Annotated in this window: 50 protein-coding genes (2 of these 50 only partly in view); 22 read left to right on the top strand and 28 right to left on the bottom strand. The window is 65.1% G+C overall.

All coding sequences use genetic code 11. From position 1 onward, the window contains the following. Together parC and AC07X6_RS01330 are read left to right on the top strand one after the other, a co-directional pair. Nucleotides 1-441 carry the 3' portion of a DNA topoisomerase IV subunit A gene (parC, locus tag AC07X6_RS01335; protein WP_494789826.1) on the top strand. It extends 1,914 nt beyond the left edge of the window, so 441 of the gene's 2,355 nt are visible here — the last part of the coding sequence; its start codon lies beyond the left edge, outside the window; the stop codon is at nt 439-441. 177 nt (nt 442-618) lie between these two features. Continuing rightward, on the top strand, nt 619-807 hold the full coding sequence (locus AC07X6_RS01330) for a helix-turn-helix domain-containing protein (protein WP_035822224.1): 189 nt from the start codon (nt 619-621) through the stop codon (nt 805-807). On the opposite strand, the gene AC07X6_RS01325 is transcribed toward AC07X6_RS01330, so the two are convergent. From AC07X6_RS01325 to AC07X6_RS01265, 13 genes are all read right to left on the bottom strand, one after another. Continuing rightward, nucleotides 804-1,151 (bottom strand): hypothetical protein, encoded by a 348-nt coding sequence (locus AC07X6_RS01325; protein ID WP_494789825.1) that lies wholly within the window; start codon nt 1,149-1,151, stop codon nt 804-806. The genes AC07X6_RS01330 and AC07X6_RS01325 overlap by 4 nt on opposite strands. A 26-nt stretch (nt 1,152-1,177) precedes the next feature. Next, nucleotides 1,178-3,505, bottom strand: a complete 2,328-nt coding sequence (locus AC07X6_RS01320) for a DUF8189 domain-containing protein (protein ID WP_494789824.1) — start codon at nt 3,503-3,505, stop codon at nt 1,178-1,180. A 163-nt stretch (nt 3,506-3,668) separates the two neighbouring features. Continuing rightward, on the bottom strand, nt 3,669-4,145 hold the full coding sequence (locus AC07X6_RS01315; RefSeq protein ID WP_230538935.1) for a hypothetical protein: 477 nt from the start codon (nt 4,143-4,145) through the stop codon (nt 3,669-3,671). 215 nt (nt 4,146-4,360) lie between these two features. Continuing rightward, entirely contained in the window at nt 4,361-5,578 is a 1,218-nt protein-coding gene (locus AC07X6_RS01310; protein WP_494789823.1) for an acetate/propionate family kinase, read from the bottom strand. Continuing rightward, nucleotides 5,575-6,990, bottom strand: coding sequence for a bifunctional enoyl-CoA hydratase/phosphate acetyltransferase (locus tag AC07X6_RS01305; RefSeq protein ID WP_494789822.1), 1,416 nt, complete (start codon nt 6,988-6,990; stop codon nt 5,575-5,577). Before AC07X6_RS01305 ends, AC07X6_RS01310 begins: the two co-directional genes overlap by 4 nt. A gap of 9 nt (nt 6,991-6,999) precedes the next feature. Next, nucleotides 7,000-9,210 (bottom strand): DUF3141 domain-containing protein, encoded by a 2,211-nt coding sequence (locus tag AC07X6_RS01300; RefSeq protein ID WP_230539260.1) that lies wholly within the window; start codon nt 9,208-9,210, stop codon nt 7,000-7,002. 100 nt (nt 9,211-9,310) lie between these two features. Then, entirely contained in the window at nt 9,311-10,435 is a 1,125-nt protein-coding gene (locus tag AC07X6_RS01295) for an ABC transporter permease (protein WP_230538938.1), read from the bottom strand. Nucleotide 10,436: 1 nt separating this feature from the next. Next, nucleotides 10,437-13,178 (bottom strand): ribosome-associated ATPase/putative transporter RbbA, encoded by a 2,742-nt coding sequence (gene rbbA / locus AC07X6_RS01290; RefSeq protein WP_494789821.1) that lies wholly within the window; start codon nt 13,176-13,178, stop codon nt 10,437-10,439. Between the two features lie 2 nt (nt 13,179-13,180). Continuing rightward, nucleotides 13,181-14,254 carry an HlyD family secretion protein gene (locus AC07X6_RS01285; protein WP_494789820.1) on the bottom strand — a complete coding sequence of 358 codons (1,074 nt, stop codon included), beginning with the start codon at nt 14,252-14,254 and terminating at the stop codon, nt 13,181-13,183. An 18-nt stretch (nt 14,255-14,272) separates the two neighbouring features. After that, on the bottom strand, nt 14,273-15,718 hold the full coding sequence (locus tag AC07X6_RS01280; protein WP_494789819.1) for an efflux transporter outer membrane subunit: 1,446 nt from the start codon (nt 15,716-15,718) through the stop codon (nt 14,273-14,275). A gap of 10 nt (nt 15,719-15,728) precedes the next feature. After that, complete coding sequence (gene fabI / locus AC07X6_RS01275) at nt 15,729-16,514, bottom strand: enoyl-ACP reductase FabI (protein ID WP_474295530.1); 786 nt, start codon at nt 16,512-16,514, stop codon at nt 15,729-15,731. Further along, the gene (locus tag AC07X6_RS01270; protein ID WP_230538942.1) at nt 16,511-16,696 is read right to left on the bottom strand and encodes a hypothetical protein; all 186 of its coding nucleotides are present in this window, start codon (nt 16,694-16,696) and stop codon (nt 16,511-16,513) included. Before AC07X6_RS01270 ends, fabI begins: the two co-directional genes overlap by 4 nt. Nucleotides 16,697-17,123: 427 nt before the next feature. After that, nucleotides 17,124-18,566 carry an IgA Peptidase M64 gene (locus AC07X6_RS01265; RefSeq protein ID WP_494789818.1) on the bottom strand — a complete coding sequence of 481 codons (1,443 nt, stop codon included), beginning with the start codon at nt 18,564-18,566 and terminating at the stop codon, nt 17,124-17,126. Nucleotides 18,567-18,768: 202 nt separating this feature from the next. Here AC07X6_RS01265 and AC07X6_RS01260 point away from each other — a divergent pair, with 202 nt between their 5' ends. After that, on the top strand, nt 18,769-19,371 hold the full coding sequence (locus AC07X6_RS01260; RefSeq protein ID WP_230538944.1) for a TetR/AcrR family transcriptional regulator: 603 nt from the start codon (nt 18,769-18,771) through the stop codon (nt 19,369-19,371). Between the two features lie 8 nt (nt 19,372-19,379). Then, a complete protein-coding gene (locus AC07X6_RS01255; RefSeq protein WP_494789817.1) occupies nt 19,380-20,582 on the top strand; it encodes a DUF418 domain-containing protein in 1,203 nt (400 codons plus the stop codon). Here the strand turns inward: AC07X6_RS01255 and AC07X6_RS01250 are convergent. The 3 genes from AC07X6_RS01250 to AC07X6_RS01240 all read right to left on the bottom strand — a co-directional run bounded on the left by AC07X6_RS01250 (nt 20,573) and on the right by AC07X6_RS01240 (nt 25,782). Then, complete coding sequence (locus AC07X6_RS01250) at nt 20,573-21,826, bottom strand: cyanophycinase (RefSeq protein WP_230538946.1); 1,254 nt, start codon at nt 21,824-21,826, stop codon at nt 20,573-20,575. The two genes, AC07X6_RS01255 and AC07X6_RS01250, sit on opposite strands and share 10 nt — an antisense overlap. A gap of 162 nt (nt 21,827-21,988) precedes the next feature. Further along, a complete protein-coding gene (locus AC07X6_RS01245) occupies nt 21,989-24,748 on the bottom strand; it encodes a TonB-dependent receptor (RefSeq protein WP_494789816.1) in 2,760 nt (919 codons plus the stop codon). A 32-nt stretch (nt 24,749-24,780) separates the two neighbouring features. Then, a complete protein-coding gene (locus AC07X6_RS01240) occupies nt 24,781-25,782 on the bottom strand; it encodes a MurR/RpiR family transcriptional regulator (protein WP_494789815.1) in 1,002 nt (333 codons plus the stop codon). Between the two features lie 200 nt (nt 25,783-25,982). Between AC07X6_RS01240 and AC07X6_RS01235 the strand changes: the two genes are divergently transcribed. Both AC07X6_RS01235 and AC07X6_RS01230 read left to right on the top strand, forming a co-directional pair. After that, nucleotides 25,983-27,119, top strand: coding sequence for a succinylglutamate desuccinylase/aspartoacylase family protein (locus tag AC07X6_RS01235; protein WP_494789814.1), 1,137 nt, complete (start codon nt 25,983-25,985; stop codon nt 27,117-27,119). A gap of 18 nt (nt 27,120-27,137) precedes the next feature. Further along, nucleotides 27,138-28,526, top strand: a complete 1,389-nt coding sequence (locus tag AC07X6_RS01230; protein ID WP_494789813.1) for a YfcC family protein — start codon at nt 27,138-27,140, stop codon at nt 28,524-28,526. 24 nt (nt 28,527-28,550) lie between these two features. On the opposite strand, the gene AC07X6_RS01225 is transcribed toward AC07X6_RS01230, so the two are convergent. Further along, nucleotides 28,551-28,976: a GNAT family N-acetyltransferase gene (locus AC07X6_RS01225; RefSeq protein ID WP_230538951.1), complete on the bottom strand. Its 426-nt coding sequence runs from the start codon at nt 28,974-28,976 to the stop codon at nt 28,551-28,553. 168 nt (nt 28,977-29,144) lie between these two features. After that, complete coding sequence (locus AC07X6_RS01220) at nt 29,145-29,348, bottom strand: hypothetical protein (RefSeq protein WP_230538952.1); 204 nt, start codon at nt 29,346-29,348, stop codon at nt 29,145-29,147. A 314-nt stretch (nt 29,349-29,662) separates the two neighbouring features. Between AC07X6_RS01220 and AC07X6_RS01215 the strand changes: the two genes are divergently transcribed. The 3 genes from AC07X6_RS01215 to AC07X6_RS01205 are packed head-to-tail and all read left to right on the top strand — an operon-like array spanning nt 29,663 to nt 32,882. After that, on the top strand, nt 29,663-30,922 hold the full coding sequence (locus tag AC07X6_RS01215) for an alpha/beta fold hydrolase (protein WP_494789812.1): 1,260 nt from the start codon (nt 29,663-29,665) through the stop codon (nt 30,920-30,922). Further along, a complete protein-coding gene (locus AC07X6_RS01210) occupies nt 30,919-31,335 on the top strand; it encodes a BlaI/MecI/CopY family transcriptional regulator (protein ID WP_494789811.1) in 417 nt (138 codons plus the stop codon). Before AC07X6_RS01215 ends, AC07X6_RS01210 begins: the two co-directional genes overlap by 4 nt. Continuing rightward, nucleotides 31,335-32,882: a M56 family metallopeptidase gene (locus AC07X6_RS01205; protein WP_494789810.1), complete on the top strand. Its 1,548-nt coding sequence runs from the start codon at nt 31,335-31,337 to the stop codon at nt 32,880-32,882. The genes AC07X6_RS01210 and AC07X6_RS01205 overlap by 1 nt, the downstream gene beginning before the upstream one ends. Nucleotides 32,883-33,103: 221 nt before the next feature. Here the strand turns inward: AC07X6_RS01205 and AC07X6_RS01200 are convergent, their stop codons facing one another. After that, the gene (locus tag AC07X6_RS01200; protein WP_077408563.1) at nt 33,104-33,301 is read right to left on the bottom strand and encodes a hypothetical protein; all 198 of its coding nucleotides are present in this window, start codon (nt 33,299-33,301) and stop codon (nt 33,104-33,106) included. A 265-nt stretch (nt 33,302-33,566) separates the two neighbouring features. Between AC07X6_RS01200 and argH the strand changes: the two genes are divergently transcribed. Next, nucleotides 33,567-34,964 (top strand): argininosuccinate lyase, encoded by a 1,398-nt coding sequence (argH, locus tag AC07X6_RS01195; RefSeq protein WP_494789809.1) that lies wholly within the window; start codon nt 33,567-33,569, stop codon nt 34,962-34,964. Between the two features lie 52 nt (nt 34,965-35,016). On the opposite strand, the gene AC07X6_RS01190 is transcribed toward argH, so the two are convergent. Continuing rightward, a complete protein-coding gene (locus tag AC07X6_RS01190) occupies nt 35,017-35,673 on the bottom strand; it encodes a hypothetical protein (RefSeq protein ID WP_230538957.1) in 657 nt (218 codons plus the stop codon). A 671-nt stretch (nt 35,674-36,344) separates the two neighbouring features. On the opposite strand from AC07X6_RS01190, the gene AC07X6_RS01185 reads away from it, so the two are divergent. The 12 genes from AC07X6_RS01185 (at nt 36,345) to AC07X6_RS01130 (ending at nt 49,053) form a co-directional block, all read left to right on the top strand. Further along, nucleotides 36,345-38,876 carry a M4 family metallopeptidase gene (locus AC07X6_RS01185; RefSeq protein WP_494789808.1) on the top strand — a complete coding sequence of 844 codons (2,532 nt, stop codon included), beginning with the start codon at nt 36,345-36,347 and terminating at the stop codon, nt 38,874-38,876. 250 nt (nt 38,877-39,126) lie between these two features. Continuing rightward, a complete protein-coding gene (locus AC07X6_RS01180) occupies nt 39,127-40,320 on the top strand; it encodes a type II secretion system F family protein (RefSeq protein ID WP_494789807.1) in 1,194 nt (397 codons plus the stop codon). A 22-nt stretch (nt 40,321-40,342) separates the two neighbouring features. Next, nucleotides 40,343-42,040, top strand: coding sequence for a GspE/PulE family protein (locus AC07X6_RS01175; protein WP_494789806.1), 1,698 nt, complete (start codon nt 40,343-40,345; stop codon nt 42,038-42,040). Then, a complete protein-coding gene (locus tag AC07X6_RS01170) occupies nt 42,027-42,815 on the top strand; it encodes a hypothetical protein (protein ID WP_494789805.1) in 789 nt (262 codons plus the stop codon). Before AC07X6_RS01175 ends, AC07X6_RS01170 begins: the two co-directional genes overlap by 14 nt. Beyond that, nucleotides 42,806-43,360, top strand: a complete 555-nt coding sequence (locus AC07X6_RS01165) for a hypothetical protein (RefSeq protein ID WP_494789804.1) — start codon at nt 42,806-42,808, stop codon at nt 43,358-43,360. The genes AC07X6_RS01170 and AC07X6_RS01165 overlap by 10 nt, the downstream gene beginning before the upstream one ends. Then, on the top strand, nt 43,348-43,968 hold the full coding sequence (locus tag AC07X6_RS01160; protein ID WP_494789803.1) for a hypothetical protein: 621 nt from the start codon (nt 43,348-43,350) through the stop codon (nt 43,966-43,968). The genes AC07X6_RS01165 and AC07X6_RS01160 overlap by 13 nt, the downstream gene beginning before the upstream one ends. Beyond that, the gene (locus AC07X6_RS01155) at nt 43,965-44,504 is read left to right on the top strand and encodes a hypothetical protein (RefSeq protein ID WP_494789802.1); all 540 of its coding nucleotides are present in this window, start codon (nt 43,965-43,967) and stop codon (nt 44,502-44,504) included. The genes AC07X6_RS01160 and AC07X6_RS01155 overlap by 4 nt, the downstream gene beginning before the upstream one ends. Beyond that, complete coding sequence (locus AC07X6_RS01150; RefSeq protein WP_494789801.1) at nt 44,501-46,393, top strand: secretin GspD/PilQ domain-containing protein; 1,893 nt, start codon at nt 44,501-44,503, stop codon at nt 46,391-46,393. Before AC07X6_RS01155 ends, AC07X6_RS01150 begins: the two co-directional genes overlap by 4 nt. Further along, a complete protein-coding gene (locus AC07X6_RS01145) occupies nt 46,390-46,872 on the top strand; it encodes a type II secretion system protein (RefSeq protein ID WP_494789800.1) in 483 nt (160 codons plus the stop codon). Before AC07X6_RS01150 ends, AC07X6_RS01145 begins: the two co-directional genes overlap by 4 nt. Continuing rightward, on the top strand, nt 46,872-47,261 hold the full coding sequence (locus tag AC07X6_RS01140) for a type IV pilin protein (protein WP_494789799.1): 390 nt from the start codon (nt 46,872-46,874) through the stop codon (nt 47,259-47,261). The genes AC07X6_RS01145 and AC07X6_RS01140 overlap by 1 nt, the downstream gene beginning before the upstream one ends. Continuing rightward, a complete protein-coding gene (locus tag AC07X6_RS01135) occupies nt 47,248-47,784 on the top strand; it encodes a type II secretion system protein (RefSeq protein WP_494789798.1) in 537 nt (178 codons plus the stop codon). The genes AC07X6_RS01140 and AC07X6_RS01135 overlap by 14 nt, the downstream gene beginning before the upstream one ends. A gap of 45 nt (nt 47,785-47,829) precedes the next feature. After that, nucleotides 47,830-49,053, top strand: a complete 1,224-nt coding sequence (locus AC07X6_RS01130) for a M24 family metallopeptidase (protein ID WP_494789797.1) — start codon at nt 47,830-47,832, stop codon at nt 49,051-49,053. Between the two features lie 107 nt (nt 49,054-49,160). Here AC07X6_RS01130 and AC07X6_RS01125 read toward each other — a convergent pair whose 3' ends face one another. The 8 genes from AC07X6_RS01125 to AC07X6_RS01090 form a co-directional block, all read right to left on the bottom strand. After that, on the bottom strand, nt 49,161-50,732 hold the full coding sequence (locus AC07X6_RS01125; RefSeq protein ID WP_494789796.1) for a methyl-accepting chemotaxis protein: 1,572 nt from the start codon (nt 50,730-50,732) through the stop codon (nt 49,161-49,163). A 59-nt stretch (nt 50,733-50,791) separates the two neighbouring features. Next, nucleotides 50,792-51,196, bottom strand: coding sequence for a type 2 periplasmic-binding domain-containing protein (locus AC07X6_RS01120; protein ID WP_494789795.1), 405 nt, complete (start codon nt 51,194-51,196; stop codon nt 50,792-50,794). Nucleotides 51,197-51,206: 10 nt separating this feature from the next. Further along, a complete protein-coding gene (locus AC07X6_RS01115) occupies nt 51,207-52,469 on the bottom strand; it encodes a hypothetical protein (RefSeq protein WP_494789794.1) in 1,263 nt (420 codons plus the stop codon). 392 nt (nt 52,470-52,861) lie between these two features. After that, nucleotides 52,862-54,913 (bottom strand): phenylacetic acid degradation bifunctional protein PaaZ, encoded by a 2,052-nt coding sequence (gene paaZ, locus AC07X6_RS01110; RefSeq protein WP_494789793.1) that lies wholly within the window; start codon nt 54,911-54,913, stop codon nt 52,862-52,864. A 23-nt stretch (nt 54,914-54,936) separates the two neighbouring features. After that, nucleotides 54,937-55,551 (bottom strand): phenylacetic acid degradation protein PaaY, encoded by a 615-nt coding sequence (gene paaY / locus AC07X6_RS01105; RefSeq protein WP_046684302.1) that lies wholly within the window; start codon nt 55,549-55,551, stop codon nt 54,937-54,939. A gap of 104 nt (nt 55,552-55,655) precedes the next feature. Beyond that, nucleotides 55,656-56,387: an ABC transporter ATP-binding protein gene (locus tag AC07X6_RS01100; protein ID WP_494789887.1), complete on the bottom strand. Its 732-nt coding sequence runs from the start codon at nt 56,385-56,387 to the stop codon at nt 55,656-55,658. Continuing rightward, the gene (locus AC07X6_RS01095; RefSeq protein WP_230538973.1) at nt 56,387-57,142 is read right to left on the bottom strand and encodes an ABC transporter ATP-binding protein; all 756 of its coding nucleotides are present in this window, start codon (nt 57,140-57,142) and stop codon (nt 56,387-56,389) included. The genes AC07X6_RS01100 and AC07X6_RS01095 overlap by 1 nt, the downstream gene beginning before the upstream one ends. A gap of 1 nt (nt 57,143) precedes the next feature. Beyond that, nucleotides 57,144-57,671, bottom strand: partial view of a branched-chain amino acid ABC transporter permease gene (locus tag AC07X6_RS01090; RefSeq protein ID WP_494789792.1) — the 3' portion only. 456 nt of this gene lie beyond the right edge of the window; the window shows 528 of its 984 coding nt (coding positions 457-984); the start codon falls outside the window, past its right edge; the stop codon is at nt 57,144-57,146.

Below are 57,671 nucleotides of genomic sequence, written 5' to 3'. Positions count from 1 at the left end.
CTGCTGGCGTCGAGCGCCGGCTACGGTTTCATTGCCAAGGCGGGCGACATGACGAGCCGCTTGAAAGGCGGCAAGGCCTTCATCACCCTGGACGATGGCGACGTGCCTTTGGCGCCGAAAGTCATCTCCGAGGCGGCCAGCGCCCTGGCCTGTTTGACGGAAGGCGCGCGCCTGCTGGTGTTCGGCCTCGATGAAATGAAAACCCTGTCCAAGGGCGGCACCGGCGTCAAGCTGATCGACCTCGATGCCAAGGACAAGCTGCTGGCAGTGCAGCCGATCACGCAGCGCGGCCTGGTGGTCTCGGGCATCGGCCGCGCGTCGAAACCGCAGGATGCGTCGCTGGGCGCCACGGCCCTGGCCGAGCACTTCGGCAAGCGCGCCAAGAAGGGCAAGGCGCTGGCGGCCAAGCTGAAACCGGTGTCCATGGTAGCCATCGGCTAAGCGCCATCGATTCCTACGAAAAGACAGGTTCGCCTGTCTTTTTTTTCGCCCATCGCACCTGACGGCGGCAGGCGAAAATAATTTTACAGATATGCGCCGTGCTCCCGTTATCCCTGTAGGCATGCCGCCCACGAACAGGAGAGCAAGGATGACAAACAACGTTTCAGGCAGGCTGCCATGCAGCGCCTGACGCCGGCAGAAAGACTGGTGGCGGCCATGGCGGCCGAAGGCTTGCCGTACAAAAGCATCGCCAGGGAACTGGGCAAGTCGCCTGCCACCGTGCGCAACCAGCTGCATGCGATTTACCAGAAACTGGGCGTGGGCAACCGCACGGCGCTCGCGCACAAGCTGCGCGGCCAGCCTTAATGCCGCGCCAGGCGCAGCACGTCGGGTGTCGCTTCGACGATGTCGATCACGTCCTGTGCCCCGCTGGCATCACTGAGCGCATAGCGGCCCATGCCCAGGGGCACCAGCCGGGAGACAAAACCGGCGCGGGGACGATCGTCGGGACCGGGTGCCATCGACGTCAATGTCACCTCCCCTTGCGCCATGGCGCCGGCGGGTGCGCCGAATTCGAGCACCTTGCGGCCCTTGCGGCTGGGAGGAAAGGCGAAGGTGGCCGTGGGCCGGTACACCTCGATACCGTCTGCATCCTCCTCGAAGGAGTGCGTCCAGCTACCGCTGGGCAAAGCCATCGTCATGCCGTGCATGCCGCCTCCCGTTTAATATATTGACGTCAGAAACACGATACCACGCCGCCCAGGCTTTCATAGCCGCTCACGGACGGTGACCAGGCCGTGCCGTTCCACGCCTTGTGGAACAGAGCCCCATTCGTACCCGTGACAAACACGTCGAGGCGGTTCGGCGCCCATGCCGTGGCGCGCGGACGCGAGGTGCAGATGCCGCCCAGGTTTTCAAACCCCGTCACGGATGGCGACCAGGCCGATCCATTCCACGCCTTGTGGTACAGGGCGCTGTCCGTGCCGATGACGAACAGATCGAGCCGGTTGGCCGCCCACGACACGGCTTCCACCTCGCCCACGCAGATGCCGCCCAGGCGCTCGAAGCCATCGTTGGAAGGGCCCCATTTCGCGCCATCCCACCATTTATGATACAGCGCGCCATCGGTGCCCGTCACAAAAACGTCGAGGCGGTTCGGTCCCCACGCCACCGCCTTCGGCGACGAGGTGCAGATGCCGCCCAGGCGCTCGTAGCCCGTCAGCGACGGTCCCCAGGCCGTGCCGTTCCACCACTTGTGATACAGGGCCCGGTCCGTGCCGATGACGAAGACATCGAGGCGGTTCGGTCCCCACGCCACAGCTTCCGGCTGGCCCAGGCAGATGCCGCCCATGGCTTCGTACCCCGTCAGCGACGGCCCCCAGGCGGCCCCGTTCCACCACTTATGGTACAGGGCCCGGTCCGTGCCGACGACAAACACGTCAAGGCGGTTCGGGCCCCAGGCCACGGCGCGCGGGTCGCCCACGCACAAGCCGCCCATCACTTCATAGCCCGTCAGGGACGGACCCCACGCCGTGCCGTTCCACCATTTGTGGAACAAGCCGCTGTCGGTGCCAGTGACGAACACGTCAAGCCGGTTCGGCCCCCACGACACCACCTGCGGCGCACTGGTGCAAATGCCGCCCTGCCCCTCGTAACCGGTGACGGACGGCGCCCAGGCCGTGCCGTTCCAGGCCTTGTGGTACAGCGCGCGGTCCGTGCCCAGCACGAAGACGTCGAGGCGGTTCGCGCCCCAGGCCACGACAGGGGAAGAGCTCTGGCGCGGCGTGGCGCCCGTGCCGCCCGTCCCCGTGCCGATGCTGGCGCGCGGACCATCGAGACAGGCCTGCATGCGCGCCACCTGGCCCGCCGTGAACATGAACATGGCGGGGTCGTCCACATAATCCATGTAGTTCATGAACATGTCGCCATTCGGCCCGTTACTGCAAGAAATGTGGGGGAACGAGGGCTGACCCGTGTTCGGCCCGCCCTGGTTCGGCGTGTCGGCCACGTTGTCCGTGCCCGAGCAGCCGGTGCCGTCATCGCCCCAGATATGGTTCAGGTTCAGCCAGTGGCCGATTTCGTGCGTGGCGGTGCGCCCCAGGTGGAAGGGCGGCGCCGCCGTGCCGGTCGTGCCGAAGGCCGATTGCAGGATCACCACGCCGTCGGTGGCGGCCGGGCCGCCGGGAAATTGCGCATAGCCGAGCAAGCCGCCGCCGAGCTGGCACACCCAGATATTCAGGTAGCTGTCGGCAGGCCAGGCATCCATGCCACCCGTCGCCTGCGACTTGACGGCATCGTCCGCGCCAAATGAGGCCACCGTCGTCTGGCGCCGCTCGATGCCACTGGTGGCCGCGCCATGCGGATCGATCGTGGCCAGCGCGAACTCCACGCGCGCATCGGCCGTCAGCGGCAGGAACGGCGCCGGCGTGCTGTTCACGTCGGGATTGACGCGGCGGAAGTCACGGTTGAGCACATCGATCTGGCTGGCGATCTGCGCATCCGAAATATTCTGCGCGGCCGTATTCCACACCACGTGCACGACCACCGGTATCTGCGTCACGCCGGAACGTCCGGCGCTGCTGCCGGCCCCCTCGTACATGCCAGCCTGGTTTTCAATATCGGCGCGGATGTTCGCATAGGACGGATCTTCCGTCAGCAGGCGGCGATGCACATCCATCGTGGCGCAGGTGCGCACCTGCGGCGTACCGCCGCCCTGGCCGCCGCCGTCGCCGTCGCCGCCCATGCCGCCTGCACCGCCCCCGCCATCGCGGTCGCCCCCCATGCCGCCGCCATCGCCCACGTGCATGCAACTGGCGCCCGCCATGCCTTGCGATGCCTGCTGCATGGCGCCGCCCGGCATGTCGCCGGCATGCACTGCGGCCGCGCCCTGGGTGAGCGACGCCTGATCCGCGTACGACATGCCCAGGCGCGGCCCCGGCATGGCGTTGGCGCCGGCCGCATCAGTGCCGGCATGCACGTCGCCCTCGACCGGCATGGATTGCATGGCCGGCGCGCCTTCAGCCGAACCGGTGGCCGGTGATTTTTTCGTTTTAGCGGTGCTCATGATGTCTCCTTCGTCTGTTTGCCAATTCACTATGGCACGGCGAAAAGAACAGCATTTGTGCCAGATCAAGACTGGCAAGCGGTGCCCAAAAAAAGTGGCAGACAAAAAAAAGACAGCCGAAGCTGTCTTTGGGATTTGCAGGCCGTGGCCCGCAAACGGGGAATTACTTGGCGGCGGCGGCCTTGACTTCAGCGTCGGCCTTGGCCTTGGCTTCTTCCGTCTTGGTGGCGGCGAGGGCTTTGTCGGCGTTCGCTTCCACTTTTTCCTTGGCGACCTTGGCGTTCGCTTTCACGGCAGCCTTGGTGGCTTTCGCATCGGCCTTGGCGTCGGTTTTGTCTGCCTTGGCTTCCGCTTTCAGCTTGTCTTCCGCATCGGCGTGGACGACCTTGTCATGGGCCTTGGCCTTGGTTTTGTTCGCCTTGTGCTGGGCGTCGGCTTTCTTTTCGTCAGCCTTCATTTCGGCCTTGGCGACATTGGCGTCAGCCTTGGCATCGACCTTGGCTTCCGAAGCGGCAGCCTTGTTGACGTCTTTTTGCGCGGAAGCCTGGGCTTTCACGACAGCTTCCGTGGCCGGCGCCGTTTGAGCGAAGGCGGCGGTAGCAAACAGGGTGGCGATCAGGGCGGCGAGTAATTTGTTCATGATGAGACCTTTCAATATGGTTTAATTTTATTCTTACTAAAGGCGGGCAAAATGTTCAAAATTTGCCAGGCATCGCGCTGTTTCTTGATGTAGCGCAATGGCATGACTTCATAGTAAAGATAACTGGCAAACCACACAGTGCGTTAGCGCACTCAACGAGAAATATGTGCAAATCGGCAAATTTCCCATCGAGCGCGGCCGGACGCGTCAGATCCTCATGCGCCCACGGCCAGGGCCGCGTGGCGCGCCGCCACCCACTCTTCATTGGCCGGCTCCACGCCCACCACGATGCGGCTGGCGTCGGTGGAGATACGGCTGGCGTTGCGCGCATTGGCGTCGGCATCGAGCACGGGGCCGATAAAACCGAGCTCGGCGCAGATGCGCTGGCGCAGTTCGGCGCTGTGCTCGCCGATACCGGCCGTAAACACCAGCATGTCCAGCCCGCCCAGCACGGCCGTCAGGGCGCCGATCTCGCGCACGATGCGGCGGATATATAAGGCCAGCGCGGCGCGGATGCGTTCGCCCGTGGCATCCTGCCGGTCCTGTTGCGCCAGCAAGACCGGCGGGTCGGCCGACACGCCCGACACGCCCAGCAAGCCCGACTCGTGGTACAGCACATGCGCCACTTTTTCCAGCGACAGCTTTTCGATTTCCATCAGGTAGATGACGGCGCCCGGATCGAGCGAACCGCAGCGCGTGCCCATCATCAGGCCGTCGAGCGCGGAAAAGCCCATGGTGGTGGCCACGCTGTGCAAATTGTCCATGGCGCACAGGCTGGCGCCGCTGCCCAGGTGGGCCACGATGACCTTGCCGCGCGCGACGGCGCCAAAACGCCGCTCCAGCACCAGCGACTGGTACTCATACGACAGGCCGTGGAAACCATAGCGGCGCAAGCCCCGCTCCCACGCATCGTAAGGCAGGGCAAGCATCTGCTCGACCTGCGGCACCGTGTGGTGGAAGGCCGTGTCGAAGCAGGCCACCTGGGCGATGTCGGGGCGCGATTCAAGCAGCACCTCGATCGCTTCCAGCGCGAACGGCTGGTGCAGGGGCGCCAGCGGCACATAGCTTTTCAGGTCCGCCAGCACCGTGAAATCGATGCGCACGGGAGCGAAATACTTGCTGCCGCCATGCACCACGCGGTGCGCCACGGCGCGCAGCGCACGCCCGTCCAGCTGCGCCACCACTTGCGCGCGGATGTATTCGAGGGCCGCGTGATGCGGCTGCTCCGGGTCCAGCTGCAAGGCGACCGCCGGCAGGCCGCCGGCGCGGTAAGTGGCGTTTTCGCGGCCGATGCCTTCGACCTTGCCGCTCCATTGCGCCTGCTGCGGCAGCACGCCGCCCGCCTGCTCGAACAGGGCGAACTTGATGCTCGACGAGCCGCAATTGAGCACCAGGATCAGGGTGCCATCCGTATGTTGGACTGCTGCGTTCATGGCGGCGTGCTCCGGTAATGGTTGGCCAGCATCACGGCGATGGCGCACGAGGCGATGCGACTGGCGCGCGAATCGGCGCGGCTGGTGAGGATGACGGGAATCTTCGCGCCCAGCACGATGCCGGCGCTGTCCGCGTCGCCCATGTATTCGAGCTGCTTGGCCAGCATGTTGCCGCTTTCCAGGTCCGGCACCAGCAAAATATCGGCGCGGCCCGCCACTTCCGAGACGATGCCCTTGACGGTGGCGGCGGCGATCGACACGGCATTGTCGAAGGCCAGCGGGCCGTCAAGGATCGCCCCCGTGATCTGGCCACGGTCGGCCATCTTGCACAGGGCAGCCGCGTCTAAAGTCGCCGGCATGTCTGCATTCACCGTTTCCACGGCGGCCAGGATGGCCACGCGCGGGCAAGCCACGCCGATCACGTGCGCCAGGTCGATGGCGTTGCGCACGATGTCGGCCTTCATGGCCAGGTTCGGCGCGATATTGATGGCCGCATCCGTGATGATGAAAGGACGCGGATAGGCGGGCGTCTGCATCAGGAAACAATGGCTGATGCGGCGCTTGGTGCGCAGGCCGGCGCTGGCGGCCAGCACGGCCGACATCAGTTCATCCGTGTGCAGGCTGCCCTTCATCAGCGCCTCCACTTCACCCTTGCCCGCCAGTTCGGCGCCGCGCGCGGCGGCCGCATGGCTATGCTCGACGTCCTCGATGGCGATGCCGGCCAGGCTCAGGCCCGCTTCGGCCGCCACCGCTTCCAGGCGCGCGCGCGGCGCCACCAGCACGGGCGTGATCAGGCCGGCCGCATAGGCGTCGAGCGCGCCCGACAGGCTTAATTCATCGCAGGGATGGATCACGGCGACCCGGATCGGCCCCAGCGTGCGTGCATGTTCCAGCAATCGCCGCGTGCCGTCGCCGTTATGCAGGCGTACCTCGGGCAGGGTGGCGCGCTGGCGTTCGATCTGCTCGGCGGGCGCGATCACCTGGGCTTCGCCGTCGAGCACCACGGCGCCATGCTGGTTGACGCAGCGGCACGCCAGGGTCACGTGGCGGCTGCGCGGCTCGCGCGCCGTGACGGTGACGCTGATGGCCAAGGTATCGCCCACGCGCACGGGTTGCAAAAAGCGCAGGGTCTGGCCCGTGTAGACTGTGCCGGCGCCGGGCAGGCGCGTGCCCAGCACGGCGGAAATGAGGGCCGCGCCCCACATGCCGTGCGCGATCACGCCCTGGTAGCGGGTGGCGGCGGCAAATTCAGTATCGAGGTGCTGCGGGTTGTCATCGCCCGACATCACCGCGAACAGGGCGATATCGTCCATGCTCAGGGTGCGCGTGATGCTGGCGGTGTCGCCGATGGCGATCTGGTCGAAGGTGCGGTTACGTACGATATTCAGATCATCGTCTTGGGTAGTAGTCATCGTGGTCTTCTAGGCAGGGGTAATGTGTTTGGCCGGTTTGGCTTTGGATCCGGCATGGGAGGCGCGCGCGTCCGGCGGCAGCGCCTTCGCCTGCGCCTTGACCGCGCGGTCGAAGACGTCCAGCATCTGCTGCAGGCTCGCTTCCTCGTCCGGCGTCGGCGCTTCCGGCACTTGCAGCACTTGCTGCAGCCACTCGGCCAGCGCGCCGATGTCGTCCGGATCGGCGCGCGACAGCAAGGCCGGCAAGGCGGCGATGGCGGTATCGAAATCATGCAGCATCAGGCGCGCCTGCTGGCGCACGATGCCGCGGAATTCCTCCATGCTGACCTCCTGCCGGTATTGCGGCTTGATCAATTTGAGGGCCAGGTTGACCCTGCGCTCATCGGCGATCATGCGGAAGCGGTAGATGTAGAACAGCGCGCGCACGGCCGCTTCCACCAGGCCGCCCCGCTGCATGTCCTCGTCCATCTTGCGCGTTTCGCAGCGCACGTATTCGCAATGCTCGGGCGAGATGCCGGGATGGGGGCGCGGCGGCGTAGCGTCGCCGATGGCCTGTCCCGTCAGCGCCTGCACCAGGGGCGAGCCGTACACCAGGTCGAAGGTGGTTTCCTGCAGCATGTCGCGCCAGTCGCGCCAGCCGTTCAAGCCGGCCGTGATGGCGCCGGAGACGGCTTCCTGCATGGCCAGCAGCGGGTTGTCGGGCGATACCGGCTGGCGGTGCGCGCGCACCTTTTCCGCCTCCTTGGCGACCAGCCTGGCCAGCGGATTGTGATCGGTCCAGCGCTCGTACGACACGCGCAGCGGATGCGCAAGCTGCAGGAAGCGCGCCGACTGCGGCGTGACCATGGCGCGCACCCACGGCTGCGCAAACGTGCGGTACAAGGCCAGGTTGACCTCGGATACGCGCGCGGCGGCGGCGAACTTGCGGTCGTTTTCCACACTAGGCTGCACGATGGCGCGCACGTCCTCGATGCCGCGGTGCTCGACCTGCAGCACATAATCTCCGCTGGCCAGGTCGGCGTTCGGCGTGTCGGGCGTCTTGTCGACAATCCTCGCTTCGTAGATCCCGGCCGGCAGCAGGTTGATCAGGTCGATATTGCTGGCGAATTTCTGGTGTTCCTTGTGCCCCACCTTGGCCGAGACGAAGATGCCCAGGTGGCCGATGCTGTCGTGCACGGCATACACGATGGTCTGGTCGTGCATCAGCACGTCGTTGTCGTCGCGGTACAGGTCCGTGATCCAGCCCAGGGCCTGTGGCGGCGGCGTAATGTTGTCACCATTCGAGCAAAACACGACGATGGGCGAACGGATATTGCGCAAGTCCAGCCGCACGCCGTCGGAAGTGATCAATTCCGCCGTGGCCAGGCGGTTGCCGATGAACAGATTGTCGACGATGTACTGCATCTCGACGTCGTTGAGGAACACGTGGCCGCCCCAGTATTTTTCAAATTCCAGGTAACGCGGCGCTTCCGTATCGATGTTCGCGTACAGGTTGTACTGCTTGCTCCACAGGGTGTTGGCCGGGTTCAGTTTTTCGAAATTCTGCACCAGGCTGGCGCCGTCGAAGCGGCCGTTGCCCAGGTCGCCCGCCAGCGCCGTGGCCCAGCTGCCGCCCATCAAGCCGCCCGCGTAGCGCATCGGATTACGGCCATGCCAGCCGGCCCAGTAGGACACGGGCGCGCCGGCCACAATGATGGGGCCGAACAATTCCGGGCGCATGGCCGCCGTCATGAGGATTTGCCAGCCCGCCTGGCAATTGCCGATAACGACGGGCTTGCCCTCGCTGTGCGGATGCAGGGCGATGACTTTTTCCAGGAAGGCCGCCTCCGCATGCATCACGTCTTCCACCGTCTGTCCCGGCACGGGATCGGGCAGGAAACCGATGAAGTAGCACGGGTGGCCGGCGCGCAGGGCCACGCCGATCTCGCTTTCCGCCTTGAAGCCGCCGATGCCGGGACCGTGGCCGGCGCGCGGATCGACGACAACAAAAGGGCGCTTCGATGGATCAGGCTCGGGCGCATCGGGCGTCAGGATGCGCGCCAGGCCGTAGTTGACGGGGCGCGCCAGCTCCAGGCCCGACATCACCAGTTCGGCGGGGAAGTCCAGCACGTTCGGCACTTCCTCGGCCAGGTGTTCCTGGTACTGGTTGCCGCGCCGGCGCATCACGTCCGCGTACAGCACAATGCGCTGCCAGGAGTCGCGCGCATAGTCGCCCAGCATACCCAGGGACGGCAAGCCGCCGGTGGAGAAAAATGGTGCAGCTTCGATCTTCATGGCTATCCTTTTCATGCAAAAAACGCCGGACCATTCCGGCGCGGGGCTACGCCATCTGGCTGATGGTCTTGCGAAAGCGCGCCAGCGCGAAGGTAAACAGGGCCGTGCCGATGGCCAGCAGGGCCAGGAACGGTTTCCACACCACGTCGATGCCGGCGCCGCGGTACAGGATCGCCTGGCTCAATTCGACGAAATGCGTGGTCGGGGCGATCAGCATGATGTTCTGCACCAGTTCAGGCATGCTTTCGCGCGGCGTGCTGCCGCCCGAGAGCATCTGCAGCGGCAACAGCACGAGGATCAGCAGCATGCCGAACTGCGGCATGCTGCGCGCCACGGTGGCGAGGAAAATCCCCATCGAGGTGGTGGCGAACAGGTGCAGCGCCGCGCCGCACAGGAACAGCGCGATCGAGCCTTCGATCGGCACGTGCAGCATGCCGCGTACCACCAGGTTCAGCGACAGGGCGGCGGCCAGCAGCACCACCAGGCCCATCGACCAGACCTTGCCCAGCATGATCTCGGCCGGCGTCACGGGCATCACCAGCAAGTGCTCGATGGTGCCATGTTCGCGTTCGCGGATCAGGGCCGCCCCCGTGAGGATAATCGACAGCATCGTCACCTGGTTGATCAGCTCCATCAGCGAGCCAAACCACGCCTGGCTCAGCGAGGGATTGAAGCGCGCGCGCATCACCAGATCCACGGGCGAGACGGTCGCGCCCCGATAGCGTTTGGCGAATTCGGCTATTTCACCGGCGACGATCTGCTGGATGTAGCCGCTGCCGCTGAAGGCCTGGCTCATGCGCGTGGCGTCGACGTTCAGCTGCAGTTCCGCCTGGCGCCCGCCCAGCACGTCGGCCTGCAGCTTGGGCGGGATCGTCAGCACGAAGGTGTACCGGCCCGCATCGAGGCCCGCATCGACTTGGCTCTGGTTGATCATGGCCGGCGGCGTGAATTGCGGCGGGAAGAAGGCCGAGGCGATGCGCCCGGACAGGGGCGAGCCATCCTCGTCGACGATGGCGATCGAGGCCATGTGCAAGGTTTCCGGCTTGGCCGTGGCGGCCACGTAGATGGCCAGGGTGAAGGTGTAGAGGATCAGGATCAGCATCATCGGATCGCGGATCAGGCTCCAGATTTCCTTCACGCCCAGGCGGTAGATGTTTTCAAGGTGGCGCATGTCAGCCCTCCTGTTTCTTCAGCAGCGCCACCGTCACGCCGAGGATCACGGGAATGGCGACGAGCAGGGGCCAGAACGAGGCGTGCAGGTCGCCAAAGCCCAGCGCCTTGTTGAATACGCCGCGGCTGATATTGAGCATGTGCGTGGCCGGGTACATCAGGCCGATGGCCTTGCCCACGCCTTCCATCGACGAGACGGGATTGAGCAGGCCGGAAAACTGGATGGCCGGGATCATAGTGCCGATCATGGTCACGAACAGGGCCGCGATCTGGCTGCGCGTAAACGTCGAGGCGAACAGGCCGATGCCGGTGGCGCAAATATTGAAGATGAAGGTGGCGCCGATCAGGGTCGGCAAGCTGCCCTTGATCGGTACGCCGAAGGCGGTGACCGCCAGCAGCGCCATGAGGACGAAGTTGAACATGGCCAGCACGACGTACGGCACCTGCTTGCCGAGCAAGAATTCCAGGCGCGTGACGGGCGTCACGTACAGGTTGATAATGGAGCCGAGTTCCTTTTCGCGCACCACGGACAGCGCCGCCAGCATGGCCGGCAGCATCAGCAGCAGCAGGGGAATCACGGCCGGCACCATGGCGGGCAGGCTTTTCACGTCCGGGTTGTAGCGGTAGCGCGTCTGGATGGCGACGGGATTGCTCATCGTGATGCCGTAGCGGTGCAGGGCCTGGTCGGCCAGCCACAGCTGGTGCATGCCCTGCACGTAGCCCTGCACGGTTTCGGCGCGCATCGGCATGGCGCCGTCGATCCACGCGCCCACCTGCGCCGGCGCGCCGCGCTGCACGTCGCGCGCGAAGCCGGGCGGGATCTCGATGGCCAGCGACAGCTCGCCGCTGCGCATGCGCTTGTCGATATCGGCATAGTCGCGCAGCGGCGGGCGCTCGACGAAGTAGCGCGAGCCGGCCAGGTTGTTCGTGTAATTCTGGCTCAAGGTGGTCTGGTCGTGGTCAAGCACGGCATAACTGAGATCTTCGACATCCAGGCTGATGCCGAAGCCGATGACGAACAGCAGCAGCACGGAGCCGCCCAGCGCCAGGGTCAGGCGCACGGGGTCGCGGCGCAGTTCCAGCGCCTCGCGCCACATGTAGCTGAGCATGCGGCCCAGGCTGAAACGGCTGCGCCGGTGCTGCGGCGCCGGTGCCGCTTCCTGCGGCACGGACGCCGGCGCTTCCTGCACTGTCGACGGCGCAGTGCCGCCGCCCGCCTCTTCCAGGTAGGCGATGAAGGCCGCTTCCAGCGATAGTGCGCCCTTCTTGCGCACCAGTTCGGCCGGCGCATCGCTGACCAGCACTTTACCCGCGTGCATCAGCGAGATGCGGTCGCAGCGCTCGGCCTCGTTCATGAAGTGGGTGGAAATGAAGATGGTGACGCGGTCGCGCCGCGCCAGTTCGATCATCAGGCGCCAGAAATTGTCGCGCGCGATGGGGTCGACGCCGGACGTCGGTTCGTCGAGGATCAGCATTTCCGGCTTGTGCACCATGGCCACGGCCAGCGACAGGCGCTGGCGTATGCCCAGCGGCAAGCTGTCGGGCAAGTCGTCCATCACGGCGCTCAGGTCGAAGCGCTGCGCCATTTCGTCGATCCTGGCCGGAATCTCGCCCTCCGGCACGTGGAACAGGCGCGCGTGCAGCACCAGGTTCTGGCGCACCGTCAGTTCGCTGTACAGAGAGAATGCCTGCGACATGTAGCCGACCCTGCGGCGCGTATCGATGTCGTTGGAATCGACCTCCTTGCCGAACAGCCAGGCCTTGCCTTCCGTGGCCGGCAGCAGACCCGTGAGCATCTTCATGGTGGTCGACTTGCCGCAGCCGTTCGAACCCAGAAAGCCGAAGATCTCGCCGCGGCCGATGCGGAAATTCACATGGTCGACGGCGGTAAAATCGCCGAAGCGCATGGTCAGGTCTTTGGCCTCGATGGCAACGTCCTGCGCGCTGGCTGGGTCCAGCGGCGTGATGACCACCGGCTGGTGGCCGGCGCGCTTGGCTTCGGGCAGCAGCTTGATGAAGGCCGCTTCCAGGTTGTCGCTTTGCGTGCGCGCCAGCAGTTCGGCCGGCGTGCCCGTATCGAGCACCTTGCCGTCATCCATGGCCACGAGCCAGTCGAAACGCTGCGCCTCGTCCATGTAGGCGGTGGCCACCATCACGCTCATTTGCGGGCGCTGCACGCGGATGCCGGCGATCAGGTCCCAGAACTGGGCGCGTGCCAGCGGATCGACGCCGGTGGTCGGTTCATCGAGAATGAGCAGGTCGGGATCGTGGATCAGGGCGCAGCACAGGCCCAGCTTCTGCTTCATGCCGCCCGACAGCTTGCCCGCCGGCCGCGCCAGGAACGGCTGCAAGCCCGTGCTGCGGGTCAGCTGGTCGATGCGGCGGCGGCGCTCGGCCGCGTCGTGGCCGAACAGGCGCGCGAAAAACTGCAGGTTTTCCTCGACCGACAGGGTCGGATACAGATTCTTGCCCAGGCCTTGCGGCATGTAGGCGATGCGCGGGCAGACGTCGTCGCGGTGGCGCGCATCGCGCATGTCGCCGCCCAGCGCCATCACGCTGCCCTGCTGCACGGCGCGTGCGCCGGCCACCAGCGACAGCAAGCTCGATTTGCCCACGCCATCGGGGCCGATCAAGCCCACCATGCGGCCGGCCGGCACGTCGAGGTCGACGCCGTCGAGCGCCACCGTCTTGCCGTAATGCTGGCTGACGCCCTTGATGCGGACGACAAAGGAAGTCACGTCCATGCTCACTGCGGAACCTTCGCCGTCAGTTCAGCGGGCCATGGCTGCTTCGCGTCGAGGCGCACCCAGGCCACGCCGGGCAAACCCACTTTGACCAGGGCCAGGTGCTTTTGCAGCAGCTCGCGGCTGATCTGCGCCTTCACGCGGAACATCAGCTTCTGGCGTTCGCTGGCCGTTTCCACCGTCTTCGGCGTGAACTGCGCGCTGGCGGCGACAAACGAAATCGTCGCCGGAATCACGTAATTGGGCGCCGCATCGAGGATGATGCGCACTTCGCCGCCCATCGCCACCTTGCCGGCCGCCGTCTCGGGCAGGAAGAAGGTCATGTAGACGTCCGACAGGTCGACCAGGTTGAGCACCTTGCCGCCGCCGGCCAGCACTTCGCCCTGCTGCGCCACCAGGTATTGCACGCGGCCGTCGCGCGGCGCCGTCAGCTGGCCATCGGCCAGGTCGGAATCGATGCGCGCCGTGGTCGCTTCGGCGGCCACCACGGCCGAACGCGAGCCGACCACCTGTGCTTTTGCCGCATCGATGGCCGCCTGCGCCGCCGTCACCTGCGCCTTGGCCGCATTCAGGGCGGCGGCCACGCTGCGCACGCGGGCGCGGTCGTCGTCGAGTTCCTGCACCGAGGAAGCGCCTTCCTTCGACAGGGTTTCGGAACGGGCCAAGCGGCGGCGCGCTGCATCGAGTTCGCTTTCGCGCTGCGCCACGATGGCCAGCGCGGCGGCCTTGTCGCTCTCGCGCACGGCCACTTGCGCCTGCGCGCCGACCACGGCGTCGGACGCCTGCTGCTGGCGCGCGCGCGCCTCGTCGCGCTGGGCCGTCAGCGAATCGACCTGCATGGTGGCCAGCGGCTGGCCCGCCTTGACGAAGTCGCCCTCGCGCACGAGGATCTCCTTGACCCGGCCGGCCAGCTTGGTGGCGACGTCGACTTCCGTCGCCTCGATGCGGCCATTGCCGCTGACAAAACCTTCGCCAGGGCCCGTGGGGCGCATTTTTTGCCAGGCCACGTAGCCCAGCACGAGCACGGCCACGACCAGCGCGGCGGGGATGAGTTTTTTCTTCAGTTGAGCATTCATGGTATCGGGGCGATCAAATTAGTGGGTGGAAGCGGCGGCGGGTGCGGGTGCGCCGCCGCCCAGGGCCGCGTACAGGCTGACCTGGCTGGACAGCAGCGCGCGGCGCGTCTGCACCAGCTGCTGCTCGACCGTCAGGAGGTCGCGCTGCGCATCGAGCACTTCCAGGTAGGGCGCGGCGCCATTGTCATAGCGCAGCTTGGCCAGGCGCGCCCGTTCGCTCTGCGCCGCCAGCGTGGTCTTGCCGATATCGACCTGCAGCGCCAGCCAGCGCCGGTTCGACAGCGCGTCAGCCACTTCGCGGAAGGCGCCCTGCACGCTCATTTCATAATTGGCCACGGCCACGTCGCGGCGTACCTCGGCCAGATCCATATTGGCGCGGATGCGGCCCGCGTCAAAGATCGGCAGCACCAGGCGCGGCGCGAAATTCCAGGCGCCGCTGCCCGAGTCGAACAGGCCGCTCAATTCCGCGCTGGCCGTGCCATAGCCGGCCGTCAGCGAAATGGTGGGGAAGAAGGCGGCGCGCGCGGCGCCGATATTGGCGTGCGCGGCGCGCAGCTGGTGCTCGGCCGCCATCAGGTCGGGACGCTGCGTAAGTAAAGCCGAGGGCAGGCCCGCATGCAGCGGCTGCAGCACGCTGGCATCGTCGAAGCGGCGCACCTCGCCAGCCACCGGCGTCAGGTCGACCGGGCCGCCCACCAGTTGGGCCAGCGCGTGCGCCTGCACGGCGCGCGCCTGCTCCAGCTGGGCCGACAGCGACAGGGCCTGGCTGAGCAAGGTTTCTACCTGCGTCAGGTCCAGCTTGGAAATCGCCCCCACCTCGAAGCGGCGCGTGAAGATGCGCAGCGATTCGGCCCGGCTGTCGACGGTGGCGCGCGCCAGTTCCACGCGCTCGTCGAGTTCGCGCAAGCCCAGGTAGCCATTGGCCACCTGCGCCACCAGGGCCACGCCGACGGCGCGGCGCGCCTCGTCGCTGGCCAGCAGGGTTTGCAGCGCGCTGTCTTTCAGGCTACGCACCCTGCCCCAGAAATCGAGTTCCCAGGCGCTCACGTTCAAGCCCGCCTGGTACTGCGCGCTCGTCATGGCGCGCCCCGCCGGGCTCAGGTCAGCCGGCACGCGCGCGCGGCTGCCGGAGGCGCCCAGCGCGATGGTGGGGAACTGCTCCGCGCGCTGGATGCCATACGCGGCGCGCGCCTCTTCCACGCGCAGGGCGGCGATGCGGATATCGCGGTTGCTGGCCAGCGCTTGCGCAATGAGCGCCTGCAGGCGCGGATCGGCAAAGTAGGCTTGCCAGGCGACGTCGGGCGCGCTTGCGCCAGCAGCGTCAGTTTCCGGATACTGCGCCGCCACGGGCAGCGGCGGCGGTGCATATGGCGGCGCCAGCGAGGCGCAGCCGGCCAGGGCCAGCGCGGTGGCCAGCGCGGCCATCCTGGCGCGGTTGGGCAAAACAGAAACAGCCATGATCATCTTCTTCCAGTCAATTCAGAATGTTGTAGCCGCCATCGACATACAGGGTGCCGCCCGTGATGGCACGCGCGCCGTCGCCGGCGAGGAAGGCGCACAGCGCCCCCACGTCCTCGATGGTGGCCAGGCGGCGCATGGGCGAGCGTTCGATGGCGTCGGCCATCAGGCGGTCGAAATGGGCGATGCCGGAAGCGGCCCGCGTCTCCAGTGGCCCCGGAGAGATGGCGTTGACGCGGATGCCTTGCGGCCCCAATTCGGCGGCCAGGTAGCGCACCGACGCTTCCAGCGCCGCCTTCACGGGCCCCATCAGGCCATAATCGGCGATGACTTCCTCGGCGCCCAGGTAACTCATGGTGGTCAAGCTGCCGCCGTGCGGCATCAGCGGTTCGGCCAGCTTCGCCATGCGCATGAAGGAATGGCAGGAAATGTCCATCGCCTGCGCGAAACCGTCGGCGGAACTGTCCGTCACGCGGCCATGCAAATCCTGTTTCGGCGCGTAAGCGATGGAATGGACGACGAAATCGAGCGTGCCCCACTGCTGCGCAATCTGCGCAAACAGCGCTTCGAGCTGGCCTGGCACGGCCACGTCGAGCGGCGCCATGATGGCCGCCTGCACTTGCTGCGCCAGCGGCTCCACGTGCGGCCTTGCCTTGTCATTGAGCCAGGTCACGGCCAGTTCGGCACCGGCCGCGCGCAGCGCGCTGGCACAGCCCCAGGCGATGCTTTGCGCGTTGGCGATGCCCACCACCAGGCCCCGCTTGCCCTGCAAGGGCAAGTGCGGGCGCAAGTCGGCCGTCATGCCTGGACGGGACGCAGGGCGGGCCACGGCGTGGCCGCATGCACGCAGCGCACCGCGCCAGTACGCATGGCGGCCGCGCTCATGGCCAGGGTCACGCCGCCGGCGCGCGCATACGGCAAGGCAATCGGCGTGTGAGGATGGAGGGTATTGCACGCGTCAGGCGCGGGGGTGTGCATCTTCATGAATCGGCTTCCGTCACTGAAATTCGAGGCCGGCACCAGTGCATTGTCGGGGAACTGGTACAGGGCGAAAATTACTCTACAGCATTTAGATACGTGATTCGCGATGAGTCCGGTCCGCATGCTTATCGTTTTGAGCTAGGTCAACTATAAGTGCGATTGCGGCAATGCAACATTGATGTAAATCAAATTTTACCTCAATATTATCTAAATGAAATATTTTTCAGGCAAGCGTGCGGGCATACGTATTTGATAATACTACCGGGCTGGCGGGAAGAAAAGGGAGCATGCCGGCACCAATGCCGATTGTCTGGAAAACAAGCAGCGCCGGGCGATGGCGCAAGGCCGGCAATGGGAAGGGGCGGAAAGGGGGACCATGCTATTGCGATGCAGCATGGCCCCGTGTATTACTGGAATGACGGCAGCGGCATTATTTGCCCGGCGCCGGGGCGCCACGCGAATACAGGTCGATGATGGTGCTGATGCCATCCTGGCAGACGGAACAGAAGGTCTCGCTGCGGTCGAACATGATGCATTGCATCTCGGGCCGGTAATAGCCGGACGATTCGTAGTTCGCGCCTTCAAAGGCGCCCACCGCATGGCGCTGCGGCGCCGTCGAGAACAGCTGCTGCGTGTACGCCAGGTCGGCCTTGAACAAATCGCTCATCTCGCTTTCAGGACGGTTGGCCGCGCGCAGGGCGGCGCGCTGCTTCTGGTATTCGCGCGCATGGCTGTCGTACGCGTCCTTCGGCCAGGGCGTGGGCAGCGGCGTGCCCGCCTTGACGTGGCTCTTCCATTTCAGCTTGGACGGATCACGCAGCGCCGTGGCGTTCGGCTCCCACGGCTCCTGGCGTTCGCCATTCGACTGGTAGGCCACGGGCGAGGTGTAGTACTCGTCGGCCAGGCCGGCGAAATGGTGGCCGAATTCATGCACGAACAGGTAATTGGCCCAGTCGTTGTTCGCTGCCGCTGTGCTGAACTGGCCGAAGATGCCGCCGCCGCCATAGGTATCGTTATTGACGAGGATTTCGATGAATTCATACGGCGCGTACTGCGCCAGGTCGCGCAGCGCGCGGTTGTCCGTCGTCAGCACATAGCGCTCGCTGCCGAAGATGTCGTAGCGGGTGCCCAGCGGCGAAGCGTGATGCACGCCCGTCGATGGACGCGACACGCCCGACTCCGGCGTCGGCGCGGCCATGGCCCACACGTTGAAGTCACTGGCCCGCTCGCGAAATGGCGAGACGGTAAACAGGTGCTCGGCCAATTTCCGCGCCGTCGCCTCGAACTTGCCCATTTCGGCGGCCGTGTAGCCGTCGCCCATGATCAGCAGGTCGACCTTGCCGGACGACGGACCGCTGACACGGATCGGGATAGGCTTGACGGGCGCCGGCGGCTGCTTGCGGATCACGTCCTGCGCGGCAGGATCGACGTCGGTGCTCCACACAATGGAAAACAGGCCGCGTTCGTCGCGCTTGAGGATGCGCACGCGTACGGGATGCTCGGGCTGCGGGAAGCGCACGGATTCCTGGAAGGCGCGCGTGGTGGTTTTCGCTTCGTCGGTACTGGCCCACTCGCCGAAGATGGTGGAAAAGCCACGCGAATACAGCACCTTGCCCGACTTGATGTCGACCACTTCCAGCATATTGTTGCCGCGGTTGCTGTCGTCGATGGGGCGCGCCAGGTTGCCCGGCCATGGCAAGGGCTCGACCAGCACGCGCTCGACCGCATAATGCTCGCCCAGCGCATTGCCGCTGTGCTGGTAGTCGAGGCGCATGGTGGCCGGCAGCGGGGCATTATCGGCCTGCGCGGCGGGGACAATGCCGGTGGCCAGCGCCAGCGCACAGAGGAAGGATCGAATCGGAGTCTGCTGCATCTCATTCCTAACACGGTAGAAAAACGGGTAAAAGAAGCGGTTTTCCAAACAAACAGCGGCGCCAGCGGCGGGCATGGAAAAATCCGGTGCGGCACATTGTAGCGACAGGAATAGGTACTGCAAAGCATCCAGCTTGACCGCGCCGCGCAATCCATTTATATTAGACTGACTAGTCGATTAATTAAAAGGAGAGCCAACCGCCATGCGCACCATCGATCCCGGCAAACACGCGGCCCGCCGCGACGCCATCCTCGCCGCCGCGCGCCACTGCTTCGCGCGCAAGGGCTTCCACCAGACCAGCACCGCCGCCATCTGCGCGCAAGCGGGCATGAGTCCCGGCAACCTGTTTCACTACTTCCCCACCAAGCAAGCCATCATCGCCGCCATCGTCGACCAGGAAGGCAGCGAGACGGCCGCCTATTTCGCCGGCGTGCAAGGCAGCGCCGATGCGTACGGCGCGCTGCTCGACTTCATGGACCTGGTGCTGGCATTGGCGGCCGACGGGGACTTTGCGGGACTGGCGCTGGACATTGCCGCCGAAGCGATGCGCGACACGGATATCGCGGCCAGGGTGGCGCGCAACGACGCCAGCCTGCGCGGCGGCCTGCAAACCTTGCTGGAAGAGGCGGCCGCACAGGGCCAGGTCGACGCCGCGCTGGACGCCGCGCAAACGGCCGGCTGGATCGCAGCGCTGATCGACGGCATCTTCAACCGGGTCGCCGTCGATCCCGATTATGTACCGCTGGCGCAGCGCGCCAGCCTGCACCTGCTATTGGCGCGCTTCCTGCGCCCTGCCCTGGCATGAGCGCCGCCATGACAACTCCGCCCACGCGCATCGCCGACGTCGACGCCCTGCGCGGCTGCGCCCTGTTCGGCATTTTGGTGGTCAATATCGGCGCCTTCGCCACGCCCTGGTTTGGCCTGGGCTTGACCGATCCCGCCTTTCACGGCGGCGTGGACCGCGCCGCGCATTTTCTCGTCGCGCTGCTGTTCGAGACCAAGTTCTATCTGCTGTTTTCCTTCCTGTTCGGCTACAGCTTCACCTTGCAGATGCAGGCGGCCGCGCGCGCCGACGCGCCGTTCGTGCCGCGCATGCTGCGCCGGCAAGCGGGCCTGTGGCTGATCGGCGCCCTGCATGCCGTGTTCCTGTTTCATGGCGACATACTCACCACCTACGCCGTGCTGGGCATCGTGCTGCTGGCGCTGCACCGCTGCGGCGAACGCCAGGCACTGTCCGTGGCGCTGCTTCTGATTACCGTCTGCGCCGCATTCTGGGCAGGCATGGCCTGGCTGCAAAGCCTGCAGCCGGCGGGCGACGCGGCGGACAACGCCGTGGCGATGGCGCAAAAGGCGGCATCGGCGCTGGCCGCCTACCGCGCCACGCCGGCAACCGTCGTCAATCAGCACCTGCGCGAACTGAGCGACATCTGGATCGTCCTGCTGCTGGTGCAGGCACCGTGCGCGCTGGCCATGTTCCTGTGCGGCCTGGCCGCCGGCAAGCGCGAGATGCTGCTGCACGCGGCCGACTATCTGCCGCTGCGCCGGCGCCTGCTGTGGGCCGGCGCCCTGGCGGGATTGCCCGGCGCAGTCTTGTATGCATGGACCTCCGTCTATGGGGACAGCCCGGCATGGCAGGTGGCGGGACTGGCCGTCGGCCTGGCGACGGCGCCGCTGCTGGCGGGCGCCTACCTGGCATTGGCGCTGGCCCTGTTCGAGCGCTTGCGCGACGGCAGGCTGTTTGCCCTGCTGGCCGACACGGGCCGCATGGCCCTGTCGAACTACCTGCTGCAGTCGGCCATCTGCGCCTGGCTGTTCCTCGCGTATGGCGCGCGCTTGATGGGCAGCGTCTCGCCGCTGGGCGCCCTGGCGCTGGCCGTCATCATCTTCAGCCTGCAGCTGCCCCTGAGCCGCTGGTGGCTGCGCGGCCACGCGTATGGCCCCGTCGAGTGGCTGCTGCGGGCCTTGACGATCGCCGCGTGGCCGCGCTGGCGGCGCGCCAGTGCAAGCTACTTGTAGCGGTACAGGGGCTGGCGCAGCTGGATCGGGCGGATGTCGAGGCGCAATTTCAGCACCGAATACGCTTCCGCCTCGGTCGAGCTGTAGCCGACGCTGTTGACCGTTTTACTGAAGCGGAACTCGAAGCCCAGGTCCGGGTACGGGTCACGCGGGTTGCCGAAGGCGATGCCGATGGCTTCCTGCTGCGCGTTGTCGATCAGGTTGCCCATCAGGTCCAGCACGGCGTTGTTGCCGAGGATATCGTTGGTAAACACGGGTTCGCGCATGTCCGGCTGGTTCGGATCGAGCTTGTTGTCGGCCTTGTCCGGCGAGGGCGTGAAGACACGCGTGACGAGGTTGAATTTGTCGCCCCGGTCCAGGTAGCTGATGGCCGCGTTGCTGATATTGAAATTTTTCACGCCGCGGTCGCTGATGGCGCCCGACAGGTCGATCAGCAGGGCGCCGCTGTAGCCGATGACCTCCACGTCGCGCATGGCGTCGACCACCATGGCGCTGTTTTCATCGATGCCCAGTCCCAGGTGATAGCCTTTTTTCAGCATCACGGGAATCATGCGCGCGAAACGGCCGCGCACCAGCAGATGCTGGTCGACGAAGACGTCGCTGCCGATGAAGCCCAGGCCCGGCGCAATCTCGCGGCCATCCGTCACGCCCATCTTGAGCATGTCGAGCACGGGCTTGGCGTCGTAGAACATGGTGGTGCTCATGATGGCCGCGCCGGCGCTGGAGCCGGCGATCACGCCGCCGTTGCGGTAGACCGACCAGATGGCTTCCAGCGCGGCCGTGCGGCTGCCGTCCGGGCGCAGCAAGGCTTGCGTGATGCGCCCCTGGTCACCGCCGGCAAAATAGATGCCGGTGGCCGACTTGATCTGCGTCACGATGGCAGGGTCTTCGGCCGCCTTGCGGTAATCGCGATTGGCAAGCTTGACGGCCAGCGGCACGAAAAAGGCGTCCGCGCCATATTGATTGAGCTTCCTGATGATGCTTTCACCGGATTTTTCCGGGTTCATCGCGGCCGAGGCCAGCACGGCGATGCGCGCGCCGGGACCGCCCGACAACTTGACGATGCGCTGCCAGACTTCGGCATTGTCGGCGCGCAGGCCGCCGCCGATGATGACGAGGGTGCCCTGCGGCGCGCTGCCGATGGCGCTGCCGCCAGGCGCCGCCACGGCATGGAAGCTGCACAATGCCAGTGCGAACAGCAGCGCGGCACGGAATGTGTGATACAGGCTTGCGGATGATTTCATGGTGCCTTTCGAATACAAGGAAAGTGGCGCGCGCTTGCTGACACAGGCGCGCACCCTTGCTGCCAAAACTGCTGCTTGTAACCCAATTGCCTCGAACTACGATACTACTTGCCGCATATGACAGCGTTGTTGCGCTATCTCCACGCTTCTATGTAAAACTGCTTACTTGAAGCTGTAATTGGCGCTGGCATAAAAGCGCCGGCCGCGCGGGTCCGCGTAGGTCGGGTCATAGCCGGAAAGGAAATAGTAGGCCTGGTTTGAGTACGGCGGACTGGTATTGAACAGATTCTGTATGCCGGCGCGCAGCTTGAACTGCTGGCTGACCGCATACGCGCCCGACATGTCCCACAGCGTGTAGGCCTTCACCCGGTTCGGCTTGACCACGCTGCCATCGTCCGTGTTGATGGCCGAGTTCTGGTCATCGTAGCCGCTCGAATACGTGTTCGACAGGCTGGCCGAATACGGACCGCTGTCCCAGTCCAGGGTGATCGTATGGCGCCAGCGCTGCACCACGCCGTCCGTGACAAACTTGTTCAGATTGCTGATGAAGACGTCGCCGGGGCTGGTCTGGATTTTTGAGCCGAGCACATAGGTGCCGCTCAGGTGGCCGCCAAAGCGCCCCCATGCCGTTTTCACGCCGTGCAGGTCGGCCGTGATATCGATGCCCGAAGCTTTTTGCGCGCCGCGGTTCTCCTTGCGCAGTTCGATGTAGCGGATTTCATTGTCTTCGTCGCGGTGCACCAGGTCGCCGTACTTGGACAGGTTGGACAGGATGATGTCGTCGCCGATTTCGCTGATCAGGTTCGTGCGCCGGATGTTCCAGTAGTCGGCACTGAAGGTCCAGTGCTGGCTGGGTTCGAGCACCACGCCGGCCGTGAACTGGCGGCTGCGCTCCGGTTTCAGCTTGTCATTGCTGTAGCGGCGCGTACGCCAGTTGTCGGCGCAGACGGAGTAGTCGTTGTTCTCGCTCGCGCAGTACACGGGATCGGGCAGGGTCGCCGTCTGGCTATAGACGGTGGGCCGATGCAGGTCCGACATCGACGGCGCGCGGAAACCCTTGCCGGCCGAGGCGCGCAGCAGCACCTCCTTGCTGGGCATGTAGGTCAGGCCTACCTTCGGACTGAGGGCGCCACCCACTTGCTGGTAATGGTCATAGCGGCCGGACAGCTGCGCCTGCCATTGCTTGCTGAACGGCAATAGCAATTCACTATAGATGGCCTGCACATTGCGGCTGTCGCTGGTGGCCACGCCTCCTTCGGGCGCGTCATCGTTGGTGATATTACCGCTCATTAGCAATGCGGATGGCCGGAAATCCGTGCGCTCGCGCCGCACTTCGCCGCCCACCGCCAACGCCATGTCGCCGCCGCCCATGGACATCAAGGGACGCGACACCTTGAAATCGAGCGCATCCATGACGCCGCGCGCGTGCCGCACTTCGTCGTTGACCTGGATGCTCTCGAGCAGCGCCTTACCCGCCGCGCTGGAGGGGCCGAAGGGATTGATGGTGCCATCCGTGATGCCCTTTTGTAGCTGGTCGGCCAGCAGGTAGCCGTGCGTGTCCTTGTCCCTGACCACATTGACACTGTGATTCAAGCCCACGTCGTAATCCCAGCCGCCCACGGTGCCGGTGGCGCCCACCACGTAACGCTGGCTTTCGCTGGTCAATTCGCTGGTGCGCATGCCCGCTTCGTTCAGGCGGATGCGCAGGGCCAGCGTGCCAGTCAACCCGGCGGCGTTCAGCTGCGGCACCATGCTGGCGTCGATTTCGCCATCCGGCCGCGCTGTCGATCCCACGTAATAGCTGCGCGAACGGCTCAACGCCACCTCCGCATACAACTGGTGATCGTTGTTCAATTTGAGGACGCCGCGCGTGAGCAGGTTCTGCTTGTCCGTTTTCGGATACAGCTCGGTGTCGCCCATGTAGTTATAGGTACACGCATCGACGCCGCCCGTGCCTGCCGGCAGGTACACATTGGCCGGTCCGCTGCAGCCTGGAATCGACAGATTAATCAGGCGATTCGTGATCGGCTGGCCATTGAGCAGGAAGCCCTGTTCCTGCAGGTAGTCGCGCTGGTCGCTGGAGAGGCGGATATTTGCCGGACTGGCGTAACTGGACAGCAAATGGCCGAGGCGTTCCGGCACATGCAGGTGCGGAATGAACTTGCGCTGCGAAGTGCTCAGACGGTCGGTTTTTTGCAGGTCGACCACGGCAAAGATATTGTAGCCATCCGTGGCCAGGTCGCCCGTTCCGGCCGTGATGCTGGCCGTGCGCTTGCCGGCGCCGCCTTCCTGCGTGCCGCTGCCGTAGGCGTTCAGCTCCACGCCCTGGTAATCCTTGCGCGTAATAAAATTGATGACGCCGCCGATGGCATCCGTGCCGTACAGGGCCGAGGCGCCGTCGAGCAGCACTTCCACGCGCTGCAGGGCGGCGGCGGGAATGTTATTCAGGTCCACGCCCGCATCGTCGCCGGGCGAGGCGAAGTTGGCCATGCGCCGGCCATTGAGCAGCACCAGCGTGGACGAGGTGCCCACGCCGCGCAGGTTGGCGCTGTTGAAGCCGCGCTGGTCGCCACCCACGTTGATGCTGACGCCATCGGTCAGGCCGCCCACATTGGCCGAGACGCGCGCCATCAGCTCGGCCGCCGTCGTCACGCCCGCCTTTTCGATGTCGGCACGGGTGATGACCTGCACCGGCAGCGCTGTTTCCGATTCCAGGCGCTTGATGGCCGACCCCGTGATCTCCACGCGCTGCATTTTTTTTGGCGCCGGCTCCACGTCCGGCCCCTGTTCCTGCGCCTGCGCGCCGCCGGCCAGCATGCCCAGCGCCGCCGACACGCTCAGCGCGCCCAGCGCCAGCCGCACGCCTTGCGCCAATACCGACTCGCGTGGCAAGAAGCCACCGTCCCGTCTTTTCATCTGCATGGTCACTCTCCCCGGATGTTGATGCCTGATTTTTATAATGATTTTGGGACTGCCTTGCGTTGTCTTGAAGCTGTTTTCCGCCGGCCCTGCACGCCATGTTCGCCGCCATACAGATAGGCTGCGATGACTTCGCTCAAGCGGGCCGCTTTTTCTACGTTCTTCCTGTTCGATACCATCAGCGCCACGGCCAGCGCCTCGATCATGGCCAGCGCCGTGCTGGCGCTGCTGGGCAGGACGGGATGCGTGCTTTGCGCATACAGCGCGTGGTCGGCCAGTTCGGCCAGGGGCGACGCGGGCGAGTCGGTGAGCGCCACGATACAGGCGCCGCGGTCGCGCGCGAAGCCGGCCAGGCCGATGCAGTCGAGCGTATAACGGGGAAACGAGATCACCACCAGCACGTCGTGCGCCGTCAGGTTGACCAGATGGCCGGCCGCCACTTCCGAGCCGCCGATGCCCACCACTTCCACCACGTGCGGGCAAAACGGCTGCAGGTGCTGCACCAGCATGCCTGCCAGGTTGGCCGACAGGCCAAAACCCATCACATACACCACCTTGGCCCGCGTCAGGCGGCGCACCACGGCCTGCATGGCGGGCGGCGACAGGGCATCGGACGTGGCGGCAATGTTCGCGGCCGCATATTCCAGGCTTTCCGTGATGGGCGAGGTGGCGCGCGCGCGCCGCTCTATGGTGCGGCGCAGTTTGTCGACCGGCTGCAACAGCGATTGCAGGGTTTCCGCCATGGCGCCGCGCATGGCCGAATAATTCTTCTGGCCGATGTCGCGCGCGAAGCGGCTGATGGTGGCCGTCGATACCTGGCAGCTGTCGGCCAGTTCCTCGATGCCCAGCGCCGTCACGCGCATCTGGTTGCGCAGCAAATAGTCGGCGATCTGCCGCTGCGAAGCCGAGCCGCCGGCCAGCACGTGCATCAGCGCCTGCCCCAGCGGCGATTGCGCGAACGCGGCGTCGGGCGACGCCAGCGTGTTGGCAGGTGGCGTGGGGGTGCTGCTTCTGGCAGGACTGGCGGATGCGCTCATATCGCTGGCGGCCTGTGTTCTAGTGTGTGGCGAATGACGGACAAGGAGGCGAAAACGGGTCGCTGGAACTTACTGTACGCATATCAAAAAGAAAACTCAACAAATATTTGTAAAAGGATTTTCATTGATTTACTTCGTGAAAATATTGCTACATAATCGACCGGAATCCATCAACCATGCACCTTTTCGGGGCGCCCACCATGCAAGTACAACAGCATTCCATCTCCACCGCGCACGCCAGCATGTCATGCCAATTGAGCAGCTTCCACTTCGGCACTGTGGCCGCCAATAGCCGCAGCGGCAAGAAGGTGTATATCCAGGCGGCGCTGCACGCGGACGAGGTGCCGGGCATGCTGGTGTCGCAATTTCTGCGCCGCGAACTGCTGGCGCTGGAAGCGGCGGGCAAGGTGCACGGCGAAATCATCCTGGTGCCGGCCGCCAACCCGATCGGCCTGGCGCAAGCTATCCATGGCGCGCCGTTCGGCCGCTTCGACCTGACCACCGGCATCAACTTCAACCGCGCCTACCGCCATGTGGCCGATGAATTGAAAACCACGCTCGATGGCCAACTGGGGCAGGATGCGCAAGCCAACGTGGCGCTGATACGCGCGCATGCGCGCGCCGCCGTCGCCGCCTGGCGGCCGGGCACGGATGCGGAGACGCTGAAGAAAACCCTGCTGGGCATGGCCATCGATGCCGATATCGTACTCGACCTGCATTGCGATAACGAAGCGGCCCTGCACATTTATACGGGCACGCCGCTGGCGGCGCAGATCGCGCCCCTGTCCGCGCTATTGGGCGCACGCGCCGTGCTGCTGGAACTGGCCGCCGGCGAAGAGCCGTTCGACGAAGCCTGCAGCCGCTTGTGGTGGGATCTGGACGCGCACTTCGGCGGCCGCTATCCGATTCCCGCCGCCTGCCTGTCGACCACCGTCGAACTGCGCGGCGAAGTGGAGGTGAGCTACGCCTTGGCCGAGCGCGACGCCGCCGCCCTGCTGCGCTTTCTCGCCATCGAGGGCGTGCTGGAGATCGCCGGCGCCGGCGACGACCTGCCCGCGCCGCAATGCCAGCCCACGCCGCTGGCCGGCGTGGAACCCATCCTCGCGCCGCATCACGGCGTGCTGGTCTACCTGCGCGACATGGGCGACGTGCTGGCCACCGGCGACGCGGTGGCCGACTTGATCGACCCCGTCAGCGGCGAGACGACGACCTTGCGCTGCACCGTCGCCGGCGTCTTTTTTGCGCGCAGCGCCCACCGCCACGTCCTGCGCGGCATGAACGTGGGCAAGGTCGCCGGGGCCGTCGCCTTCCGCGGCGGCAGCCTGCTGAGCCAATAAATGTCACAAAAAAGCGCCATGCGAAAATTCAAGCTCCCCAATACCTTCGTCCTGCTGTGCGCCATACTGGCCATGATCGCCCTGGCGACCTGGCTGGTGCCCGGCGGGAAATTCGACACCCAGCTGGTCAACGGCAAGCAGCTGATCATCCCTGGCACGTTTCATTACGTAGCCAACAAGCCGCAGGGACTGGCCGCACTGATGATGGCGCCCATCAAGGGATTCGTCGACGCCAGCCTGATCATCGGCTTCGTGCTGATCGTCGGCGGCGCCTTCGCCGTGCTGCAAAAAACAGAAGCCTTCGACTCGCTGATCAAGGCCATCGCCAAGGCGCACACCAGTTCGCGCTTCGTGCGCGCCGCCATCATCCCCGTCTTCTTCACCATGTTTTCGCTCGGCGGCGCCACTTTCGGCATGAACGAGGAAGCGATTCCCTTCATCCTGATCTTCGTGCCGCTGGCCCTGGCCCTGGGCTACGACACCATCACCGGCGTGTCGATTCCCTTCATCGGCTCGCAGGTGGGCTTTTCCGCCGCCTTTTTAAATCCGTTCAACGTCGGCATCGCGCAGGGCATCGCCGGCGTGCCGATCTTTTCCGGCATCGGCTACCGCCTGATCGTGTGGGCCATCGCCACTGCCGTCAGCATCGTGTTCTTGATGTGGTACGCGGCGCGCATCAAGCGCCATCCGGAAAAAAGCCCGACCTACCTGCTCGACATCGAAAAGCGCGGCGAGCACACATTGGACCTGAACAGCTTTGCCGGCATGACGCGCACGCACCGCGCCGTGCTGTGGATTTTCATGGCAACCTTGCTGACGATGGTCGTCGGCGTCGTCAAGTACGACTGGTTCATCGATGAAATCGCCGCCCTGTTCCTGGTAATGGCCATCATCGTCGGCCTGGTCGGCCGGCTCGACATGGACAGCCTGGTGGCGTCGTTCGTGCAGGGCGCGCGCGACATGGTCAGCGTGGCGCTCGTCATCGCGCTGGCGCGCGGCACCATGATCCTGGCGCGCGACGCGCAGATCATCGACACCATACTGCATGCATTGACGCCCCTGGTGGCCTCGTCGAGCCCCGTCTTCGCCGCGCAAAAGATGTTCTTCATGCAGTCGGTGATCAACTTCTTCATCCATTCGGGCAGCGGCCAGGCGGCGCTGACCATGCCCATCATGGCGCCGCTGGCCGACCTGGTGGGCGTGACGCGCCAGACGGCCATCCTGGCCTTCCAGTTCGGCGAATTCACCACGCCGATGATCCCCACCTCCGGCATCACCGTCGGCGTGCTGGCGCTGGCGCGCGTGCCGTGGATTACCTGGGCCAAATGGATGATCCCGCTGCAGCTGATCTATCTGGTGCTGGCGCTGCTGCTCTTGATTCCGCCCTGCCTGATGCACTGGCAGTGAGCGCCGACCTGGCGGCTCAGGAAATCAACGCTGGTAGATATCGGGCACATACCGCTCCATCAGCGTCTCGGGCCTGAGCGGCGCCGTAAAGCCGTAGCGTGCATATAGATCATGCGCCGTGCTGGTGGCCAGCATGAATCGGCGCAAGCCCTGCAAGCCGGGATGCGCCATCACGGCCTCCATCAGGCGCTTGCTGTAGCCACGGCCGCGGTATTCTTCCAGCACATACACGTCGACCAGATAGGCAAACGTGGCGTAATCGGTGACCACGCGGGCGAACGCCACCTGGCGGCCGTCCAGCATGCCGCCAAAGCAGAGCGAATGGTCGATCGCGCGCTGTACGGTGGCCAGCGGGATGCCGATGGCCCATGTCGATTGCGTGCCGAGAAAATGGTGGATGGCTGGAACGTCGAGTTCCGCCTTGTCGGTGCTGATTATCAGATGCGACATCGCGCAAGCCCTGCTATCGTTGAAAAACACGATCATCGGCCTTTTTGCCGCGGCTGTCACCAGGGATGCATAGAACCGGGGGCGCCGCCCGTTCCGATTGCCCATGATGGGATGCCATAAGGTGCTGCCAATACTGTTACCGATACTGCCTGCATGCCATCGCCGCGCTTACAGGGCGAGGGCGGCTTTTTCTTCGGCGCTCAAACGCCTGGCGCTCACATACACGGTGTGCATGGTGGCGTGATCGGCGCTGGCGGCGATGGGGGCCGGCGCGGCGCGGAACTTCGGCACGGCGGCGGTGGCCAGGCTGGTCGCGGCGGCGATGGCGATGATGGCAACGAAGATGGCTTCCATGTTTTTAGCGATGTTCATGATGGTGTCCTTTGGGTGGCTGGTTGTGTGCTGCGATGATGGAACTGTAGGCGCATTGCTCCGCGATCGCCACCGGATTGCGACAAACAGCCCAAAAACAGGGACAGAATACCGAGCGGCCCGATGAAAGGCAGAAAGCCAGGCTGGCCCCGCGCAGCACCTTGTTCCGTGTCCGGCAACGACGGGCCATCGTCATTGCACAAGAGACTGATCGCCATTCCTTGCGGCGGACATGCCCTTGAATGTATTTCTTGTAGGCATGCTACAAATGTGGCATGCTACATTTGTAGCTTATCCAATCACCAAGGAATACGATGCTCTCATTCGCATGGAAGTGGACATTGGCCGGCCTGCTGTCTGCCGCCGTCTTGACAACGCCGGCGGTTGCCGCCGATTTTGACGGCATGGTCAGCGTCGGCGGACACCCGCTGCACGTGGCGCAGGCTGGCGCAGGCTCGTATACCGTCGTCTTCGAGGCGGGCTTCGCCAGCGACCTGTCGGTATGGCGCAAAGTGGCGCCGGAGGTGGCGAAAAATGCGGCAGTACTGGTCTATTCCCGCGCCGGCTACGGCAAGTCGCCGGCACGCCCACAGCCGCTCGGCCTGGAGCAAAGCGTCGCCGAGTTGGCCGACGTGCTGCGCCAGCGCAAGGTGGAGGGCCCGCTGATCCTGGTGGGCCATTCCTATGGCGGCTTCCTGATCCGCTACTTCGCGGCCACGCATCCGCAGCGGGTCGCGGGCCTGGTCTTGGTCGACCCAGCCGATGAAGGCCTGGAAAGCATACTCAAACACATCGATCCGGCGCGCCTGCGGCAGGACCAGCGCATGCTCGCTGCCAGCATTCCGTCCAAGTGGCAGGGCGAGCTGCAAACGATCCAGGCCCTCCTCGATGCGGGCCAGCTGCCGGCGATGCCGGCGCTGCCCGACGTGCCTGCGGTGCTGCTCACGTCCGTGCAGGCGCGTGCCGGCTCGGACTTCTTCCAGGAGACGCCGGCCGTCATCAAGATCAAGCGCGAGCGGCACGCTGCCTTCCTCAGCCAGTTTTCAAGCGGCGCGCACGTCTTCACGCCGAACAGTGGCCATGGCATCCAGATGCAGGAACCGGACCTGGTCATTGCCGCCATCGGCCAGGTCATGACCCTGGCCACGCAGGGTGCCGCGCGCGCGGCCAAGGCGCAGGCCAAACAAAAGCTGATGGGCGAGCTGGAGCACAGCGCCGCCATGCTGGGCAAGCAGCAGAATGACGCAGCCATGGATCACACCGCGGCGGCACTGCGGGACAGCGCATTGAGCGAAGCGGAGATCAATGCATTGGGTTTCGACCTGCTGACCAAGGCGAAGCAGACGGCGCTCGCCACGCTGGTGCTGGCGTACAATGTCCGGGCCTATGCGCAGTCCGACAATGCCGCGGACAGCTACGGCGAAGCCTTGCTGGCAGGTGCCCGCCCCACGGAGGCGCAGCGCCAGTTCACGCGGGCGCTTGCGCTGGGACAGGCCAACGGCGCACGCGAACAGGCCATGGCCGGCTACCGCCAGCATCTTTCACAAGCAGAGCAAGCATTGAAATCACCATGAAAAAGAAACCCTTGGCCACTGTCCCCGCCGAGATGCGCGGACTGGAAGACCTGGCACCGCGCGAGCGCCAGGTCGTCGAATGCGTGTACCGGCTGCAGGAAGCGACGGCGACGCAGATCCAGGAAGAACTGGGGCCGGACTTGAGCAATTCGGCGGTACGCGCCATGCTGGCGCGCCTGGAAACGAAGGGCGTGCTGCAGCATCGCGTCGATGGACAGCGCTATTTGTACAGCGCCGTGGCGCCGCAGGCGCAGGTGCGCGAGTCAGCACTGAAAAAACTGGTCGGCACCTTTTTCAATAACTCCAAGGCCAGCGCCGCGACGGCCTTGCTCGGCATGTCCGGTGAGCTGAGTGCGCAGGAGCTCGATGATCTCGAAGCGATGATCGCGAAGGCGCGCCAGGAAGGCCGCTGATGGCGGGAACCGATCTCGCGCAGCTTCTCCTGAAGCATAGCGTGACGGTGATGCTGTTGCTCTGCATGCTGCGCCTGCTGCACCGCGCGTCGGCCTCGCGCCGCGTGTTTGCCACGCGCTGCGGCCTGGTGGCGCTGCTGCTGATGCCCTTGTTCTGGCTATGGCTGCCGCAGCTGTCCATGCGCATGCCGCTGGCCATGTCGGCCCTGCTCGACCCTCCGCTGCGCATCCCCGCCAGCGTGGCGACGGCTGCGCTGCCCGACATCGATGCCGCCCTGGCCGCCCCGGCCCGTGCCGCATGGCTGGGCCGCTGGCTGCTGGCCGTGTATGCCGTGGGAGTGCTCTGCCACCTGCTGCGCCTGGCGCTGAACCTGGTGCGCTTGCGCCAGGCTACCGCCGCCGCGCAGGTGCTCGAAGCACCGGCATGGAGCATGGCCCTGCAAAGGCTGCGCCTGTCGCTGGGGCTGCGCCGTTCCGTGCGTCTGCTGGTCTCCGAGTCGGCCACATCGCCATACAGCTGGGGCTGGCGCCATCCCGTCATCGTGCTGGACCGGCATAGCGTCGGCAATGCGGAAGCCGATGCCGTGCTGGCCCACGAACTGGCGCATATCCGCGCCCACGACTGGCCCATGCTGCTGCTGGCGCGCATGCTGCTCGCCCTGTACTGGTGGCACCCTCTGATGTATCCGCTGCTGCGCATGCTCGAACACGATACGGAATGCGCCGCAGATGACGCGGTACTGGCTGCCGGCGCCACGCCATCGCGCTACGCCCACACCCTGCTCATGGTCTCGCGCCAGGCCTTCGGCGCAGAACAGGCAGGCCAGCCGGCAGCGGGCATGGCCAATCGCATTGCCAGCCGCGGCGCCATGCTGGGCACACGCATCGCGGCGCTGCTGGAAGCCCATCGCCCGCGCGGGCGCGTCACGCTGCGTCAATGGTGGAGCGGCATGCTGGCAAGCATGGCGCTGGTGTGCGTGATCGGCAGTATCACGCTGCAAGGGGAACAGGTGCTGTGGCCGGACAGCCTGTTGCCGGCCCCGAACGGCCAGCAGCAAGATCCAATCGCCTTGCTGCAGGCGCTCGGCAACCCGAATTTCACCCAGCTATCCAGCGCGATGCGTGCCAGGGACTACACCCTGCGCCATGCGGCCGAGATGGAATCGTTCCGCCAGCGCGCCGCCATACCGGCACTGCTGCTGGCCTTGCGCGACCCGCAGCCTGTCGTACGCCAGCTTGCCGTCTGGGCACTGGGCGAGATGCGTTTTGCGGAAACGGCGCCCGCCGTGGCGGCGCTGCTGGCCGATCGCGACGCCGCGGTGCGCGCCGAAGCTGCCGCCGCGCTGGGCGATATGGACGAGCGGCGCTGGCTCGCTCCCATGATCGCCATGCTGGGCGACAAGGACGCCGTGGTGCGCCGCCGCGTGGCCCATGCGCTGGGCGACTTGCAAGCCGGCGCCGCCATGCCCATGCTGCAAAGCCGCTTGAACGATCCCGTCCCCGACGTGGCCAGCGAAGTGCGCTGGGCGCTGGGCGAAATGCGCTAGGCGTGGCTGTCCGCTGCCGCCGGCGCGATGCCGATGGCTGATGAGGGCTGACTGATAAAAATAGGGTGCTTGGCTGGAAGCGTGCGTTCCGCCCGTTGCTACGCTGTGTTGCGGATTGCTGCTGTCACCTGGGCTGGAGAGAACCGGGGGTACCGCCCGTTCGAATGGCCCGTGATGGGATACTGCGAGTTACTGCTACTGCCCGCATGGCATAGCCGCGCTTACAGGGCAGCTTTTTCTTCGGCGCTCAGGCGCTTGGCGCTGACGTATACGGTATGCATGGTGACTTGCTCGGCACTGGCGGCGATGGGGGCTGGCGCGGCGCGGAACTTCGGCACGGCGGCGGTGGCCAGGCTGGTCGCGGCGGCGATGGCGATGATGGCGACGAAGATGGCTTCCATGTTTTTGGCGATGTTCATGATGATGTCCTTTGAGTGGCTGGTTGTGTGCTGCGATGATTGAACTGTAGGCCGATCCCCCCTGAACTGCCATCGGATTGCGACCAAACGCACGATTCGCGGGACAGAATACAAACAGCCCGGATGAAACGCGCAACAGGCCATCAACGTGGCATTTGAGGCTTGCCAGCCCCATTCCCGGCCATTTCAGCGCCCTGCAAGCCCCTAAAAGCCCTACCGCTGGCCAACCTTGTTTATAATCGCCGTACACTAAAGGACTTCTTTCATGACTGATCAATTCTCCAAAAAGGGCGAAGCCTGGTCGGCCCGGTTTTCCGAACCGGTCTCGGACCTCGTCAAGCGCTACACAGCTTCTGTATTTTTTGACAAGCGCCTGGCGCTGTTCGACATCGAAGGTTCGCTGGCCCATGCGGAAATGCTGCATGCGCAAGCCATCATCAGCCCGGCCGACTACGCGGAAATCCAGCGCGGCATGGCGCAAATCTCGCAGGAAATCGCCGCCGGCCAGTTCGAATGGCTGCTGGACCTGGAAGATGTCCACCTGAATATCGAAAAACGCCTGACCGAACTGGTCGGCGATGCGGGCAAGCGCCTGCACACGGGCCGTTCGCGCAACGACCAGGTGGCCACCGATATCCGCCTCTACGTACGTTCCGCCATCGACGACATCACCGCCCTGCTGGCGACCTTCCGCAGCGCGCTGACGGATCTGGCCGAACAGCATGCCGACACCATCATGCCGGGCTTTACCCACATGCAGGTGGCCCAGCCGATCACCTTCGGCCACCACATGCTGGCGTATGTCGAGATGTTCGGCCGCGACGCCGAGCGCATGGCCGACTGCCGCAAGCGCGTCAACCGCCTGCCGCTGGGCGCCGCCGCCCTGGCCGGCACCACCTTCCCCATCGACCGCCTGCGCGTGGCCAAGACGCTGGGCTTTGACGACGTGTGCCACAACTCGCTCGACGCCGTATCGGACCGCGATTTCGCCATCGAATTTTGCGCCGCCTCCGCCGTGCTGATGATGCACGTGTCGCGCATGGCCGAAGAACTGGTGATCTGGATGAGCCCACGCATCGGCTTCATCGATATCGCCGACCGCTTCTGCACCGGCTCGTCAATCATGCCGCAAAAGAAAAACCCGGACGTACCGGAACTGGCGCGTGGCAAGACGGGCCGCGTCTACGGCCACCTGATTGGCCTCTTGACCCTGATGAAAGGCCAGCCGCTGGCCTACAACAAGGACAACCAGGAAGACAAGGAACCGCTGTTCGACACCGTCGACACCGTCATCGACACCCTGCGCATCTTCGCCGACATGGCCGGCGGCATCACGGTGAAACCGGAAGCGATGCGCGCGGCCGCCCTGCAGGGTTATGCCACGGCGACCGACCTGGCCGACTACCTGGTCAAGAAAGGCTTGCCGTTCCGCGACGCCCATGAAGCGGTGGCCCTGGCCGTGCGCGCCTGCGTCGACGCCGGCTGCGACCTGGCCGACCTGTCTTTGGCCCAGCTGCGCGCGTTTTCGCCACTGACGGACGACGACGTATTCGAGGTGCTGACGCTGGAAGGCTCCGTCGCCGCGCGTGACCACGTGGGCGGCACCGCGCCGCGCCAGGTACGCGAAGCGATCGCCCGCGTGCGCACGCAGCTGGAAAAATAAACCGCGCTTGCGCCTCCGGACGCCCCGCTGCAGCGCTGCAGCGGGGCGTTTTTCATTGCGCGACGATTTTCGACAGTACGGAAAAGGCGGCGCCCGTCTGCGACGCTTCCAGCAGCAAGGTCAGCTCCGTATATGTGCAGATGATGTTGATCAGATTGATGCGCTCCCAGGCCAGGCGCTTGAGAATGGCGTGATACACGCCCGGTGTATAGCAGGTTTCGGCGGCCAGGTGCAAAGTCACGGCCGTCACCCGTTCCTGGCGCGCCAGTTCCTGCTCTTCGCCGAACACCTCTTCCACCAGCGCGTGCAGCGAACGGCTGCAGATCACCATCACCTCGTTGACGCCGCGCGTAACGGTGATGAACGTGCCCCGCTGGGGCGCAGCCAGCGCCAGCAACTGGCGCTGGCAGGCATACGTCTGGTCGGAATAACGGTAGGTAAAAATCATCAGCTCGCTGCGCGTGGACAGCTCGCCCGCGCGGTGCGCCAGCACGATCTCGCCGCCTTTCTGCTGCGGCATCCGTTCGGCCAGGCGGCGCAGCGCCATTACCACGGCAGCCTGCCCCACCGGTTTCCATAAGTCGCTCTGCAATTGCGGCTGCAGCTGGCGCGCCAGTTCCGACAGGTTCAGCAAGCCGCGGCCCAATCCCTCGCTGAGAAAGGCCGATTCCATCACGATCTGTTCCACTTTGGTCGCTATCGAAAGCATAGTTCTTCGGGCCGGTGATTCCGGTGCACGCACCAGGAGCCGGCAACCCTTCCTGAAAAAAGGATGCACTGCGCCAGCGGCCACGCCGGGCGGCGCGGTCGGACTCGCGGAAAAGCCCCCTTGCGGGGGGAACAGCCGGCTAGCGGCGGCTAGGAAGGCGGATGCAGCATGAAGGCCGCTCCAGAGGGGAAATGGCTGAAACCTGCAGCAGAAAACAGAACTGACGTCATGTGAAACTCCCGATTTTTTCCCGATGCGCTGTATCTGGACGCGGTCATTGCCGCGTGCGCTTTTTTTGTCTTCGCCTGATCCTCTGGGGATACCGCGAAGACCTAGTGTAGATCGCAACATTTAGAAAAGGCAACAGTGTTTTTCCAACAGAACACGCCATTAGGCGAAGTAGTCCAAAACAAAAGTTGCAGCTTGCGATACATCAAACTTTCATATGATGTATTGCCGAAAAATGTTCAATTCTTAACAAAAATTCGCGTAGTGACCCATTTCTTGAATTTTTTGACATGGCGATCTCGACAAGTTTAGTGTCCCCCTACCCGGCGTCATGCCACCACAAAATGGCAGGCTATCCGCCCGCCGCCAGGCACGCCGGGGTGGCCATCAGGCATCGCGGCCAGCTCATTCACCATTTCCTTAACCGATACCATGGAGCAGAAATGAATTTACGTTTGACGATAGTTGCCGCATCCATCGCCGCCCTGCCGCTGATGGCCACCACGGCCGACGCCGCCACGCCGCTGCCACAGACCCTGATGGCCGCGCCGGTCGCCCTGGCTTCTCCACAAGAGACCGCCAGCCTGGTCAACAAACTGGCCGCGCAAGCGCGCAGCCGCGGTCTGAATACCGAGCATGGCTTTGTCGTCGGCGCCCAGCATCCGGGCGTCAGCGGCACCCGCGTGAGCCGCGTACAGCACACCTACAAGGGCTTGCCCGTCTTCGGTTCCGAGACGGTAGTGGTCAGCAACAGCGCCGGCGACATCGTCAGCGAATCCGTCTCGGACCGCGCGTCCGGCCTCGGTAGCGGCGGCGTCAATGCCGTCACCCGCAGCGCCACCACCGATATCGACACCACGCCGGCCGTCAGCGCCGCCGCCGCCATCGCCGCCGCCGTGAAAAGCATCGGTGTGCCGGCCGTCGACCATGTGCCGCCGCATGCGCAGCTGCTGATCTACCCCGTCATGAAAACCGTGCGCGTGGCCGGCGCCGAGAACAAGTCGGAAGCGGCGCTCAACGCCCTCGACGTGCAGGATGTAGTCGACCACTATGAGCTGGCCTACCTGGTGCAGACGCGCATGATCAGCGGCAGCAAGCCGGTCTACTACGACACCGTCGTCAGCGCCAGGGATGGCCGCATCCTGCGCCAGTGGAAAGCCCTGAAAACCGTCGCCGGCATTGGCAACAGCCAGTACAACGGCCAAGTGCCGCTCAACACCACGCTGACCGGCAGCACCTACACCATGAAAGACCCGAGCCGCGGTACGGGCGGCAGCTTCGGCGGCATGGCCATCACGAATGCCAACCATGGCACCACCTCGGGCAGCGTGTACAGCAGCACCAGCAATACCTGGGGCGACGGCCAGCAATACATCAACGGCGGCAGCACCACCAACGCCAACGGCCAGACGGCGGCCGTCAATGCGATGTGGGGCTTGATGAACACCTACGACACGCACAAGAATGTGCTCGGCTGGTCCAGCCTGGACGGCAACAACACGGCCACCCACATCGCCGCCCACGTCAACACGGCCTACGACAACGCCTACTACGACGGCAACTGCAAATGCATGTACATCGGCGACGGCGGCAGCGCGTTCAACAACCTCGGCTCCATCGACGTGATCGGCCATGAGATGGGCCACGGCATCACGGACGCCACCTCGGGCCTGATCTACTCGCAGGAGTCGGGCGGCTTGAACGAATCGAGCTCGGACATCGCCGGCGAGATGGTGGAAGCGTATGCGCGTGCCGGCGGCACGGGCACCACGATTCCCAATACGGGCAACGATTGGATGACGGGCAAGGAGATCGCCAAGAACGGCCAGCCGCTGCGCTGGCTGTACAAGCCGAGCAAGGATGGCAGCAGCCCGAATGCGTGGAGCAGCACCATCAAGAACCTCGACGTCCACTACAGCAGCGGCCCGAACAACCGCATGTTCTACTTCCTGTCGCAAGGCTCGAATTCCACCTCGAGCAGCGACTACTACAGCTCCTACCTGAACAAAAGCCCGCTGGCCATGACCGGTATCGGCAGCGACAAGGCCTACCGCATCTGGTTCAAGGCCGCCACCACCAAGTTCACCTCGTCGACCAACTATGCCGACGCGCGCAACAAGGTGCTGCAGGCAGCCGAGGAACTGTATGGCGTGGGCAGCGCGGAATCGATCGCCGTCAAGCGCGCGTATGCGGCCATCAACGTGGGCGCCGACGTCGATGAATCGACGACCGGCGGCGCGGTGACCATCACCAGCCAGCCGGCCAGCATCACCGTCGCACCGGGCGCCACCGCCTCGTTCGCCGTTGGCGCGGGCGGCGGCACGGCGCCATACACCTACAAGTGGTACCGCAATGGCGCCGTGATCAGCGGCGCCACGTCGCCCGCCTACAGCTTCACGGCCGTGGCGGCCGACAGCGGCGCCGTCTTCAAGGCCACGGTGACGGATTCCTCGTCGCCCGCCGTGACGGCCACGTCGAACAACGCCACGCTGACGGTGGGCACCAGCAGCGCCACCGAACGCGTGACGAACGGCGGCTTCGAGGCCGGCGCCACGGGCTGGAGCGGCACCACGGGCGCCATCGGCACGTTTACGGGGCAAGCCGCGTACGAAGGCACGCAGTACGCCTGGCTGGGCGGCAATGGCGCCACGGCCAGCGAATCGCTGACGCAAAGCGTGGCCATTCCGGCCGCCGCCACGTCCGCCAGCTTGAGCTTCGCGCTGCATATCGACACGGCTGAAACGGGCAATACCGTGTACGACAAGCTGGTCGTCACCGTGAAGAACAGCGCCGGCACGGTGCTGGGCACCCTGGCTTCGTACTCGAACGTGAACAAGGCGGCCGGCTACCAGATCCGCACGTTTGACCTGATCGCCTACAAGGGCCAGACCGTGCAGCTCTCGTTTGCCGCCACCGAGGACGCGTCGCTGCAAACCTCGTTCGTGATCGACAAGGTCAGCCTGGTTACCCAGTAATCGGCTGAAGATGCGGGCAAGCCATCGATGTATCGGCTTGCCCGCACGACACGATTGATTTCCCGGCAATTCCAGTCTACCCTGAGGCAGTGATTGCATCTTGCCTGCTGCCGGTACCCGCGACGAATTGAACTTTTTTTGGATGGTTCCTGACCGATGCCTACTTCGACCTTGTCCGCACGCGCTCTCCCCTTTTCACATCACCCCATTTTCACGCCCCAGGCCACCACCATGCTCGCCTGAGCCGGACATGCAGTTCCACCTCCAGGTGCAGGGCCCGGCGGGCAGCCAGGCGCTGGCCATCGACGCCGCCAGCGAGGCCGAGGCGATCCGCGCGGCCGTGCGCGGCGGCTGGCGCGTGCTGGCCGTCGACGCTGGCGTCGCACAGGAGACGGGTGCCGCGCTGCGCCCCGGCAAACAGGGCTTGCCCCTGCTGCAATTCAGCCAGGAGCTGCTGGCCCTTCTCGAAGCGGGCCTGAACCTGGGCGAAGCCATGGCCACCCTGCACAACAAGGAAACGCGCCCCAGCGCCCGGGCCACCCTGGCCGCCATCGTGCTCACCCTGCAGCAGGGCCTAAGCTTTTCCGACACCCTGGCCGGGTTCCCCGACATCTTCCCCGACATTTACATCGCCACCGTGCACGCGGCCGAACGCTCGGGCAACCTGCCCGAGGCACTGGCGCGCTTCGTTGCCTACCAGCTGCAGTTCGACGCCATCCGCAAAAAACTCATTTCCGCCGCCATCTACCCGTGCATGCTGCTCGTCGTCGGCGGCCTGGTGACGCTGTTCCTGCTCGGCTACGTGGTGCCCAAATTCAGCGTCGTCTACGAAAGCTCGGGCCGCGAGATTCCCTGGATGTCGCAGATGCTGCTGGGCTTTGGCCAGACCCTGGCCGCGCATCCGCTGCTGTGCGCCGGCGCACTGGCCGCGGCGGTGGGCGCCGTGGTCTTCGGCATCGCCAACCGCGCCATGCGCATGGCGCTGGTGCTACGCCTCTTGCGCCTGCCCGTGCTGGCGGACAAGGCGGCGGAATTCCGCCTGGCCCGCTTCTACCGGGCACTGAGCCTGCTGCTGCATGCCGGTATCCCGCTGCACAAGGCGCTGGCCATGGTCGCGCCGATGCTGCTGCCGGCGCAGCAGGAGCAGCTGGCGCAGGCGCGCCGCGCGGTGCAGGAAGGCATGCCGTTTTCCACCGCGCTGGAACAGGCCGGCATGGCCACGCCGGTGGCGCAATCGCTGCTGAAGGTGGGAGAAAACACGGGCCGCCTGGGCGACATGCTGGAACGCTCGGCCAAATTCCACGACGAGGAATTCGCGCGCTGGGTGGACTGGGCTTCGCGCCTGCTCGAACCGCTCTTGATGACCATCATCGGCGTAGTGATCGGCGGCGTGGTGGTGCTGATGTACATGCCAATCTTTGAACTGGCGGGGAGCTTGTCTTGAACCTTATCGTGAAGGTGCTGCCATGAACGCGCGCGACGAAGAACGGGCCGTGCTCGATGCGGCCATGCTGCGCCGGGCCCACGCGAGCGCGCTGGAACAGGGGCGTGCGCAGATGGCCGTGCTGCAGGAAACGGCGGCCCTGCCGCCCGAAGTCTTCCTGCGCCAGCTGGCCGCCCTGTTCCGCTATCCGGCGTGGACGATGGCCGAACTGCAGGCCGCCCTGCCCGCCTTTGCCCTGCTGCCCTACACGGATTGCGCCCAGCGCGACTGCGTGCTGCTGCAACCTGGCGTTCCGGGCGCGCCGCCCGTGCTCGTCATCGGCAATCCCTTCAGCGAGGACCTGCTGCAATGGGCCGACTTCGCCCTGTCCACGCCCTTCACGGTGGCGCTGGCACATCCGGACGACCTGGCCGCCTATCTGCTGCAGCAGGAAAGCGTGCAGCAGGCGATGCAGGAGATGCAACATGGCGATGACGTGCCGGGACTCGACCAGAGCATCGAAGACATCTCGCTGATCCGCATCAGCGAAGACAGCAGCCCGGTCGTGAAACTGGTGAACTCCACCATCTACGATGCCCTGAAATTCCAGGCCAGCGACATCCACCTCGAATGCGACGTGGCCAGCCTGGTCATCAAGTACCGCGTCGATGGCGTGCTGGTGCAGGCGGGCCAGGTGCAGGGTCTGCAGATGGCCGAGCAGATCATCTCGCGCATCAAGGTCATGGCCGACCTGGACATCGCCGAACGCCGCATCCCGCAGGATGGCCGCTTCAAGGTGCGCGTCAAAGGGGCGGAAATCGACTTTCGCGTTTCCATCATGCCCAATATCTTTGGCGAGGACGCCGTGCTGCGCCTGCTCGACCGGCGCGCGCTGACGGAGGCGGCGCAGGCGCTGCGCCTGGAAAGCCTGGGCCTGAACGAGGATGCCATCGAACAGATACGCCGCCTGGCCGCCAAGCCGCACGGCATGCTGCTGGTGACGGGGCCCACGGGCTCGGGCAAGACCACCACCCTGTACGCGGCCATCACGGAAATCAACACGGGGCGCGACAAGATCGTCACCATCGAAGACCCCGTCGAATACCGGCTGCCGCGCGTGCTGCAGATTCCCGTCAACGAAAAGAAGGGGCTGACGTTCGCGCGCGGCCTGCGTTCCATCCTGCGCCACGATCCCGACAAGATCATGATCGGCGAGATCCGCGACGATGAAACGGCGCAGATCGCCGTGCAGGCGGCGCTCACGGGCCACTTGGTATTCACCACCGTGCACGCGAACAACGTCTTTGATGTGGTGGGCCGCTTCCTGCACATGGGCGTCGATGCCTACAGCTTTGCGGCGGCCCTGAACGGCATCGTGGCGCAGCGCCTGCTGCGCCTCAATTGCGCCCATTGCGCCGTCGACGCCAGCGCCGAGGTGCTGGCCGACGCACAGCAATTGCGCGACAGCGGGCTGGCCCTGCATCAGGTGCAGGACTGGCAATTCATGGCCGGCAAGGGCTGCGGCCACTGCCGCGGCACCGGCTACAAGGGCCGCAAGGCCGTCGCCGAGGTGCTGATGCTCAGCGATACGATGCGCGAAATGATCTGCACGCGCGCGCCCCTGAGCCAGATGAAGGAAGAGGCGGCGCGCAACGGTTTTCGCCTGGCGCGCGAGGCGGGCCTGGACCTGGTGCGGCGCGGCGAAACCACTTTAGCGGAGCTCAATCGTGTCACTTATTGAACGCCTTACCCGCGCCACCGTGTGCCTGCACCTGGCGCCGCACGGGCTGCACGGCGTGCTGCGTCGCGCCGGCCGTCCCTTGCCCGACAGCGCCTTCCACCTGCCCATTGCGAATCCCGACGCCAGTTGGGAAGTGGCGCTGGCCGCCCTGCGCGGCTGGCTCGAACACGATGGCGGCAAAAAACTGCCGCTGGCCGTCAGCCTGGCCAGCCGCTGGTGCGCCATGCTGATGGTGCCGTGGAGCGGCGCCCTGCTCGACCGGAGCAGCGCCCAGCGCTTCCTGCACAGCCAGTTCGGCGCCGTGTATGGCGACAGCGCGCGCGCCTGGCGCCTGGCCGCCGACGATGCCCCGTACGGCATGCCGCGCCTGGCCTGCGGCATTGATGCGGCCCTGCTGCAGGGCGTGCAGGACGCGGCCGCCGCGCATGGCCGGCGCTGCCTGTCCATCGAACCGATCGCCGGACCGGCCTGGCGCAGCATCGCCGGTGCAAAACCTGCCGCCTTCGCCCTGGTGGAGGCGGGGCGGCTGCTGCTGGCGACAAGCAGCGGCGGGCGTATCACGGCCCTGCACAGCCAGTCCTGCGCCGCGGCCTGGGGCGACGAACTGGAGCGGGCGTGGCGGCGCTGGAATTTGCGCGCGCCGCAGCTCGACGCCATCGAACAGGTGGCCCTGATCGACTTGAGCGGCGTGCCGCAGACGAACGTGCCGGAACGCTTCGTGCCCATCGCCGTGGCCGGCGCCGCCCACCTGATGCGGGAGGCCGCATGGGCCTGAGCCGCCTGGAATTCCTGCCGCCCGGCGCCGCGCAGACGTTCCAGGGCTGGCGCCTGGCCCTGTGCCTGGCGGGCGGCTTGCTGCTGCTGCCGGCCGCCGGGTACTGGCTGGTGCAGACGCAGGAAACGCGGCGCCTGGAAGCGCAGTTGGCGCAACTGCAGCCGGTGCGTCCCGTGCGCACGCCCCTCTCGGCGAGCCAGCAGCGCGAACGCGACCTCGAACTGAAACAGGTGGCCGCCGCCGTGCGCCAGCTCAACCTGCCCGTCACGCGCCTGGTCAGGACGGTGCAGGCGCCACGCGACGTGCGCGTGGCCCTGCTGGGACTGGACCTGAATGCGCAGCAGGGGCAGGATGGCGCCAGCGTGCTGAAAATCGCCGCCGAGACGGAAACCCCGCAAGACATGCTCAATTACCTGGCCTTCCTGAACCAGCAGCCCATGTTCAGTTCCGTGTATCTGCTCAAGCACGAGATGAACAGTAACGCGAATGCGAACGCGCCCGCACACCCTTACCGTTTTCAGCTGGAGGCGCAATGGCGGCAATAAAACCCGTACTGAAAGCAGGCGTGCCCGTGGCCCGCGCACGCCTCCACTTGCATATTCCGCCGCGCATGGCGTGGGAAGCGCAGCGTCTGTGGCGCATGCTGGGTTGGCCCAGCTCCATCGGCGCGGCTTGCCTGGCGCTGGCCGCCATCGCCGTGCAGCAGGGCGAGGCGCTGGCCGAACGCCAGCAGCCATTGCGCGCGCAGCTGGTCGCGATGGCGAAACAGGCGGCGCTGCCGCCGGCGCCCGTCACGCTCGACGCCGACGCGGACAGCCTGGCCGCCTTTCACGCCTACCTGCCCGCGCACGACAGCATTCCCGAGCAGCTGAAAACCTTGCTGGAAGTGGCGCAAAAAAGCGGCGTCACCCTGGACAAGGCTGACTACAAGCCGCAGGAAGACGGTAACACGGCCTTTTTGCGCTACCAGATCACCCTGCCGGTAAAAGCCGAATACGCGCAGCTGCAAACCTTTATTGTCGACGCCCTGCAGGCACTACCCACCCTGACCCTCGACTCCGTGCTGTTCAAGCGCGAGCAGATTGAAGCGGGCGAGATCGATGCGCGCATCCAGTTCATCCTGCTGGTCAAGAAGCCGGAGGCGCGCCGATGAAAAAAGCCGTACTGGGGGGCGCCGCCGTGGCGACCTTGCTGGCCGCCCTCTTCGCCCCGGAGGATGAAGGCAGCATCGTGGGGCCGGCCACGGCCACGCCGCGCCAGGTGGAACGGGTAGCGGTCGCGCCCCTCATCGCCACCGCTGCCGCTGCGCCAGCCAATCGCGCGCTGGCCATCGAACCGCGCCGGGGGCTGGACGACGAGGAAGCGGCCACCCTGTTCGCCAAGCAAAGCTGGCAGCCCGAGACACCGAAAAAGATCATGCTCGACCAGCAGGCCGCGCAGGCCACGCGCACTGTCGCCGCCGTCGACGCGAACGCGCCGCCACCGCTGCCCTTCCAGTTCCTTGGCCGTTTCGTCGACGAAGGCAAGGCCGCCTATTTTCTCCAGGCGGGCGAACGCAACGTGGTGGTGCGCCCCGGCGACACGCTCGAAGAGCGTTACCGCTTCGACGGCGTGGTGCAAGGCGCCCTGCAATTTACCTATCTGCCGCTCAACCTGAAACAGACACTCGCCGTAGGGGACCTCAATTGAAACGACGCACACCACGTACTGGCATTACCCTGCTGCCGATGCTGTCCCTGCTGGCCGCCTGCGCCGGCAACCAGGCCTATACCGACGGCCAGGCCATGCTGGGGGCCGGCCGCACGGAACAGGGCCTGGCCCTGCTGGAACAGGCTGCGCAGGCCGAACCGACCAACGCCAAGTACCGCATCGCCGTCACCAATGGCAGGATGCGCGCGCTGAACAACCTGAATGGCCGCGCCGAGGCGCTGCGCCAGCAGGGCAAGCTGCCCGAAGCGCAAGCGCTGTACCAGCAGGCGTTGGCTCTGGACGCCAGCAACGACGTGGCGCAGCGGGGCCTGGCCGGCGTGGCGCAGGATGAACGGCACCGCAAGCTGATGCAGGAGGCGCAGGCCAGCTACCAGCGCGGCGGCGAAGCGAATGTCGCGCAGGCGCAGGAAGCCTTGCGCCAGGTGCTGCAGGAGCGTCCCGCGCAGCGCGAGGCGCTGGCCCTGAAGGGCCGCATCGGCGACGAGCAGGCCAAGAGCCGTCCGGCCGGCGGCAAGCTGGCGGCCGCCTACCGCAAACCCGTGACGCTGGAATTTCGCGACGCGCCCCTGCGCTCCGTGTTCGACTTCATCAGCAAGGTGTCGGGCCTGAACTTCGTCTTCGACAAGGAGGTCGACCCGGCCCTGCGCGCCACCATTTCCGTGCGCGACACCAGCATCGAAGAGGCGATCGCCATGCTGCTAGGCGCCAACCAGCTCGAGCAAAGCGTCACCAGCGACAAGTCGATCACGATCTACCCGAACACGCCGCAAAAGGTGAAGGATTACCAGCAGCTGGTGGTACGCACTTTTTTCCTCGCCAATGCGGACGTCAAGACGGTGGCGTTTTCCATCAAGACCCTGCTCAAGGCCAAGGATGTCGTCACTGACGAGCGCCTGGGCATCATCATGCTGCGCGATACGCCGGAAATGGTGCGCATGGCCGAACGCATCATCAACGTGCAGGACCTGGCCGACCCGGAAGTGATGCTGGAGGTGGAAGTGCTGGAGGTCAAGCGCACGCGCCTGATGGAACTGGGTGTGCGCTGGCCCGACCAGGCCAGCCTGACCCTGGCCGGCGTCGCAGGCAGCACGGGAGGCCTGGGCGGCCTGAAGGTGGCGGACCTGCACCGCATCAATGGCGACAATATCAACCTGGGCATCGGCGGCGTCACCCTGAACGCCAACAAGACGGACAGCGACAGCAATATCCTGGCCAACCCGCGCATCCGCGTGCGCAACAAGGAAAAGGCGAAGATCCTCATCGGCGACCGCGTGCCCGTCATCACCGTCACGACGAACAACGGCGTCAGTTCCGACAGCGTCAATTACATCGACGTGGGCCTGAAACTCGACGTGGAACCGAACGTCTACCTGGACGACGAGGTGGCCATCAAGATCAACCTGGAAGTGTCGAACGTCGTCAAGGAGGTGATCAGCAAGACGGGCACGCAGGCTTACCAGATCGGCACGCGCAGCGCCTCGACCGTGTTGCGTTTGAAGGATGGCGAGACGCAGGTGCTGGCGGGCCTGATCAGCGACGAGGACCGGGGCACGGCCAACAAGGTACCGGGCGTGGGCGAGCTGCCCGTGCTGAACCGCCTGTTCGGCAGCCAGAAGGATGATGCCATGCGCAGCGAGATCGTGCTGTCGATCACGCCGCGCCTGCTGCGCAGCATCCGCCGCCCGGACCTGATGACGGCCGAATTCAATTCCGGCACCGAGGCGTCCGTGGGCGGCCGCGCCAGCGTCGGTGGCAGCCCTGAGGCCATCGCCGCGCCCGAGCAAGCCGCACCGCGCACCGGCTCGCCCATGACGGGCGGCGACGAGGCGCCCGCGGCAGGCGACAAGTCCGGCAAAGGTGGCCAGTGAGGTGGCCAGTGAAAGAGCGGGGCTTTACCTTCATCGAACTGATGATCACCCTGGCGATCATGGCGACCCTGGCCACGGTGGCCGTGCCGATGGCGCAGGTGGCCTTGCAAAGGGCGAAGGAGCAGCAATTGCGCAATGCCCTGATCGAGATGCGCGAAGCGATCGACGCCTACAAGCGCGCCTCGGACAATGGCCGCATCAAGCTGTCGCTGGGCGCATCGGGCTATCCGAAAAAACTCGAAGAACTGGTCGAGGGCGTGCCCGACCAGCGCAGTCCCTCGAAGCAGAACATCTATTTTTTGCGCCGCCTGCCGCGCGACCCGTTCCAGCCCAGGGAAGACGGCAGCGCCGCCGACAGCTGGAGCAAGCGCGCCTATGCCTCGCCGCCCGACAATCCCAGCGAAGGCGAAGACGTATTCGACGTCGCCTCGCGCTCGACCAAGGTGGGCCTGAACGGCGTGCCGCTCAAGGAATGGTGATGTCGATGCCCTGCTCTACTCCGCGCCGCGGTTTTACGCTGGTCGAACTGCTGGTGGTACTGGCGATCATTTCGCTGCTGCTGACGATCGCTATTCCCCGCTATTTCGGCTCGGTGGAAAAATCCAAAGAAGTCGCGCTGAAGGAAAACCTGCAGGTGCTCAGGAGCGGCCTCGATAAATACTATGCCGACAAGGGAGAATACCCGGCCGCGCTGGCCGACCTGGTGACCCACCATTACTTCCGCAGCGTGCCGCTGGACCCCGTCACGGAGTCCAGCGCCACCTGGCAGCTGATCCCTTCGCCGAATGGCGAGATTGGCGGCGTGGCCGACGTGCGCAGCGGCGCCAAGGGCAAGACGCGCGAGGGCATCCCCTTTGAGCAACTCTAGATTCCAACGCCGCGCACGGGGTTTCGCCTACATCTGGACCCTGATGCTGGTCGCCTTCATGGGCGTGGGCCTGGTGCTGGCCAGCGAATTGCATGCCACGGCCGCGCGGCGCGAGAAGGAGCGCGAGCTGCTGTTCATCGGCCATGAATTCCGCAACGCGCTGGGCCGCTACTACGACAGCACGCCGGCCGACGGGCGGCCCCGCTATCCCTTGACCTTGCAGGAACTGCTGCGCGACCCGCGCTTTGCCAACGCCCGGCGGCACTTGCGCCGCCTGTATGCGGACCCGGTCACGGGCAAGGCGGAATGGGGCGTGCTGCGGCAGGAGGGACGCATCGTCGGCATCCATTCGCTGTCGCCGCAACTGCCCATCAAGCAGGACAACTATCTCGACGAAGACGCCAGCCTGCGCCGCAAGCAGCACTACGCGGACTGGCATTTTACCTATCCGCACGACCTGGTGCTGGCCCAGCCCGATGCCGCGGGCGGCGCGCCGGGACTCAAGCCAAAAGGCGCGAACTGATATCATGCCCGCATTCCATATTCAGCATCGAACAAAGGAGCAGGCATGAGCATAGGTGGCACTTCCATCGAACAGGCATTGGCATCGCTGTCGGACATGACGGGCGGCATGGTCGCCATCGGCAAGGACGAACATGCGCAACGCATCGCCAGGGCGCAGGACTTCATGCGCGAACAGGGCATCGCCGCGATCTACCTGAACGCGGGCGCCAACCTCACCTATTTCACGGGCACCAAATGGTATGCCAGCGAACGCATGGTGGGCGCCATCCTGCCGGCCAGCGGCGAGATCGAATACATCGCCCCCGCCTTCGAGGAAAGCACCTTGACGGGCTTCATGCTCGTCGAGGGCAAGGTCAATTGCTGGGAAGAGCATGAAAGCCCGTACCAGCTGTTCGTCGACGTGCTGGCGCGCATGGGAATCGCCCAGGACGCGAATCAACCGCCGCGCGTGGGCATCTGCGAAAGCGCCGCCTTCTTCATCTACGACGGCATCAAGCCGCTGGCCCCCGGCTACGCGCTGGAAAACGCGCGCACCGTCACGGCGTACTGCCGCAGCAGAAAATCACAGGCGGAAATCGCCCTGATGCAGCGCGTGATGGACATGACCCTGGCCGTGCACGTGGCCACGGCCAGCATGCTGTACGAGGGCATCACGACGGTGGAAGTGGAAGAATTCATCCAGCGCGCGCACCGCAAGGTGGGCGCGCCCCGCTCGTATTTTTGCATCGTGCTGTTCGGCGAAGCGACCGCCTATCCGCATGGCGTCAACTACGTGCAAACCCTGAAGGCAGGCGACACGGTGCTGATCGACACGGGCTGCCAAGTGATGAACTACATCTCCGACATCACGCGCACCTACGTGTTTGGCGCCATCAGCGCGCGCCAGCGCAGCGTATGGAACAGCGAAAAGGCGGCGCAAGCCGCGGCGTTTGCCGCCGCCCGGCTGGGCGTGCCCTGCGGCGACGTGGACCGCGCCGCGCGCGTTTCGCTGGAAGCGGACGGCTACGGCCCCGGCTACAAGCTGCCGGGCCTGCCGCACCGCACGGGCCACGGCATCGGCCTCGACATCCACGAATGGCCTTACCTGGTGGGCAACGACACAACGCCGCTCGACGTGGGCATGTGCTTCTCGAACGAGCCGATGATCTGCATCCCCGGCGAATTCGGCATCCGCCACGAAGACCATTTCTACATGACGCAAGACGGTCCGCGCTGGTTCACGCAGCCGGCGCACAGCATCGACGATCCGTTCGGTTTGCGCGCGTAAGCCGGCGCTCCTGTGTTGGATTACGCTGCGCTAATCCAACCTACGCAGCCAATGCCCGGTAGGTCGGATTAGCGGTGCCGCCGAGGCGCATGGCGCGTAATCCGACATCACCGCAACGCCAGGTAGGTCGGATTAGCGCGCAGCGCGTAATCCGACACACCCCCCTGCGCCAGCTTGAACACGGCCAGCGCCGTACCCAGCTGCACGGCCTGTTCCTGCAACGATTCGGCCGCCGCCGACGCTTCTTCCACCAACGCGGAATTCTGTTGCGTCATCTGGTCCATGCTGCCGATGGCCACGCCGATGTCCCCGATGCCGGCGCTTTGCGCCTGGCTGGCAGCACTGATTTCGGCCATGATATCGGCCACTTTTTTCACAGAGTCAACGATCTGGCCCATGGTCAGTCCCGCCTCATCGACCAGCTTCGAACCCACGTTGACCTTGGCCACCGAATCGCCGATCAATTGCTTGATTTCTCGCGCCGCAGCCGCGCTGCGCTGCGCCAGGTTGCGCACTTCGGACGCCACCACGGCAAAGCCGCGTCCCTGTTCGCCGGCGCGCGCCGCTTCCACGGCCGCATTCAAGGCCAGGATATTCGTCTGAAAAGCGATGCCGTCGATGACGCCAATGATGTCGACGATGCGTTTCGATGAATCGTTGATCTCGCCCATGGTGGTGACCACCTGGCTGACAACTTGCCCGCCCTTCACGGCAACCGACGATGCCGACACCACCAATTCATGCGCCTGGCCCGCGTTGGCGGCGTTGTCGCGCACGGTGGAGGTCAGGCTGTCCATGCTGCGCGCCGTCTGGTCCAGGCTGCCCGCCTGCGATTCCGTGCGCGCGGCCAGGTCTGCATTGCCCTGGGCGATTTCGGCGCTGGCCACCTGGATGGTTTCTGCCGACGCCTTGATGTCGGAAACCATGCCGCCAAGCTTGGCGCGCATGTCCTTCAGCGCCGCCAGCAAGCTGGTCTGGTCGCCCGCCTCGGTCACGATATGCATCGAGAGGTCGCCATCGGCCACGGCGCGCGCGATCTGGCGCGCATATTCGGGTTCGCCGCCCAGCTGCTGCCAGATGGCACGCACGACGAAGTGCGACACGGCCACCAGGCAGACGATGACGGCCAGCGCCACGGCGATGCTGGTATTGAGCGCATTGCGCACGTTGGCCGCGCTGCGTTCTATGCCCTGCCTGAACTGCGATTGCGCCTGTTCATTGGTCTTTGCCAGGTCGGCATTGAGTACCGCCAGCGCGCCCTGCATGCGTGCCACTGTCGCTTGCGGGTCGCCCTCTTCCATTTCCAGCATGATGCGCGCCGCGCTCAGCGCCGGCGCATAGTATGCGTCGAACTCCCTGGCCAGGCGCGCGCCCTGCTCGCGCTGGCCGGGGATCGCCGCAAAGTCGCCCAGCCTGGCACGCAACTTGACTGCCTGGCCGCCGACTTGCCCGATGCGTTCCTTGTCGCCTTCGCTGACGGCATCGCGCAGGGCGTCGCCGACGGCGGCCACGTCCAGGGTCAGCGACTTGGCCAGGTCGAGCACGGGATAGTCGGCGCTTTCCGTGGCGTGGATGGAATTGAGCGTGGCCGTGGACAGATAGGCGCTGACGGCCAGCCCCAGCCCGAAAATCACTGCCGAGATGACAGGCAGCGCCCATATCTTGCGTTTGATGCTCATTGCTGTCTCCTGATGGTATGTGTACCAGGCCGCCGCATGGCGTGCGGCCCGGGCAGGCTTTATGGCGCCGTCAGCACCACTTTCACGCTGGCGTCGACGGCGCTCTTTTCGATATAGCCGATGGCTTTCGGATCGGCCGCCACGGCCTTCTTCACGTCGGCGCTATTGGCCACTTCCTTCGGCAAGGTGGCCTTGCCCGTGAAGACCAGCTTGGACCACAGGGCCTTCGCCTGCGACGGTTCCTTGTCCGTCACCTTTTTGTAGAACTCGGCACGCACGGGGGCGCTTTCCGGCTGGTCGATCGGCGTCATGGCCGTCGATTTACCGAGGAAAAACTGCGCCACCTGTTCATTCGTCATCGCGCCGGCAGCGCTCTTGGCATTGACGACCACAACCACTTCGGCCATGGCGGGAACGGCGGTCGACAGCGCCAGCAAGGCAGCCGCAAAAATAAAGGGTTTCATGCGGAGCTCCTCAGAAAACGAAATCGATGGCGGCGGCAGCCACCGTAACGGGGCCATGGAAACCCGGCTTGGCTTGCACGAACAGGCCCGGGCCATTCTTCGGCTTGATGCGGTCGATCTGCACCTTCAAGGCGGCAGAACGGTGGAAGTCCCAGCGCACGCCGATGCTGTCCGTCGATTGTTCGAGCTGGTTACGCATGGTGGCCAGGGTGTCGACGCCGGCCGACAGGGCGCGCAGGGTCGGCGTGCAGGCGGCCGGATAGCCGGCAGGGCAGGATGCGGGCACGGTGTTGTTCACGCGGCCATCGGCCTTCAGGCTGGCGTGGCTGTAGTAGGGCAGGAAGGCACCGATGCGGTAGCCGCCCATCACGTACCACGAGGTGCTGTCGCTGACATAGCTGTCCGTCTTGCGCTTCGCATATTCGGACTGCAGCAGCACATTGTTCCAGTCCAGGCCCAGGCCCACGGAAGTGAACGACGCCTTCTTGTCCTTGACTTCTAGCGCATCGGCCAGGGCCCCCAGCTGGGCGATCCTGTAGCCGCTGCCGGCCGCGCGCAGGCTGCCCATCAGGGTGTTCAGGCTCGGCGAATCGTTGATCGTCAGCTTGGTCTCGGCCCGGCCGAAGCGCACGGTGACGGGGCCATGTTCGGCTACCACGTTCAGGGCGACGATGGACTTGCCTTCCACCTGCACGGTCGAAGCGGGCCCCGTAGCCAGGGTGGCCTTGGTACGGCCCAGCGCCAGCTGCGTGGTGATGCTGGTATCGCCCGCGCTGAACTGGTAGGTCCCGTCGATGCCGTCGATGCTGTTCAGCGGTACCTGCGAATACATTTCGCCCGGCGGACGCAGCATGGTGTTGGCATAGCCCACGTTGCGGTAATCGGAAATCATGAAGACGGGCAGGCCCATGCGGCCGACGCGCACGCTGAAGCTGTCCGATACCTTGGCCTTGGCGAAGGCCCACGCCAGTTCGGCGCCGACATCATCCTCGCCATCCTTTCGCGCCAGGCCCTGCACGGTGGCCGACAGCCACGGGTTGACGGTGACATTGGCTTGCAATCCCAGGTTGGAATCGACGCCCGTGCGGGCGGTGCGGCCGGCACCGGCAGCCTGGTTCGGGCGCGCGAACTGCGCGTTGTCCGTATCGGCCATGGTCAGGGCGGCCGTGCCGTAACCGCTGATCTTGACCGCGGGGCCAACGGCCTCTTCGGCATAGGCATGGCTGATGGCCAGGGGCATGGCCATCAGGAAAAGCAGGACGTGTTTATTCATAGTAATTAAATACCCGTAGCGGTGAACGTTAATCGTGGAATGGGACTCGAGGTCGATGGCTCACCGGCCGTAACAGGCCGGGTCCGTTTTTTTCGCGCCGCCATCGCCTTTGAGGCCTGCATGGCGTGTGACCAGTGAGTAAAACCATGCTACATAGAAAAGGTTTTACGTTGGAAAGTTTTCTTGCGGCAATGAGCGAATTCGCCGCTTTTGATGAAAAAAGCACGCGTTCTAGAGGGGTTTATCTAAATAGCACGCTGTGCAAAACCACACTTAGCCTATATTTTTCATACACTTATGGATAATTCAAGACGAAAAGAATCCGGATAAAAAAAAGCCACCCGCGCGATGATCGCGGGCGGCGCCGATGCAGGCAGTCTTGCGTCTGAAGCTTATTCGCGCTTGGACACCAGGGTCAGGATGTCGTAGCTGGCCACCAATTCCTCGTTCTGATTGGTCACCTGCACGTCCCAAGCGACCACGCCCTGTCCCACGCCAAATACGTCCTTGCGGTTGCGGTCGACCTTGCGCTTGCACGTCAGGCGCGCGCGTATGGTGTCGCCGATGGCGACGGGAGCGACGAAGCGCAGGTTGTCCAGACCGTAGTTGGCCAGCACGGGACCGACGCCGGGCGAGACGAACAGGCCGGCGGCGGCCGACAGCACGAAGTAGCCGTGGGCGATGCGCTTGCCGAACTGCGATTCCTTCGCGGCGATTTCATCGAAGTGCATGTAGAAGAAATCGCCCGAGATGCCGCCGAAGGCGACGATGTCCGCTTCGCTGACGGTGCGGCGGTGCGTGAGCAGCGAGTCGCCCGTCTTCAAGTCCTCGAAGTGCTTGCGGAACGGGTGGATCGGGCTTTCGTTGACGTCCGCGCCGCGCACGTATTCACCGGTGATCGCCGCCAGCATGGTCGGCGAGCCTTGCACGGCCGCCCGTTGCAGGTAATGGCGCACGGCGCGCACGCCGCCCAGTTCCTCGCCGCCGCCCGCGCGGCCAGGGCCGCCGTGCTTCAGTTGCGGCAAGGGCGAGCCGTGACCCGTCGAGTCGACGGAGGCCACGCGCTCGAGCACGTGCACGCGGCCATGCGTGGCCGCCACCTGCGGCACCACGCGCGCGGCGATCTTCGGATCGCGCGTCACCAGGGTGCTCACCAGGCTGCCCTTGCCGCGCGCGGCCAGGGCCAGCGCTTCATCGATATCCTTGTAACCCATCATGGTGCTGACGGGGCCGAACGCTTCCACGTCATGCACGGCATCGTTGCCGAAGGCATCGCGGCACAGCAGCAAGGTCGGCGAGAAGAAGCTGCCGTCCTGCGCGCCTTCGCCGAGCGGATTGAATCCGGCGCCCGCACCGAACACCACTTCATTATCCTGCGACAGGGTGGCAACCCGTTCGGCCACGTCATTTTGCTGCTCTTTCGACGCCAGCGCGCCCATGCGCACGCCGTCGATGGACGGGTCGCCCACCACCACCTTGGCCAGGCGCTCGCGCAGGCGCGTGCCGACGGCGTCCATCAGGTGCTCGGGCACGATGATGCGGCGGATCGCCGTGCACTTCTGGCCCGACTTGCCCGTCATCTCGCGCACGACTTCCTTGACGAACAGGTCGAATTCCACGTCGTCTGGCGTGACGTCCGGCGCCAGGATGGCGCAATTGAGCGAATCGGCTTCGCCGTTGAAGGGCACGGACTGGGCGATCAGATTCGGATTGGTGCGCAGCTTGGCGGCCGTGGCCGCCGATCCCGTGAAGGTGACGAAATCCTGGCCATTCAAGCGATCCAGCAAGTCGCCCGTGGAACCAATCACCAATTGCAGGCTGCCGGCCGGCAGCAAGCCCGATTCGTGCATCATGCGCACGACGGCCTGCGTCAGATAGCTCGTCGCCGTGGCCGGCTTGGCAATGCAGGGCATGGCCGCCAGGAAGCTTGGCGCGAATTTTTCCAGCAAGCCCCAGATGGGGAAGTTAAAGGCGTTGATGTGCACGGCCAGGCCGCCGCGCGGCACCAGGATATGCGTGCCGGCGAAACCGCCCTTCTTGCCCAGCGCGATGGCCGGGCCTTCGTGCAGCACGTTCGACGACGGCAGCTCGTTGCTGCCCATGCTGGCGTAGGCGAACAGGGTGCCCGTGCCGCCTTCGATGTCGACCCAGCTGTCGGCGCGCGTGGCACCCGACAGATGCGAAATCGCATACAGTTCTTCCTTGCGCTCGACCAGGTACAGGGCCAACGCCTTCAGGCGCGCGGCGCGCTGCTGGAAGTCCAGCGCCATCAGGCCCGGCACGCCCGTCTTGCGCGCATACGTGACGGCTTCGTCGAAGTCGATCTTTTCCGCATGCGTGTGATAGATCACGCGGTTGTTCAAGGCGCTGTGCAGGGGCACGGCGGCGCTTTCGCCCAGCCAGCGGCCGGCGATCAGGCTTTGCAGGGTGGATATGTGAGCCATGTGGTTTACTCCTATGTAGGTTTTTACTGCGCCGCAGCGTTCTTGTGCAAATGCAGCGGCAAGGCCGATTCGAAATTGAGACGCTGGCGGTTAGCCTCGACTTGCGTCAGGGCTTCCACTTCGCGCATCGTTTGCATCGAGCGCACGGCCAGTTCGTGGTACTGGCCCGTGCCCGAGCTTTTCCATTTGATTTCATCGTCGGTCAGCGCGCGGATGATCTTGGCGGGCGTGCCGACCACCATGCTGCGCGGCGCGACGATCATGCCCGCCTTGACGAAACTCATGGCGGCGACGATGGATTCCTCGCCGATGACGGCGTTATCCATCACCACGGCGTTCATGCCGACGAGCGCGTTGCGGCCGATGCGGCAGCCGTGCAGGACGGCGCCATGGCCGATATGGCCGTCGACTTCGACCACCGTGTCGCAGCCGGGGAAACCGTGCATGACGCAGGTATCCTGCAGGTTCGCGCCCTCTTCCAGGATCAATCGGCCGAAATCGCCGCGGATCGAGGCCAGCGGGCCGATATAGCAGCGCGGGCCGACGATCACGTCGCCGATCAGCACGGCCGACGGGTGCACATAGGCGCTGGGGTGGACGACGGGGGTGACGCCGTTGATTTCGTAGACTTTGACCATGTTGCTCTCCTATTCATGCATTGGGGTGACGCTTCCCTGCCCCCCAAACCTTGTACTGCCGGGGTCGGCCCCTCAGGGTCCGACCCCAGTATTTGCCTTTCGGGTTACATACCCAGGTACGCGCTTTGTACCTGCTCGTTATGCAGCAATTCGGGACCGGGACCGGACAGCGTGATGGCGCCCGTCTCGATCACATAGCCCACATCGGCGATCGACAAGGCCGCGTGCGCGTTCTGCTCGACGAGGAAGATGGTGATGCCCTGGTCGCGCAGATCGGCCACGATGCGGAAGATTTCCGCGATCAGGAGCGGCGCCAGGCCCATGCTCGGTTCATCGAGCAGCAGCAGTTGCGGGCGGCCCATCAGCGCGCGCGCCATGGCCAGCATCTGCTGCTGCCCACCGGACAGCGTGCCGGCCAGCAGCAGGCGCTTTTCCTTCAGGATCGGGAATAGGCCGTACATGCGCTCCATGTCGCCGGCCACGTCCTGCGCCGGACGCGTAAAGGCACCCAGGCGCAGATTGTCTTCCACCGTCATGGGGCCGAACACTTGCCGCCCTTCCGGCACCTGGCAGATGCCGCTGCGCACGCGCTTGTCGGCGCTCATGCGGCTGACATCCTGGCCGGCGAAGGCGATGCTGCCGGCGCTGATCGGCTGCACGCCGGAAATCGCCCGCAGCAGGGTCGTCTTGCCGGCGCCATTCGCGCCCACCAGCGCCACCAGTTGGCCCTGGCGCACTTGCAGGTCGATGCCGTGCAGGGCCTGGATGCGGCCGTAATGGCTGGTCAGGCCGGCGATATCGAGCACCAGCGGTGTCTGAGGTTTTTCCATCTTCATCATGCCGCCACTCCCAGGTATGCCGCCACCACGTCGGGATTGGCGCGCACTTCGGCGGCGGTCCCTTCGGCCAGCTTCTTGCCATAGTCGAGCACCAGGATATGGTCCGACAAATTCATCACCAGTTTCATGTCATGCTCGACCAGCACCACCGTCACGCCCGATTGCGCCACCTTGCGGATCAGGACTTCGATCTCGCCCGTTTCCGTGTGGTTCAAGCCCGCCGCCGGTTCGTCGAGCAGCAGCACCTTCGGCTTGGCCGCCAGCGCGCGGGCGATTTCCAGGCGCTTTAACGCGCCATACGACATCTGCCCCGCCTCGTCATCGATATGCCGGCCCACGCCGACAAACTCCATCAGGCCCGCCGCCTCGTCGCGGCAAGCCGCATCGGCGCGGCGCACGGACGGCAAACGCAGCATGGAGGCGAACAGGTTCTGGTTCAGGCGCAGGTGCGCGCCCACCATCACATTGTCGATGGCCGTCATGTTCATGCACACCTGCAGGTTCTGGAAGGTGCGGCTCATGCCGCGCCGCGCCAGCGCATCGGGCGGCATGGCGGCCACGTTCTCGCCATTGAGCAGGATCTCGCCCTTGGTCGGCGTGTAGACACCGGTGATCAGGTTGAACAGGGTCGTCTTGCCGGCGCCGTTCGGCCCGATCACGGAGTGGATATTGCCTTCCTTGACGGTGAAGCTCACGTCCTGCACCGCGTGCACGCCGCCGAAGCTCTTGCTCAGATTATTAATCGTCAGCATCTCACACCTCCTGCTCAGCTTTGACGGGCGCCTTCGGCGTGGCGGCCCGCTTGCGCGAACGGCTGGCCAGGCTCGGCACCAACCCCTTGGGCATAAAGATCATGGTGGCCATCAGGATCACGCCGAACACCACCGTTTCCCAGCCTTCAAAACTGGACAGCAATTGCGGCAGGATCGTCAGCAGCGCTGCGCCGATGATGGAACCGAAGATCGACGCCATGCCGCCCACCACCACCATCGTCACCAGCTCGATCGAGTGGAAGAAACCGGCCAGGTTGGGCGTGATGAAACCGATGTAATGGGCACTGATGCTGCCCGCGATGCTGGCGATGACGGCCGACAGCACGAACACGCGCACCTTGAAGCGCGTCGTATCGACGCCGACCACGCGGGCCGCCACTTCCGAGCCGTGGATGGCCTGCAGCGCGCGGCCGACGGGCGAATCGATCAGGTTCAGGGCCAGCCACGTCACCAGCAACAGCAGCACGGCGCACACCAGGTACCACGATTTTTCACCGGAGATTTCCAG

This window comes from Janthinobacterium sp. GW460-12-1-14-LB5 (genome assembly GCF_059423585.1).
Note: the sequence above shows the minus strand (reverse complement) of the source record. Positions and strands in the feature narration are given on the sequence as shown.

Bases quoted from the DNA above. Each gene is read 5' to 3' on its own strand.
- AC07X6_RS01330 (WP_035822224.1), top strand. From the start codon at position 619: ATGCAGCGCCTGACGCCGGCAGAAAGACTGGTGGCGGCCATGGCGGCC.
- AC07X6_RS01325 (WP_494789825.1), bottom strand. From the start codon at position 1,151: ATGCACGGCATGACGATGGCTTTGCCCAGCGGTAGCTGGACGCACTCC.
- AC07X6_RS01320 (WP_494789824.1), bottom strand. From the start codon at position 3,505: ATGAGCACCGCTAAAACGAAAAAATCACCGGCCACCGGTTCGGCTGAA.
- AC07X6_RS01315 (WP_230538935.1), bottom strand. From the start codon at position 4,145: ATGAACAAATTACTCGCCGCCCTGATCGCCACCCTGTTTGCTACCGCC.
- AC07X6_RS01310 (WP_494789823.1), bottom strand. From the start codon at position 5,578: ATGAACGCAGCAGTCCAACATACGGATGGCACCCTGATCCTGGTGCTC.
- AC07X6_RS01305 (WP_494789822.1), bottom strand. From the start codon at position 6,990: ATGACTACTACCCAAGACGATGATCTGAATATCGTACGTAACCGCACC.
- AC07X6_RS01300 (WP_230539260.1), bottom strand. From the start codon at position 9,210: ATGCTGGGCGACTATGCGCGCGACTCCTGGCAGCGCATTGTGCTGTAC.
- AC07X6_RS01295 (WP_230538938.1), bottom strand. From the start codon at position 10,435: ATGCGCCACCTTGAAAACATCTACCGCCTGGGCGTGAAGGAAATCTGG.
- rbbA (WP_494789821.1), bottom strand. From the start codon at position 13,178: ATGGACGTGACTTCCTTTGTCGTCCGCATCAAGGGCGTCAGCCAGCAT.
- AC07X6_RS01285 (WP_494789820.1), bottom strand. From the start codon at position 14,254: ATGAATGCTCAACTGAAGAAAAAACTCATCCCCGCCGCGCTGGTCGTG.
- AC07X6_RS01280 (WP_494789819.1), bottom strand. From the start codon at position 15,718: ATGATCATGGCTGTTTCTGTTTTGCCCAACCGCGCCAGGATGGCCGCG.
- fabI (WP_474295530.1), bottom strand. From the start codon at position 16,514: ATGACGGCCGACTTGCGCCCGCACTTGCCCTTGCAGGGCAAGCGGGGC.
- AC07X6_RS01270 (WP_230538942.1), bottom strand. From the start codon at position 16,696: ATGAAGATGCACACCCCCGCGCCTGACGCGTGCAATACCCTCCATCCT.
- AC07X6_RS01265 (WP_494789818.1), bottom strand. From the start codon at position 18,566: ATGCAGCAGACTCCGATTCGATCCTTCCTCTGTGCGCTGGCGCTGGCC.
- AC07X6_RS01260 (WP_230538944.1), top strand. From the start codon at position 18,769: ATGCGCACCATCGATCCCGGCAAACACGCGGCCCGCCGCGACGCCATC.
- AC07X6_RS01255 (WP_494789817.1), top strand. From the start codon at position 19,380: ATGACAACTCCGCCCACGCGCATCGCCGACGTCGACGCCCTGCGCGGC.
- AC07X6_RS01250 (WP_230538946.1), bottom strand. From the start codon at position 21,826: ATGAAATCATCCGCAAGCCTGTATCACACATTCCGTGCCGCGCTGCTG.
- AC07X6_RS01245 (WP_494789816.1), bottom strand. From the start codon at position 24,748: ATGCAGATGAAAAGACGGGACGGTGGCTTCTTGCCACGCGAGTCGGTA.
- AC07X6_RS01240 (WP_494789815.1), bottom strand. From the start codon at position 25,782: ATGAGCGCATCCGCCAGTCCTGCCAGAAGCAGCACCCCCACGCCACCT.
- AC07X6_RS01235 (WP_494789814.1), top strand. From the start codon at position 25,983: ATGCAAGTACAACAGCATTCCATCTCCACCGCGCACGCCAGCATGTCA.
- AC07X6_RS01230 (WP_494789813.1), top strand. From the start codon at position 27,138: ATGCGAAAATTCAAGCTCCCCAATACCTTCGTCCTGCTGTGCGCCATA.
- AC07X6_RS01225 (WP_230538951.1), bottom strand. From the start codon at position 28,976: ATGTCGCATCTGATAATCAGCACCGACAAGGCGGAACTCGACGTTCCA.
- AC07X6_RS01220 (WP_230538952.1), bottom strand. From the start codon at position 29,348: ATGAACATCGCTAAAAACATGGAAGCCATCTTCGTTGCCATCATCGCC.
- AC07X6_RS01215 (WP_494789812.1), top strand. From the start codon at position 29,663: ATGCTCTCATTCGCATGGAAGTGGACATTGGCCGGCCTGCTGTCTGCC.
- AC07X6_RS01210 (WP_494789811.1), top strand. From the start codon at position 30,919: ATGAAAAAGAAACCCTTGGCCACTGTCCCCGCCGAGATGCGCGGACTG.
- AC07X6_RS01205 (WP_494789810.1), top strand. From the start codon at position 31,335: ATGGCGGGAACCGATCTCGCGCAGCTTCTCCTGAAGCATAGCGTGACG.
- AC07X6_RS01200 (WP_077408563.1), bottom strand. From the start codon at position 33,301: ATGAACATCGCCAAAAACATGGAAGCCATCTTCGTCGCCATCATCGCC.
- argH (WP_494789809.1), top strand. From the start codon at position 33,567: ATGACTGATCAATTCTCCAAAAAGGGCGAAGCCTGGTCGGCCCGGTTT.
- AC07X6_RS01190 (WP_230538957.1), bottom strand. From the start codon at position 35,673: ATGCTTTCGATAGCGACCAAAGTGGAACAGATCGTGATGGAATCGGCC.
- AC07X6_RS01185 (WP_494789808.1), top strand. From the start codon at position 36,345: ATGAATTTACGTTTGACGATAGTTGCCGCATCCATCGCCGCCCTGCCG.
- AC07X6_RS01180 (WP_494789807.1), top strand. From the start codon at position 39,127: ATGCAGTTCCACCTCCAGGTGCAGGGCCCGGCGGGCAGCCAGGCGCTG.
- AC07X6_RS01175 (WP_494789806.1), top strand. From the start codon at position 40,343: ATGAACGCGCGCGACGAAGAACGGGCCGTGCTCGATGCGGCCATGCTG.
- AC07X6_RS01165 (WP_494789804.1), top strand. From the start codon at position 42,806: ATGGGCCTGAGCCGCCTGGAATTCCTGCCGCCCGGCGCCGCGCAGACG.
- AC07X6_RS01160 (WP_494789803.1), top strand. From the start codon at position 43,348: ATGGCGGCAATAAAACCCGTACTGAAAGCAGGCGTGCCCGTGGCCCGC.
- AC07X6_RS01155 (WP_494789802.1), top strand. From the start codon at position 43,965: ATGAAAAAAGCCGTACTGGGGGGCGCCGCCGTGGCGACCTTGCTGGCC.
- AC07X6_RS01140 (WP_494789799.1), top strand. From the start codon at position 46,872: ATGTCGATGCCCTGCTCTACTCCGCGCCGCGGTTTTACGCTGGTCGAA.
- AC07X6_RS01130 (WP_494789797.1), top strand. From the start codon at position 47,830: ATGAGCATAGGTGGCACTTCCATCGAACAGGCATTGGCATCGCTGTCG.
- AC07X6_RS01125 (WP_494789796.1), bottom strand. From the start codon at position 50,732: ATGAGCATCAAACGCAAGATATGGGCGCTGCCTGTCATCTCGGCAGTG.
- AC07X6_RS01120 (WP_494789795.1), bottom strand. From the start codon at position 51,196: ATGAAACCCTTTATTTTTGCGGCTGCCTTGCTGGCGCTGTCGACCGCC.
- AC07X6_RS01115 (WP_494789794.1), bottom strand. From the start codon at position 52,469: ATGAATAAACACGTCCTGCTTTTCCTGATGGCCATGCCCCTGGCCATC.
- paaZ (WP_494789793.1), bottom strand. From the start codon at position 54,913: ATGGCTCACATATCCACCCTGCAAAGCCTGATCGCCGGCCGCTGGCTG.
- paaY (WP_046684302.1), bottom strand. From the start codon at position 55,551: ATGGTCAAAGTCTACGAAATCAACGGCGTCACCCCCGTCGTCCACCCC.
- AC07X6_RS01100 (WP_494789887.1), bottom strand. From the start codon at position 56,387: ATGAAGATGGAAAAACCTCAGACACCGCTGGTGCTCGATATCGCCGGC.
- AC07X6_RS01095 (WP_230538973.1), bottom strand. From the start codon at position 57,142: ATGCTGACGATTAATAATCTGAGCAAGAGCTTCGGCGGCGTGCACGCG.